Source organism: Streptomyces sp. NPDC005483 (assembly GCF_040606035.1).
Taxonomy (GTDB): Bacteria; Actinomycetota; Actinomycetes; order Streptomycetales; family Streptomycetaceae; genus Streptomyces.
The window spans coordinates 57,672-115,342 of the sequence record NZ_JBEXEA010000008.1 but is presented as its reverse complement, the minus strand read 5'-3'; the positions used below and the strand labels follow the sequence as shown (position 1 = coordinate 115,342).

40 protein-coding genes and 1 pseudogene (1 of these 41 only partly in view) are annotated in these 57,671 nt (G+C 70.8%); 31 read left to right on the top strand and 10 right to left on the bottom strand.

Translation table 11 applies throughout. From position 1 onward, the window contains the following. From ABZT06_RS17260 to ABZT06_RS17235, 6 genes and pseudogenes are all read left to right on the top strand, one after another. Nucleotides 1-1,087 carry the 3' portion of an ABC transporter ATP-binding protein gene (locus ABZT06_RS17260; protein ID WP_355741032.1) on the top strand. It extends 80 nt beyond the left edge of the window, so 1,087 of the gene's 1,167 nt are visible here — the last part of the coding sequence; the start codon falls outside the window, past its left edge; the stop codon is at nucleotides 1,085-1,087. Beyond that, entirely contained in the window at nucleotides 1,087-2,016 is a 930-nt protein-coding gene (locus ABZT06_RS17255; RefSeq protein ID WP_355741030.1) for an ABC transporter permease, read from the top strand. Before ABZT06_RS17260 ends, ABZT06_RS17255 begins: the two co-directional genes overlap by 1 nt. After that, nucleotides 2,017-2,817 (top strand): ABC transporter permease, encoded by an 801-nt coding sequence (locus ABZT06_RS17250; RefSeq protein WP_007385015.1) that lies wholly within the window; start codon nucleotides 2,017-2,019, stop codon nucleotides 2,815-2,817. A gap of 37 nt (nucleotides 2,818-2,854) precedes the next feature. Beyond that, nucleotides 2,855-4,273: an FAD-dependent oxidoreductase gene (locus ABZT06_RS17245; protein WP_355741027.1), complete on the top strand. Its 1,419-nt coding sequence runs from the start codon at nucleotides 2,855-2,857 to the stop codon at nucleotides 4,271-4,273. A gap of 120 nt (nucleotides 4,274-4,393) precedes the next feature. After that, nucleotides 4,394-4,852: a hypothetical protein gene (locus ABZT06_RS17240; protein WP_355741025.1), complete on the top strand. Its 459-nt coding sequence runs from the start codon at nucleotides 4,394-4,396 to the stop codon at nucleotides 4,850-4,852. A gap of 104 nt (nucleotides 4,853-4,956) precedes the next feature. Further along, nucleotides 4,957-6,752: pseudogene (locus ABZT06_RS17235) on the top strand (glycoside hydrolase family 18 protein). A gap of 3 nt (nucleotides 6,753-6,755) precedes the next feature. On the opposite strand, the gene ABZT06_RS17230 reads toward ABZT06_RS17235, so the two are convergent. The 4 genes from ABZT06_RS17230 to gabT form a co-directional block, all read right to left on the bottom strand. Beyond that, entirely contained in the window at nucleotides 6,756-8,060 is a 1,305-nt protein-coding gene (locus ABZT06_RS17230; RefSeq protein WP_355741023.1) for a hypothetical protein, read from the bottom strand. 4 nt (nucleotides 8,061-8,064) lie between these two features. Continuing rightward, entirely contained in the window at nucleotides 8,065-10,548 is a 2,484-nt protein-coding gene (locus ABZT06_RS17225; RefSeq protein ID WP_355741021.1) for an AAA family ATPase, read from the bottom strand. 38 nt (nucleotides 10,549-10,586) lie between these two features. Then, entirely contained in the window at nucleotides 10,587-11,402 is an 816-nt protein-coding gene (locus tag ABZT06_RS17220; RefSeq protein WP_355741472.1) for a phosphatase PAP2 family protein, read from the bottom strand. Between the two features lie 168 nt (nucleotides 11,403-11,570). Beyond that, complete coding sequence (gene gabT, locus ABZT06_RS17215) at nucleotides 11,571-12,902, bottom strand: 4-aminobutyrate--2-oxoglutarate transaminase (RefSeq protein WP_355741019.1); 1,332 nt, start codon at nucleotides 12,900-12,902, stop codon at nucleotides 11,571-11,573. A 247-nt stretch (nucleotides 12,903-13,149) separates the two neighbouring features. Between gabT and ABZT06_RS17210 the strand changes: the two genes are divergently transcribed. The 3 genes from ABZT06_RS17210 (at nucleotide 13,150) to ABZT06_RS17200 (ending at nucleotide 18,595) form a co-directional block, all read left to right on the top strand. Then, on the top strand, nucleotides 13,150-15,273 hold the full coding sequence (locus tag ABZT06_RS17210; RefSeq protein WP_355741017.1) for an ATP-binding protein: 2,124 nt from the start codon (nucleotides 13,150-13,152) through the stop codon (nucleotides 15,271-15,273). A gap of 104 nt (nucleotides 15,274-15,377) precedes the next feature. Further along, complete coding sequence (locus ABZT06_RS17205) at nucleotides 15,378-17,036, top strand: PucR family transcriptional regulator (RefSeq protein WP_355741015.1); 1,659 nt, start codon at nucleotides 15,378-15,380, stop codon at nucleotides 17,034-17,036. A gap of 113 nt (nucleotides 17,037-17,149) precedes the next feature. Further along, complete coding sequence (locus tag ABZT06_RS17200) at nucleotides 17,150-18,595, top strand: aldehyde dehydrogenase family protein (RefSeq protein ID WP_355741013.1); 1,446 nt, start codon at nucleotides 17,150-17,152, stop codon at nucleotides 18,593-18,595. 141 nt (nucleotides 18,596-18,736) lie between these two features. Here the strand turns inward: ABZT06_RS17200 and ABZT06_RS17195 are convergent, their stop codons facing one another. Beyond that, a complete protein-coding gene (locus tag ABZT06_RS17195; RefSeq protein WP_355741011.1) occupies nucleotides 18,737-21,592 on the bottom strand; it encodes a glycoside hydrolase family 3 C-terminal domain-containing protein in 2,856 nt (951 codons plus the stop codon). A 326-nt stretch (nucleotides 21,593-21,918) separates the two neighbouring features. Here ABZT06_RS17195 and ABZT06_RS17190 point away from each other — a divergent pair, with 326 nt between their 5' ends. From ABZT06_RS17190 to ABZT06_RS17155, 8 genes are all read left to right on the top strand, one after another. Continuing rightward, a complete protein-coding gene (locus tag ABZT06_RS17190; protein WP_355741009.1) occupies nucleotides 21,919-23,598 on the top strand; it encodes an extracellular solute-binding protein in 1,680 nt (559 codons plus the stop codon). Then, entirely contained in the window at nucleotides 23,598-24,650 is a 1,053-nt protein-coding gene (locus tag ABZT06_RS17185) for an ABC transporter permease subunit (protein WP_355741007.1), read from the top strand. Before ABZT06_RS17190 ends, ABZT06_RS17185 begins: the two co-directional genes overlap by 1 nt. Beyond that, on the top strand, nucleotides 24,647-25,573 hold the full coding sequence (locus ABZT06_RS17180) for a carbohydrate ABC transporter permease (protein ID WP_355741005.1): 927 nt from the start codon (nucleotides 24,647-24,649) through the stop codon (nucleotides 25,571-25,573). The genes ABZT06_RS17185 and ABZT06_RS17180 overlap by 4 nt, the downstream gene beginning before the upstream one ends. 146 nt (nucleotides 25,574-25,719) lie before the next feature. Continuing rightward, complete coding sequence (locus ABZT06_RS17175) at nucleotides 25,720-27,960, top strand: 1,4-beta-glucanase (RefSeq protein ID WP_355741003.1); 2,241 nt, start codon at nucleotides 25,720-25,722, stop codon at nucleotides 27,958-27,960. Next, nucleotides 27,960-29,954, top strand: coding sequence for a beta-galactosidase (locus ABZT06_RS17170; RefSeq protein ID WP_355741001.1), 1,995 nt, complete (start codon nucleotides 27,960-27,962; stop codon nucleotides 29,952-29,954). Before ABZT06_RS17175 ends, ABZT06_RS17170 begins: the two co-directional genes overlap by 1 nt. Beyond that, on the top strand, nucleotides 29,951-32,164 hold the full coding sequence (locus ABZT06_RS17165; RefSeq protein WP_355740999.1) for a glycoside hydrolase N-terminal domain-containing protein: 2,214 nt from the start codon (nucleotides 29,951-29,953) through the stop codon (nucleotides 32,162-32,164). The genes ABZT06_RS17170 and ABZT06_RS17165 overlap by 4 nt, the downstream gene beginning before the upstream one ends. A gap of 39 nt (nucleotides 32,165-32,203) precedes the next feature. Continuing rightward, nucleotides 32,204-32,917 carry a hypothetical protein gene (locus ABZT06_RS17160; RefSeq protein ID WP_355740997.1) on the top strand — a complete coding sequence of 238 codons (714 nt, stop codon included), beginning with the start codon at nucleotides 32,204-32,206 and terminating at the stop codon, nucleotides 32,915-32,917. A gap of 35 nt (nucleotides 32,918-32,952) precedes the next feature. Continuing rightward, nucleotides 32,953-33,576, top strand: coding sequence for a chorismate mutase (locus ABZT06_RS17155; RefSeq protein ID WP_355740995.1), 624 nt, complete (start codon nucleotides 32,953-32,955; stop codon nucleotides 33,574-33,576). Between the two features lie 56 nt (nucleotides 33,577-33,632). On the opposite strand, the gene ABZT06_RS17150 is transcribed toward ABZT06_RS17155, so the two are convergent. Both ABZT06_RS17150 and ABZT06_RS17145 read right to left on the bottom strand, forming a co-directional pair. Beyond that, nucleotides 33,633-35,672, bottom strand: coding sequence for a TIM-barrel domain-containing protein (locus ABZT06_RS17150; protein WP_355740993.1), 2,040 nt, complete (start codon nucleotides 35,670-35,672; stop codon nucleotides 33,633-33,635). 84 nt (nucleotides 35,673-35,756) lie between these two features. Then, the gene (locus ABZT06_RS17145) at nucleotides 35,757-36,764 is read right to left on the bottom strand and encodes a LacI family DNA-binding transcriptional regulator (protein ID WP_355740991.1); all 1,008 of its coding nucleotides are present in this window, start codon (nucleotides 36,762-36,764) and stop codon (nucleotides 35,757-35,759) included. A gap of 1,853 nt (nucleotides 36,765-38,617) precedes the next feature. Between ABZT06_RS17145 and ABZT06_RS17140 the strand changes: the two genes are divergently transcribed. The 7 genes from ABZT06_RS17140 to ABZT06_RS17110 all read left to right on the top strand — a co-directional run bounded on the left by ABZT06_RS17140 (nucleotide 38,618) and on the right by ABZT06_RS17110 (nucleotide 48,126). Beyond that, the gene (locus ABZT06_RS17140) at nucleotides 38,618-40,549 is read left to right on the top strand and encodes an acyl-CoA dehydrogenase family protein (protein WP_355740989.1); all 1,932 of its coding nucleotides are present in this window, start codon (nucleotides 38,618-38,620) and stop codon (nucleotides 40,547-40,549) included. Between the two features lie 75 nt (nucleotides 40,550-40,624). Next, the gene (gene dxr / locus ABZT06_RS17135; RefSeq protein WP_355740987.1) at nucleotides 40,625-41,881 is read left to right on the top strand and encodes a 1-deoxy-D-xylulose-5-phosphate reductoisomerase; all 1,257 of its coding nucleotides are present in this window, start codon (nucleotides 40,625-40,627) and stop codon (nucleotides 41,879-41,881) included. Between the two features lie 8 nt (nucleotides 41,882-41,889). Next, nucleotides 41,890-43,182, top strand: coding sequence for a site-2 protease family protein (locus ABZT06_RS17130; RefSeq protein ID WP_355741470.1), 1,293 nt, complete (start codon nucleotides 41,890-41,892; stop codon nucleotides 43,180-43,182). A 169-nt stretch (nucleotides 43,183-43,351) separates the two neighbouring features. Then, nucleotides 43,352-44,509, top strand: a complete 1,158-nt coding sequence (gene ispG, locus ABZT06_RS17125) for a flavodoxin-dependent (E)-4-hydroxy-3-methylbut-2-enyl-diphosphate synthase (RefSeq protein WP_355740985.1) — start codon at nucleotides 43,352-43,354, stop codon at nucleotides 44,507-44,509. A gap of 173 nt (nucleotides 44,510-44,682) precedes the next feature. Then, on the top strand, nucleotides 44,683-45,531 hold the full coding sequence (locus ABZT06_RS17120; protein ID WP_355740983.1) for a GNAT family N-acetyltransferase: 849 nt from the start codon (nucleotides 44,683-44,685) through the stop codon (nucleotides 45,529-45,531). Between the two features lie 109 nt (nucleotides 45,532-45,640). Continuing rightward, nucleotides 45,641-46,171 (top strand): GNAT family N-acetyltransferase, encoded by a 531-nt coding sequence (locus ABZT06_RS17115; protein WP_355740980.1) that lies wholly within the window; start codon nucleotides 45,641-45,643, stop codon nucleotides 46,169-46,171. 251 nt (nucleotides 46,172-46,422) lie between these two features. Further along, nucleotides 46,423-48,126, top strand: a complete 1,704-nt coding sequence (locus ABZT06_RS17110) for a proline--tRNA ligase (protein ID WP_355740978.1) — start codon at nucleotides 46,423-46,425, stop codon at nucleotides 48,124-48,126. Between the two features lie 75 nt (nucleotides 48,127-48,201). Here ABZT06_RS17110 and ABZT06_RS17105 read toward each other — a convergent pair whose 3' ends face one another. From ABZT06_RS17105 to ABZT06_RS17095, 3 genes are read right to left on the bottom strand one after another with little or no spacing between them, the layout of a single operon-like run. Beyond that, nucleotides 48,202-49,101 (bottom strand): aminoglycoside phosphotransferase family protein, encoded by a 900-nt coding sequence (locus tag ABZT06_RS17105; RefSeq protein ID WP_355740976.1) that lies wholly within the window; start codon nucleotides 49,099-49,101, stop codon nucleotides 48,202-48,204. Nucleotides 49,102-49,129: 28 nt separating this feature from the next. Then, the gene (locus ABZT06_RS17100) at nucleotides 49,130-49,609 is read right to left on the bottom strand and encodes a ferritin-like domain-containing protein (RefSeq protein ID WP_355740974.1); all 480 of its coding nucleotides are present in this window, start codon (nucleotides 49,607-49,609) and stop codon (nucleotides 49,130-49,132) included. After that, complete coding sequence (locus ABZT06_RS17095) at nucleotides 49,606-50,160, bottom strand: hypothetical protein (protein WP_355740972.1); 555 nt, start codon at nucleotides 50,158-50,160, stop codon at nucleotides 49,606-49,608. The genes ABZT06_RS17100 and ABZT06_RS17095 overlap by 4 nt, the downstream gene beginning before the upstream one ends. Before the next feature lie 175 nt (nucleotides 50,161-50,335). On the opposite strand from ABZT06_RS17095, the gene rimP reads away from it, so the two are divergent. The 7 genes from rimP to truB all read left to right on the top strand — a co-directional run bounded on the left by rimP (nucleotide 50,336) and on the right by truB (nucleotide 57,359). Continuing rightward, nucleotides 50,336-50,836, top strand: coding sequence for a ribosome maturation factor RimP (gene rimP, locus ABZT06_RS17090; RefSeq protein ID WP_355740970.1), 501 nt, complete (start codon nucleotides 50,336-50,338; stop codon nucleotides 50,834-50,836). Nucleotides 50,837-50,838: 2 nt separating this feature from the next. After that, nucleotides 50,839-51,825 (top strand): transcription termination factor NusA, encoded by a 987-nt coding sequence (gene nusA, locus ABZT06_RS17085; RefSeq protein ID WP_355740968.1) that lies wholly within the window; start codon nucleotides 50,839-50,841, stop codon nucleotides 51,823-51,825. A gap of 116 nt (nucleotides 51,826-51,941) precedes the next feature. Beyond that, nucleotides 51,942-52,223, top strand: a complete 282-nt coding sequence (locus ABZT06_RS17080; RefSeq protein WP_355740966.1) for a YlxR family protein — start codon at nucleotides 51,942-51,944, stop codon at nucleotides 52,221-52,223. 163 nt (nucleotides 52,224-52,386) lie between these two features. Next, nucleotides 52,387-55,542, top strand: coding sequence for a translation initiation factor IF-2 (gene infB, locus ABZT06_RS17075; RefSeq protein WP_355740964.1), 3,156 nt, complete (start codon nucleotides 52,387-52,389; stop codon nucleotides 55,540-55,542). 136 nt (nucleotides 55,543-55,678) lie between these two features. Next, nucleotides 55,679-55,972, top strand: a complete 294-nt coding sequence (locus tag ABZT06_RS17070) for a DUF503 domain-containing protein (RefSeq protein ID WP_355740962.1) — start codon at nucleotides 55,679-55,681, stop codon at nucleotides 55,970-55,972. A 32-nt stretch (nucleotides 55,973-56,004) separates the two neighbouring features. Continuing rightward, on the top strand, nucleotides 56,005-56,457 hold the full coding sequence (gene rbfA / locus ABZT06_RS17065; protein ID WP_007385054.1) for a 30S ribosome-binding factor RbfA: 453 nt from the start codon (nucleotides 56,005-56,007) through the stop codon (nucleotides 56,455-56,457). Then, on the top strand, nucleotides 56,454-57,359 hold the full coding sequence (truB, locus tag ABZT06_RS17060; RefSeq protein WP_355740959.1) for a tRNA pseudouridine(55) synthase TruB: 906 nt from the start codon (nucleotides 56,454-56,456) through the stop codon (nucleotides 57,357-57,359). The genes rbfA and truB overlap by 4 nt, the downstream gene beginning before the upstream one ends. The last annotated feature ends 312 nt before the right edge of the window (nucleotides 57,360-57,671 follow it).

Here is a 57,671-nt window from a genome sequence, read left to right as displayed (position 1 = left end):
CTTCACGGCCGTACAGCCGCTGGACCTGACCGTCCCCCAGGGTTCCTTCTTCGCCCTGCTCGGCGCCTCCGGCTGCGGCAAGACCACCACCCTGCGCATGATCGCCGGTCTCGAGGAGCCCACCACGGGCACCGTGCACCTCGGCGACCAGGAGGTCACCCGGCTGCCGCCCTACAAGCGGCCGGTGAACACCGTCTTCCAGTCCTACGCCCTCTTCCCGCACCTCGACATCTTCGAGAACGTCGCCTTCGGTCTGCGCCGCCGTGGCATCAAGTCGGTGAAGAAGCAGGTCGAGGACATGCTGGAGCTCGTGCAGCTGGGGGAGCAGGCGCGGAAGAAGCCGCACCAGCTGTCGGGCGGCCAGCAGCAGCGGGTCGCCGTGGCCCGGGCACTGATCAACACCCCCAAGGTGCTCCTCCTCGACGAGCCGCTCGGCGCCCTCGACCTCAAGCTGCGCCGCCAGATGCAGCTGGAGCTCAAGCGCATCCAGACCGAGGTCGGCATCACCTTCGTGCACGTCACGCACGACCAGGAGGAGGCCATGACCATGGCCGACACGGTCGCCGTGATGAACGCGGGCCGCGTCGAGCAGCTCGGCTCGCCGACCGACCTGTACGAGAACCCGAACACCACCTTCGTCGCCAACTTCCTCGGCACCTCCAACCTCATCGAGGCCGAGGTCGACTCCAAGAGCGGCGGCGAGATCGTGCTGAAGGCGGGCGGCGGCAAGCTGGTGCTGCCCGAGGCGCGGTACGCCGGGCCGACCGCGACCGGCGGCAAGGTGCTGGTCGGCGTCCGGCCGGAGAAGATCTCCCTCACCCACGCCGACCAGGCCGGGGAGATCGCGGAAGGCCGCAACCGGATCACCGGGAAGATCGCCGACTCCTCCTTCATCGGTGTCTCCACGCAGTACGTCATCGACAGCCCCGTCTGCCCCGAGTTCGAGGTCTACGCCCAGAACATCGACCGCGACGACCGGCTCGTGCCCGGCGCCGAGGTCGTCCTGCACTGGAACCCGGCCCACACCTTCGGACTGGACGCTGCTCAGGACATCGACGCCGGCATCCAGGAAGAGGCGACGGTCTGATGGCGACGCTCACCGAGGCGCCCCCGCCTCTGACACCGACCGCACCCGGGAAGAAGCCCCCGCGCAAGAGGGGCCGCTTCACGCCGTACTGGCTGCTGCTGCCCGGCATCTTGTGGCTGCTGGTCTTCTTCGCGCTGCCGATGATCTACCAGGCCTCCACGTCCGTGCAGACGGGTTCCCTGGAGCAGGGCTACAAGGTCACCTGGCACTTCGCGACCTACTGGGACGCGCTGTCGCAGTACTGGCCGCAGTTCCTGCGCTCGATCCTCTACGCCGGTGCCGCGACGATCCTGTGCCTGGTGCTCGGGTATCCGCTCGCGTACCTCATCGCGTTCCGCGCGGGACGCTGGCGGAACCTGATCATGGTCCTGGTGATCGCGCCCTTCTTCACCAGCTTCCTGATCCGCACCCTCGCCTGGAAGACGATCCTCTCGGACAGCGGCCCGGTCGTCGGCGCCCTCAACACGCTGCACGTCCTGGACGTCACCAGCTGGCTCGGCTGGACCACCGGCGACCGCGTCCTGGCCACGCCGCTCGCGGTGGTGTGCGGTCTGACGTACAACTTCCTGCCCTTCATGATCCTGCCGCTGTACACCTCCCTGGAGCGCATCGACGGGCGGCTGCACGAGGCGGCGGGCGATCTCTACGCCAAGCCGGTCACCACCTTCCGCAAGGTCACCTTCCCGCTGTCGATGCCGGGCGTGGTCTCCGGGACGTTGCTGACCTTCATCCCGGCGGCCGGCGACTACGTCAACGCCGAACTCCTCGGCTCGACCGACACGCGCATGATCGGAAACGTCATCCAGACCCAGTTCCTGCGGATTCTGGACTATCCGACGGCAGCAGCCCTCTCCTTCATCCTCATGGCCGCGATTCTCCTCATGGTCACCTTCTACATCCGCAAGTCCGGGACGGAGGATCTGGTTTAAATGGCCCTCGTCAACTGGCTCAAGCGTCATTTCGTCGTCATCGCGGGACTGCTGACTCTCGGATATCTCCTGCTGCCGAACATCGTCGTCACGGTGTTCTCCTTCAACAAACCGAAGGGGCGCTTCAACTACCAGTGGCAGCAGTTCTCCACGGACGCCTGGAAGGACCCCTGCGGCGTCGCCGACATGTGCGGCTCGCTGTCGATCAGCCTCCAGATCGCATTCTGGGCGACGGTCGGCGCGACCGTCCTCGGCAGCATGATCGCCTTCGCGCTGGTCCGTTACCGGTTCCGCGCGCGGGGCACCGTGAACTCGCTGATCTTCCTGCCGATGGCGATGCCCGAGGTCGTCATGGCGGCCTCGCTGCTCACCCTGTTCCTCAACCTGGGTGCTCAGCTGGGTTTCTGGACGATCCTGATCGCCCACATCATGTTCTGCCTCAGCTTTGTCGTCGTCGCCGTCAAGGCGCGCGTGATGTCGATGGACCCGCGTCTGGAGGAGGCAGCCCGGGATCTGTACGCGAGTCCCGTCCAGACCTTCCTCCGGGTGACCCTGCCCATCGCGGCGCCCGGAATCGCCGCGGGCGCGTTGCTGTCCTTCGCGCTCTCCTTCGACGATTTCATCATCACCAACTTCAACGCGGGCTCGACCGTCACCTTCCCCATGTTCGTCTGGGGTTCGGCACAGCGTGGAACGCCCGTCCAGATCAACGTCATCGGCACGACGATGTTCCTCGTCGCCGTCCTTCTGGTCCTGACCTCCATGGTCATCAGCAACCGCCGCAACAAGCAAAAGGCATAGGCCCTTTTCACAGAATCCTCCGTAGGGAGTTGAAATCATGGCCCCGAGCGCCATGAGCCGTTGGACCAAGGCACTTTCCGAGGCCCGGCCGGTCCCGTACTGGCTGGACGACCCCGGCCGGCCCCACCCCGAGCCCGCCCTCACCGGCGCCGCGACCTGCGACCTGCTGGTCGTCGGCGGTGGCTACAGCGGGCTGTGGACCGCGCTCAACGCGAAAGAGCGCGACCCCGAGCGGGATGTCGTCCTGCTGGAGGGCCGTGAGGTGGGCTGGGCCGCCTCCGGTCGCAACGGCGGCTTCTGTGCCGCCTCCCTCACCCACGGCCTGCCCAACGGTCTGGCCCGCTGGCCGGACGAGATCCACAAGCTCGAGGAGCTGGGCGCCCGCAACCTCGACGAGATCGAGAAGGCGGTCGCCCGGCACGACCTCGACTGCGAGTTCGAGCGCACCGGCGAGATCGACGTGGCGACCGAGACGTACCAGGCCCGGGAGCTGCGTGACTGGTACGAGGAGTTGCAGGACAAGGGCCTCGCCGACGGGGTCGAGTTCCTGGACGCCGACGCGGTGCGGGACCAGGTCGCCTCGCCCACCTTCGAGGCGGGGCTGTGGGACCGCCGGGGCGTGGCCATGCTCAACCCGGCCAAGCTCGTCTGGGGCCTGAAGCGGGCGTGCCTGAGGCTCGGCGTGCGGATCCACGAGCACACACCCGCCCTCACCCTGAAGCCCTACGGCGCCGGCATGGCCGTACGCACGCCGTACGGTTCCGTCCGGGCCAGGAAGGTCGCGCTCGGCACGAACATCTTCCCGAACCTGGTCAAGCGGGTCCGGGCGTACACCGTGCCGGTCTACGACTACGCGCTGATGACCGAGCCGCTGGCCGCGGACCAGCTCGCGTCGATCGGCTGGAGGAACCGCCAGGGGCTCGGCGACTCGGCGAACCAGTTCCACTACTTCCGGCTCTCCGCCGACAACCGGATCCTGTGGGGCGGTTACGACGCGGTCTACCAGTACGGCGGCCGGGTGCGCGCCGAGTACGACGACCGGCCGGAGACGTACGCCAAGCTCGCCGGGCACTTCTTCACCTGCTTCCCGCAGCTGGAGGGCGTCCGCTTCACCCACGCGTGGGGCGGGGCGATCGACACCTGCTCGCGGTTCTCCGCGTTCTACGGCACCGCCCACCAGGGCAGGGTGGCGTACGCGGCCGGCTACACGGGTCTCGGCGTCGGCGCGACCCGGTTCGGGGCGGACGTGATGCTGGACCTGCTGTCCGGGGAGAGCACCGAGCGGACCTCGCTGGAGATGGTCCGCAAGAAGCCGCTGCCCTTCCCGCCGGAACCCTTCGCCTGGACCGGTATCGCCCTGACCAAGTGGTCGCTGGCCCGTGCCGACGCGCACGGCGGACGGCGCAACCTGTGGCTGCGGACCATGGACAAGTTCGGTCTGGGATTCGACAGCTGAACGATCGTAGGTGATCTGATTCACTCCAACGAGTGGTCAGAACCCGCGTAATGCTCCCCGGGAGACCTCCCTCTCCCTCGTGACGCGACCAGCGTCGACGAGAGAGAGGGAGGTCTTCTCATGACTGGGGCGAGGACGGCGGTGGAGTGGCTGGCATCCGTCGCACCGGATCCCGAGGCCTGCCGCCGGGAGTGGGAGCGCAACCCCCTCGGGGTGGCGCTGCTTCCGGCGGGCAGGGCCTGGGACGTACTGATCCTGCCGGGCGAGCTCGGCTACCCGACGCTCGACGTCCTCACCCGCATCCTCGACCGACTCGGCCCGGTGCTCGTCGACTTCGGCGACGCGCGGATGGGCTTCTTCGTGCCACCGGGCACCGCGGCCCGCTGGCTCGGCACCGGCATCCGCACGGCCGGCGCCGGCACCTGGATCGTCGTGCCGTACCCGGGCCGGGTGGCCGGGGGAGGGGTCCGCTGGCTGGTCCCACCGGACGGCTCCGGCATTCTCGTCGACCCGGCGCTGCTGGAACTGGCGATGCACGAGGCGGCCGCCGGTCTGGTCATGGGGGAGGGCGACGACTGAGAGCGGAGGCGTGAGCCACCGCCGGAGGTCTTGACAACCCGGATTGGTCTGGACCAAGTTGGGCGCGCTCCACCCTCCCGATTCCCCCATGCCCGGAGGCTCTTGTGGACCGCACCGGACCCGCCAGACCCGTCCTCGCCGCGCTGACGGCCGCTCTGCTGGCCCTGTCAGGCGTCACCGCGCTCTCGTCGGCCGCCCGTGCGGCCGACGCGGACTGGCGCGGAACGGAGGCTTCGAAGCGGGACTCGACGGCTGGACCTGCTCCTCAGGTACGACGGTCAACAACCCTGTGCACAGTGGGAGTTCGGCGCTCCTGGCAACCTCGGCCGGCAGTGACGACGCCCAGTGCGCCCAGACGGTGACCGTCCGCCCCGACGCCCAGTACACGCTCTCCGGATACGTCCGCGGCTCCTACGTCTACCTCGGCGCCACCGGCACCGGCACCACCGACGTCTCCACCTGGACCCCGGCGGCCCCCGACTGGCAGCGGCTCACCACGACCTTCCGCACCGGCCCGTCCACCACCAAGGTCACGCTCTACACGCATGGTTGGTACGGGACCGGGGCGTACAACGCGGACGACGTGTCCCTCACCGGCCCGGGCGTCGATGCCGGGCAGCCGCCCGCGAAGCCGACGGGCCTGCGGACGGGCACGGTCACCTCCTCCAGCGTGGCCCTGTCCTGGACGGCGGTCGCGGGCGCCACCGGCTACGCCGTCTACCGCGACGGAGCCAAGGTGCAGAACGCGAGCGGGACTTCGGCGACCGTGAGCGGCCTCGCGCCCTCCACGGCGTACGGCTTCCAGGTCGCCGCCGTGAACGACGCGGGGGAGTCGCCGAGATCGGACACCGTGAACGCCGCCACGGCCGCCGCCACTTCCACGGACCTCCCCACCCGCGCCCTGGTCGGCTACCTCCCCGCGAGCTTCGCCAACGGCGCCGGCTACACCCGCCTGGCCGATGTCCCCGACAGCTGGGACGTCATCGACCTGGCCTTCGGCGAGCCCACCTCGGTCACCTCCGGAGACATCCGCTTCACCCGCTGCCCGGTCACCGAATGCCCGAACGCCGAGTCCGACGCCGACTTCAAGGCGGCGATCAGGGCCAAGCAGGCGGCCGGCAAGAAGGTGCTGATCTCGATCGGCGGCCAGAACGGCCAGGTCCAGCTCACCACGACCGCGGCCCGGGAGGCTTTCGTCGCCTCGGTCTCGGCCATCATCGACACCTACGGACTCGACGGCCTGGACATCGACTTCGAGGGCCACTCGCTCTCGCTGAACGCCGACGACACGGACTTCACCCACCCGAAGACCCCGGTGATCGTGAACCTGATCTCCGCTCTGAAGACGCTGAAGGCCCGGTACGGCGCGAAGTTCGTCCTCTCCATGGCCCCGGAGACCTTCTTCGTGCAGATGGGCCACCAGTACTACGGCACCGGCAAGTGGGGCGGCCAGGACCCGCGATGCGGGGCGTACCTGCCGGTGATCCACGCCCTGCGCGACGACCTGACCCTGCTGCACGTCCAGGACTACAACTCGGGCCCGATCATGGGGCTGGACAACCAGTACCACTCCATGGGCGGCGCCGACTTCCACATCGCCATGACCGACATGCTCCTCACCGGCTTCCCGGTCGCCGGCGACCCCGCGAAGGTCTTCCCGCCCCTGCGCCCCGACCAGGTGGCCATCGGCATGCCGGCCTCCACGAACGCGGGCAACGGCTACGTGGCCCCGACGGAGGTCACCAGGACCCTCGACTGCCTGACCAGGAGAACGAACTGCGGCTCGTACACCACCCACGGCACCTGGCCGTCCCTGCGCGGCCTGATGACCTGGTCCGTCAACTGGGACCGCTACGCGAACTGGGAGTTCCAGAGGACCTTCGACGGCTACTTCGGCTGACGCTCACTCCAGTACAGCCGCCCACACCTTCGCGAGCACGACGTCCCGCCCGGCGTCCCCCAGGGCGCCGAGCACCGATGGCAGGTGAAGGGACACCGAGCGCACCCGAGCCGACGTCGTGCCGTCCCAGCGTCGTACGGCGATGCTCTCCCGTGTCCGCGAGGCGCCCCCGGGGTGCAGCAGGACGCACGTCGGCAGACCGGCCGAGGGCTGCCGGGCCAGTGCGTGGGCGTAGAGGAACGCCTGGTAGAGGTCGGCGGGGCTCAGCTTCCCGTTGTCGTAGAGCTTGTACTTCAGGTCGACCGGGCGGCACAGCCGCTCACCGTCGACGCTGCCCGAGACCAGGACGTCCGGGCGGATCTCGCCGTAGGGGCGCTCCGTCCGCTCGTCGTACAGGACTCCGCGGTGCCGGGTCTGGTCGTGCACGGTGAATCCGGTGCCGGCGGCCGCCTCTCGCAGCAGACGGGTGAGGAACGCCTCGAACAGGACGTTCATGTCCACGAGGAAGGCCCGTGAGGCGAGTGGGCCCGGCGCCAGGAGGTCGGCGACACCGCCGCCGGACAGCAGCAGGGCGGCCCAGCGGTGGGCGCTTCTGTAGTGGCTGTTGTGCCGGTGGTGGTCGAGCGCGGCCAGCGCCGAGCGGAGGTCGCCCAGTGGCGTCGGAGCGATCCGCGCGAAGCCGGTCGCCGCACGACGGGCCCGTGCGCGTACGGACGCGGAACGCGCGGTGCGCGCGGCGAGGTCGATCGCGGCGCCGCAGAGCCGGTTGTCCAGGATGTCGGTGTCGTGCTCGTCGAAACGGCAGGCGAGCCGGTCCAGCCGGCCATAGTGCCGCAGGAGTTGACGGTCGGCGAGGAGCCGGCCGCGTACGGCCGGAAGGTCCTCCTCGACCGTGACGTAGTCCTGGCGCACTCCGCGGGACAGCAGGCGTTCGCACTCCTCGGTGAGCAGCAGGGCGACCAGGTCCCGCAGGTGCGGGGCGCCTTCGCGCACGGTGCGTGGGGCGTCGAGCGGCGGAAGCCCACGGCCCGCCGCGTACTCCAGCATGCGCAGCACATCGAGTTCACCGCCGAGATACTTGGGCAGGATTCGTATCTCGCAGGCGTCGAACCGGACGACCCCGACACACGGGCCCGCGGTCACTTCCAGCCTCCCGCCCGCGAGCTCCCGGACCTTCAGGCGCCGGGCCAGCTCCTCGCTCGCGCACAGGGCGCGGTCGGCCGGGCCGAGCCGGATCCCCTCGACGACCCTGGTCTCGTACTCGCGGAGTTCCACCTCCCGCAGCTCGCTCTCCCGCGGTGCCGGCACGGGACTACTCCACCGCCCCGGCCTTGACCTGGAGTTCGGTGTAGAGGGCGGTGACCAGCCCCTCGTCGCTGAGATCCCGCACGGTGTGCGCCCCGAGATCGACCAGCGCCTCGCCGAGGAAGGCGGCGAGCAGGGAGTAGTCGTCGTAGGCGTACTCCTGGAGCAGGGGGAGGATCTCGTCGCGGACGATCGCGGCCAGACCCGACACGGTGTCGACCGGGGCGCCGTTCGGGAGGAAGAAGGCCTGCCCGATCTGCTTCTCACGGTCGAGATGGGTCCGCACGCGTTGGTTGAGTGCGTCGAGAAGGTCCGCGAGGTGCAGCTGCTCCACATGGCACCCCTGGAGGGGCGCCGAGTCGGGGAGCTGCTCCAGGAAGGCGAAGCGACGGCGGATGGCCGCGTCCAGCACCCGGATGGAGCGGTCGGCCGTGTTCATGGTGCCGACCAGGTACACGTTGTCCGGCACGGTGAACTGCTCCTGGCTGAGCGGCAGCAGCACCTGGCAGCCCCGCTTGTCCTTCTCGAGGAGGGTGATCAACTCGCCGAAGATCTTGGGCAGGTTGCCGCGGTTGAGCTCGTCGACGACGACCAGGTACGGGCGGCCGGGGTCGGCTGCGGCCGCCTGGCACACCCGCTTGAACACCCCGTCGACCCGGTCCAGCATGAGACCGCCGGATCCGCCCTTCACCGGTCGGAAGCCCTCCACGAAGTCCTCGTAGCCGTATCCGGGGTGGAAGGTGACCGTCGTCAGCAGGCCGACCGCGGTCAACGCGTCGAGCGTGCGCCGGAACGCCGGGGTTCCGGGCTCCGCGTACGGGTCCACGTCCGGCAGGTCGCCGGCCAGTTCACCCAGCCAGCGGACCGCGAAACGCAGTGCGGTGTACGTCTTGCCCGTGCCCGGCGGCCCGTACAGCACCGCCTGACCCCGCCGGTCCAGCGCCTGGGCGAGCGGGATCAGCCCGGCGTCCAGGGGGCGGGTGGCCAGGGCGGCGTCGGTGGGGTCGGAGACGGGGTCGTCCTCGACGGACGGCGGGACCGCCTTGGCCCGCCGGATCCTGGTCCACATCTGGGCGGACACGTCCTTGACGGTGACGGTCGCCCAGGACCTCTCGGGTTCTTCCAGCCGGCCCGCGAAGCTCTCGTCCCACTCGACCTCGACCGTGTGCCGGTAGTGCGGGCGGTCCTCCCGCCAGGCGTAGCCGTCCCCGGCCACCCGGCCCACACCGAGGATCTCGCTCGTGCCCTTGTTGGCGACGACGAGGTCACCGGGCCTGAGACTCTGGAGCTTCCAGAGCTCGTTGGCCTTCGCGGTGATCTTCGACTGGTAGCCGCCGTACTCGTCCGTGTAGGCGGTGGTGAAGGCCGCCTGGAACTCGTCCTTGTCGGCGAACGAGCGCAGGTCCGTCACCTCGTCCCAGCCGGCCGCGATGAAACCCCCGGCCCGGCATTCTTCCCAGAGCGAGCCGTTCGCGCCGGGTGCGATCTTCACGATCTGCTGGGTCCGGACAGGATTGGTCCACCAGTACAGGAAAAGCACCACCAGGTCGTACGACCAGCCCGCGAACCGTTGCTCGCCGTCGATGACCTCCTTCAGCCGGGCGTGCAGGGCGAACCGGTCCAGCTTGGGGACGGGCTCGCCGGTGAGCTGCTGGACGAAGTGCCGCACGACATCGTGGCCGTAGACCGCCAGGGAGACCTCCGGCGCGTAGATCCTCAGTGTCTTGGCGACCAGGGCGGGGCCCGACCGAACGGCGTCGATGGTGTCGATGTCGGCGATCCGGCCCTCACGGGCCGCGGTCACGGCCGCGACGATCCCGGACCGTACCGCCTGCCATGCCTCCTCCTCGTCGGCGTAGCGCGAGTCATGCCACCAGGAACCGTCCTGGCTGCGCTGGTAGATGAGGTGCTTGGTGGAGGAGCCGCCGGCGATGCTGCCGAGCGCCCTGCTGCCGAACTCCAGCAGATAGCAGTACGGCCGGGTGCGGGCGCTGTCGCCCTGTCCGAGGGCGTACCGCTCCAGGGGCAGGGTCGGCCAGTCCTCCCAGGGAAAGTCACGGCGTACCTCCTCGGCCGCCGCCTCCATCGCGCGCAGCTCTCCCGTGAAACGGTCGCTGTCGAAGGCACGGACCGCTTCGTCCAGCGGCCACGGTCGCAGCGTGGCGGCCTGATGCGGGGAAACGGGGCGCAGGACGCAACTGCACGCGCTGGTGAGGGGCTGTCCCGCACCGCCGAGGAGCCCGAGGGACCGGGCGAATGCGGTGCGGGCCGCTGTGTCGTGGGACGGCGCGGAGTCGATGAGCCGCCGCCACAGCAGCCGGTCCGGGTCCGGGAAGCGGGGCAGCCTGTCGCCGTCGGTGAGATGACCGCACCGTGGGTCGTGGTGGATCTTGCGGCCGTAGGCGGGGAGGATGACCTCGCCCGGGGACGGAGTCAGTGCGAAGTCGTGGTTCTCGAAGGTGACGGTCACCTGATCCTGCACGTCGGACATGGCGCATCCCCCTGGTCCCGGCCGCCGCCCGCGACCGGCTAACTGTTCTCTTCCTCGGCCGGCTTCCGACCGTATCGCGTGACGACCGTCACCAGGAGCCGGAGGAGAAGCACGGACAGGCACCAGCCGGCCACGACGTCCAGCGGCCAGTGGTAGCCGCGGCGGACCAGGCCGTAGGAGACGCCGAGGACGAGAAGGCCGTAGAGGAGGACGAGGGTGCTACGGCTGCGGTGGGTGGGGAGGAGGGGAAGCAGGAGCAGGGTCGCGGAACCGTAGGCGACGGCCGCGGTGGCGGTGTGGCCGGAGGGGAAGTAGCCGGTGCCCGGGGGGACCACGGGGGTGCCGGAGCGGTCGGTCCAGATCTTGAGGGGGACGACGACGGCCGGGACGAGCGCCATGAGAAGGGCCGCCGCGGTGGCCGGAAGCCACCAGCGGTCTGTACCTCTGCGGCGGTGGTGCCAGGTCACGTAGGCCAGCGCCACGACCAGGACCGGTACGGCGACCTGGACATTGCCCAGGTCGGAGAGGCCCGCGCCGAGGCGGTCGGGGTGGCGCAGAGCGGCGCTGACCCGCTCGTCCACACGCAGAAGCGGCCCGTCCTCGACGACCTGCCAGGTGATCAGGGCGAAGAGGAGGGCCGGGATTCCGAGAAGGAGGGTGAGGAAGGCCGGCCGCCCCGGAACAGGGGGGGTGGTTCCGGGGCGGCCGATCAGATCGGTTCGTCGGCCGCCCCGGGGGGTTTGGGGCGGGCGACTGTCCGATCGGTGAGGAGATCCGGAGCCAGAGGCTCCAGTTGTGTGCGCGAGGGCACGACCAGGTCGAAGCTGGGGAGGCCCCGGCCTGATGTCGCCCACAGTCCCCTGTGGGCGGGGTGTATCTCTCATCTGGGTAGAACCTACGGCAGGGCGGCGGCGTACGACAGGCGGAATCCCATCCTCACAACCACCTCGCACACCTTCTTCACACCCTCTGCCGTTCGTCACCCCAGCCCCGGAATCCCAAGGGAGACCGGGCCTGTGACGTCAGATGCGGGTGAAGGCCTGCTCGATGATGTCGAGGCCCTCGTTCAGGAGATCCTCGCCGATGACGAGCGGGGGCAGGAAGCGCAGGACGTTGCCGTAGGTGCCACAGGTCAGGACCAGCAGGCCCTCCTGGTGGCAGGCCTTGGCGAGCGCGGCGGTCGCCTCCGGGTTCGGCTCCTTGGTCGTACGGTCCTTGACGAGTTCGATGGCGATCATGGCGCCGCGGCCGCGGATGTCGCCGATGTCGAACTTCTCGGCCATGGCGGAGAGGCGGGCCTTCATCGTGGCCTCGATCGCCTTCGCCCTCGCGTTGAGGTCGAGCTCCTTCATGGTTTCGATGGCGCCGAGCGCACCGGCGCAGGCGACCGGATTGCCGCCGTACGTGCCGCCGAGGCCGCCGGCGTGGGCGGCGTCCATGATCTCGGCGCGGCCGGTGACGGCGGCGAGCGGGAGGCCGCCGGCGATGCCCTTGGCGGTGGTGATCAGGTCCGGGACGATGCCCTCGTCCTCGCAGGCGAACCACTGGCCGGTGCGGCAGAAGCCGGACTGGATCTCGTCGGCGACGAAGACGATGCCGTTGTCCTCGGCGAACTGGCTGATCGCGGGCAGGAAGCCCTTCGCCGGCTCGATGAAGCCGCCCTCGCCGAGGACGGGCTCGATGATGATCGCGGCGACGTTCTCCGGGCCGACCTGCTTGGTGATCTGGTCGATGGCCTGGGCGGCGGCCTCGGGGCCGGCGTTCTCGGGGCCGGTGGGCCAGCGGTAGCCGTAGGCGACGGGGACGCGGTAGACCTCGGGGGCGAAGGGGCCGAAGCCGTGCTTGTACGGCATGTTCTTCGCGGTCAGCGCCATGGTGAGGTTGGTGCGGCCGTGGTAGCCGTGGTCGAAGACGACGACGGCCTGGCGCTTGGTGTAGGCCCGCGCGATCTTGACCGCGTTCTCGACGGCCTCGGCGCCGCTGTTGAACAGGGCTGACTTCTTGGCGTGGTCACCCGGGGTGAGCTCGGCGAGGGCCTCGGCGACCTGCACGTAGCCCTCGTACGGGGTGACCATGAAACAGGTGTGGGTGAAGTCGGCGAGCTGTGCCGTCGCCCGGCGTACGACGGCCTCGGCGGAGGCGCCGACGGACGTCACGGCGATGCCCGAACCGAAGTCGATCAGCCGGTTCCCGTCGACGTCCTCGATGATCCCGCCGCCCGCGCGCGCTGTGAACACGGGCAGCACGGACCCCACACCCTGCGCGACCGCGGCGACCCGGCGGGCCTGCAGCTCCTGCGACTTGGGGCCGGGGATGGCGGTGACGACGCGGCGCTCCTGCGGAAGTGCGGTCATGAGGGGCTCCTGGGGTGTTGCGGGCACGTACTTCTTTTCTCGCAGGCTAGGGCGGGGCTTGGAGGGTGGGCATGCTCCATGTGGGCGCTCTCGCCGACGCGGGTTGTCCGTCTTGGACATAGAGGAGTGCTGCTGCAGTAGTGGCCGGTGACCGTCGGCCCGGCCGCGTAAGCGGTGAACTCCCCTGGCGGGCGCGTTAGATTGGCCGCTGACGGTGGACGGAACGGCTGGTCGGGGAGCAGGGGCGATGGACAGCGACGGGACGCGGGACGCGCGGGGTACGCATGCGAATCCTGTGCCACGAGCACGGTCTGTGATGCCGCCGATGCCGTCCCGGGCGCCCGGGGTGCCCCCGCAGCCGGACGGTTCGGCGTTTCTGAGCTGGCTGCGGGCCCCTCGCCCCGAGGCCCCGCCCGGTGTGTGGCGGTTCGGCCATCGGGTCCGGCCGGAGCAGGAACCGGAGCAGATCCCCACGCGGCAGCTGCTGAGCGGCGCCGTGATCGGGTTCCTCTGCGGGTGGCTGCTCTGCTCCCTGCTGTACAACGGCTACCTGGGTGGTTTCTGGTTGTGGCCATGGTTCGTGATGGCTCCGGACTCGTGGACGCTGGGGCGCGCGGGATGGCTCAGCTCCCTTTCCTATGTCTATGAAGGCGTCTTCTTCTTCGGGATCTTCCTGGTCTTCGGGAAGATCAGCCGCTGGGGTGAGGTCTGGCGCCGCTTCGGCCCCCCTGCCTGGCGTTCCGCCGCGCCCGCCCACGAGCCTTCCCCCGCCCCCGAAGAGGACCCCGCCGAATGGCCCCAGCTTCGCGCCGCCGGTGCCCCCGATGCTGCTGAGCGGCTGGCCGCCGAGGCCCGGGCCGGGTTGATGCGGGACGTGGATCATGCCCGGATCGCGCGGGCCTGGCAGGGTGTGCGCAGTGGCCGGTTCAGCCTCGCCACGTTCACCGGTGCCGTGCTCCAGGAGGGCGCCGCCGCCTGTCTGCACCCCTCCGGGGCAAGGGATCTGCCCGCGCGGCTCGCTCGGCATGATCTCCTCACGGGCCAGGTGCGGCTCGGGACCACCGCCGACGACGCCCGTAACCCGTACGCCTACCGGGGGGCCGGGCTCGGGCTCGGGCCCGAGCTGCTGGGGACCTCGCTGCTGGCCGTCGGGCCGGCCGGGTCCGGGAAGACCGGGACCGTCATCCGGCCGATCGCCGAGTCGCTGTGTCTGCACGCCCTCGCCGGGCGGGCCGCCGTCGTGGTGGTCGGCGCCGCGGGCGCCGGGCTCGGACCGGCCGACGCCTACGACGTGGTCGTACAGATCGGGAATCCGGAGTCGGTGTACGACCTCGACCTGTACGGGGGGACGACCGATCCGGACGAAGCCGCGGCCGTGCTCGCCGAGGCGCTCGTCGGGGACCTCGCCGAGCCTCATCAGGGGGGCGACACGCGGCGGTCCACCACCGTGCTCGCCCAGCTCCTCGGGCCGTTCCAGGCGGTCCACGGCCGCTTCCCCTCCGTACCGGAGCTGCGGCAGCTGCTCGACGGCGCGCCCGGGCCGATGGCCGCGCTGCGGAAGGGCCTCGAGGACCGTGGACAGGCCTCGCTGCTGCGTGAACTCGACGCGCGGGAGCGGCAGATGGGGAATCCGGGAGATGTGGGGGGCATCCTCGCGGACCGGGTCGCGCTGCTCGACCGGCCCGCCTTCGCCTCGTTCTTCCAGAGCGCGGGCTCCGATGCGTCCGGGCAGTCGCGGCCGTTCTCGCTGAAGGCCCTCGACCACCCCGTCCGGGTCCGGATCGACCTGCCCCAGCGCGGGCACGCCGACGCCTCCCGGATCCTGGCGCGGCTGGTGCTCGCGCAGTTCACGGCGAGCGTCGCGGTGCGGGAGGACCGGTCGCTGTTCGCCTGCCTGGTCGTCGACGACGCCACGGGGGTCGTCACACCCGAAGCCGTACGGGGCGTGCAGCGGCTGCGGTCCGGCAACGCGGGAGTGGTGCTGACCTTGCGGACGCTGGACGACGTACCGCGGCCGTTGCGCGGTCCGCTGCTCGGGGCCACCGGGTGCCGGATGGCGCTGTCCGGGCTCACGCCGTGGGACGGTCAGGACTTCGCCGAGGTGTGGGGCAAGGAGTGGATCGAGGCGCGGGACGTCACCGACCGGCAGATCATCGCCGAGACCCCGGCCGGCAAGGTGCTGCACGCGGTGCGCCAGGTCATCACCGGCAAGGCGCCGACCGCGCGGGCGGTGACCGTACGGCAGGTCGAGCGGGAGCGGTGGTCCGCGTCCGAGCTGGCGCACGGGGTGCCGCCCGGGCACGCGGTGCTGTCGCTGACCACGGTGTCGGGTGAGCACGCGCCGCCGCTGCTGGTGGATCTGCGCGGATGACGTGACCCGAGGACCGTACGGTGAGGCAGAATCGTCACAGGCCGTTCATACACGGCGGCCAAAAGATCGCAACGATCACTGCTCCCTGACGCTCTGAAGGCCCCATGCCACCCACCCTCGCCTCGCTCGTCCACCACTCCGCGCTCAAGCTGACCGTGCGCGCGGGCGAGGACCGGCTGGACGTCCCGGTCCGCTGGGCACACGTCAGCGAGCTCGCCGACCCCGTCCCCTACATGGAGGGCGGGGAACTGCTGCTGATCACCGCGCTCAAGCTGGACGCGGAGGATCCGGAGGCCATGCGGCGGTATGTGAAGCGGCTGGCAGGGGCGGGAGTGGTGGGGCTCGGGTTCGCCGTCGGGGTCAACTACGACGAGATCCCCGAGGCCCTCGTCGACGCCGCCCGCGACGAGGAGCTCCCGTTGCTCGAAGTGCCGCGCCGCACCCCCTTCCTCGCCATCAGCAAGGCCGTGTCCGCGGCGATCGCGGCCGATCAGTACCGTTCCGTCACCGCGGGCTTCGCCGCCCAGCGCGAACTGACCAGGCAGGCCCTGTCCGACGGCCCGGAGGGGCTGCTCGGCGCGCTCGCCTCCCAGGTGGACGGCTGGGCGGCGCTCTACGACGCCTCGGGCGCCGTCGTCGCCGCCGCGCCGGAGTGGGCCGGCCGCCGGGCCGCGCGCCTCACCGCCGACGTGGAACGGCTGCGGGAGCGGCCCGCGCCCGCCTCCTCCGTGGTCGGCGGGTCCGGCACCGGCGAGAACGACGACCGGGTGGAGCTGCACTCGCTGGGCACCGGGCGGCGGCCGCGGGCCGCGCTGGCGGTGGGGACGGCCGCGGCACTCGGTACGGCGGAGCGGTACGCGGTGCACTCGGCGATCGCGCTGCTGACGCTCACGACCGAGCGGTCCCGCTCCCTGCAGGCCGCCGAACAGCGGATCGGGGTCGCGGTGCTGCGGATGCTGCTCGCGGGGGAGCCGGAGCACGCGCGCACGGTCGCGGGCGACCTGTACGGCGGACTCCTGGACGCGCCCTTCCGGCTGATCGTGGCGGAGACGGTCGCCGTGTCGTCCGTGCGGATCGCCGCCGACACCCCCGCCCGGGTCCCGTCCGCCGCCGCGCTCGCCGCGGCCGCCGTGGTGAACGGCGATCCGCTGGGGGCGCTCACCGAGATCGTGGAGTCCGCGGCGGCCCGCTCAGGGGAGACCGTGCTGGTGGTGCCCGAGGGGGAGCGGCTGGTGGTGCTGGCCGCGGACGGCGGGGCCGCGGTCACCGCGTGCGGGCAGTACGCGGTGGCGCTGGAGTCGGCGCGGACGGGTGAGCAGGCAGGCGCCGGGGACGAGGACGAACTGGTCGTCGGTGTCTCGGCCCCCACCGGACCGATCGCCGCCGCGGCCGCCTACAAGCAGGCCGAACAGGCACTCTCGGTCGCCCGGCGGCGGGGCCGGGTGTACGTCGAGCACGAACAGCTGGCCGCCGGATCGGTGCTGCCGCTGCTCGCCGACGACGCCGTACGGGCCTTCGCGGACGGGCTGCTGCGACCGCTGTACGAGCACGACGCGACCGGCCGGGGCGACCTGGTCGCCTCGCTGCGGGCCTGGCTCTCCCGGCACGGCCAGTGGGACGCGGCCGCCGCCGACCTGGGCGTCCACCGGCACACGCTGCGGTACCGGATGCGCCGGGTCGAGGAGATCCTGGGCCGCTCCCTGGACGACCCGGACGTACGCATGGAGCTGTGGCTGGCGCTGAAGACGGCGGCGGCCGAATAGCTGAAGACGACGGCGGCCGAATGGCGGCGGTTGGCCGGGCTGGAGTGCTGATCCGTCCCACTGCTACACCCCGGACAAATTCCCTCGTGACCTCGCGGCCCTACCGTGGGGGCATGACTTCCACCACCGCCTTCTGGCTCGCCGGCCGCCAGGTCACCGGCGAGGACACCTTCGATGTCACCTCTCCGTGGGACGGCCGGCTGGTCGGCACGGTGAGTGTGCCGAGCGACGCGCAGATCGAGGAGGCCGTGGCCGCCGCGTACGCCGTCCGCGAGGACTTCGCGGCCACTCCCGCCCACGTCCGCGCCGCCGCCCTCGACCACGTCAGCCGCAGGCTCGTCGAGCGCACCGAGGAGATCGCGCGGCTGATCTCCGCCGAGAACGGCAAGCCGCTCAAGTGGGCCCGGGGCGAGGTCGGCCGTGCCGTCTCGGTGTTCCGGTTCGCCGCGGAGGAGGCCCGGCGGTTCAACGGCGGTGAGGCCCAGCGCCTCGACACCGACCTGGGCGGCCAGGGGCGTCTCGCGCTGACCCGGCGTTTCCCGAAGGGGGTCGTGCTCGGGATCGCGCCCTTCAACTTCCCGCTCAACCTCTGTGCCCACAAGATCGCCCCGGCGATCGCGGCCGGCGCGCCGATCATCCTGAAGCCGGCCCCGGCGACCCCGCTCTCCGGGCTGATCATCGGCGACCTCCTCGCCGAGACCGAGCTGCCCGCCGGCGCGTGGAGCATCCTGCCCGTCCCCAACGACCGGATGCCCGCCCTCGTGCAGGACGAGCGTCTGCCCGTGATCTCCTTCACCGGTTCCGAGAAGGTCGGCTACGCGATCATGGACTCGGTACCGCGCAAGCACTGCACCCTGGAGCTCGGCGGCAACGGCGCGGCGGTCGTCCTCGGCGACTACGCGAGCGACGAGGACCTCGACTGGGCCGCGACCCGCATCGCGACCTTCTCCAACTATCAGGGCGGCCAGTCCTGCATCTCCGTGCAGCGGGTGATCGCCGACGCGTCGGTGTACGACCGGCTGCTCCCGAGGATCGTCGCCGCCGTCGAGGCCCAGGTCACCGGCGATCCGAGCGACGACAAGACCGACGTCGGTCCCCTGGTCAGCGAGGACGCGGCGGTGCGCGTCGAGGCGTGGGTGAAGGAGGCCGTCGAGGCCGGCGCCACCCTGCTCACCGGCGGCGACCGCGACGGCGCCTCCTATGCGCCGACCGTCCTCGCCGACGTCCCGGCCGACACGACGATCTCCTGCGAGGAGGTCTTCGGCCCGGTCCTCACCGTGCAGAAGGTGAACGGCGAGGCGGAGGCCTTCGCCGCCGTCAACGCCTCCAAGTACGGCCTCCAGGCAGGCGTGTTCACCCACGACCTGCAGGCCGCCTTCCGCGCCCACCGCGCCCTGGAGGTCGGCGGCGTGGTCGTCGGCGACGTCCCCTCCTACCGCGCCGACCAGATGCCGTACGGCGGTGTCAAGCAGTCCGGTGTCGGTCGTGAGGGCGTGAAGTTCGCGATGGACGACTACACCTACGAGCGGGTGCTGGTGCTGACCGGCCTCGCGCTCTGAGGGCCACGGCAGGAACCCATGGCTAATGGGAACCATTTTCATGTAGGGTGGGCGCAGCGACGCTGACCCGCCGCCCGAAGGGGCCCGGCATCGATGCCTTCCGGTGCCGGGCCCCTTCATGTCGTCAGCTGCTCCGGTCCCTCAACCGGAGAAGCCGACATGCGCGAGCCGCAACGGGCCGCGCAGCCTGAGATGCACGTCGTGCACGCCCTCGGCGACGATCCCGGCGCCGAGGCTGGTGTAGTCGTACGGTCCGGACTCGGACTCCGCCACCTCCCAGGTGGCGAGCACCGCGCCACCGTCCAGGGACAGTTCGACCGAGCCCTCGCCGGAGACCAGGGCCGTCACCTCGGTGACGCCGTCGCCGAAGTCGCAGTCCCGGTAGACCAGTTCGCCGGTACGGCCCTCGGCGGCCGTCACCGCGTCGCCCGCCGTCTTCGTCCGGTCGACGATCTCGACACCGCTCTGCTCGTCGAAGTCCGCGCCCTCCAGGCCCCGTCGGAGCACGGGACGCGGTGCGCCGGGCTCGCCGTCGAGCAGCACCGTCGTCCGCAGCCGGATGTCCTCGCTGGAAGCACCGGCCAGGAGCTCGTACGGGCCCGGATCCACACGCCACCGGCTCTGCGCCACGTCCCAGAACTCGAAGGCGCGCAAGGGGACTTCGAAGGACAGCTCTTCCCGGGCGCCCGGGGCGAGCGTCACGCGCCGGTGGGCCACCAGCTCGCGGCGCGGGCGGGGCAGCGCCGGGTCGATCGCGCGGGAGTAGAGCTGCGCGACCTCGTCAGCGGTGACGTCACCGGTGTTCGTGATCGTGAACGAGACGTGTGCCGCCCCGTCGTCGATCCGCACGTCGAGGTCACCGTACGAGAAGGACGCGTACGACAGTCCGTGGCCGAACGGGAACAGGGGCGTGCCCTCGAAGTACAGGTAGGTCTGACGGCTGCCGATGACGTCGTAGTCGAGCAGGCCGGGCAGGTCCGCGTCGCTCTCGTACCAGGTCTGCGGGAGGCGGCCGGCGGGGGAGACGTCACCGGCCAGGACGCGGGCCAGGGCGGTGCCGGCCGCCTGGCCGCCGTGGGCCGTCCACAGCGCCGCGGCCAGGCCGGACGTGTCGACCGCGTACGGGTAGGCCGAGACCAGGGTCAGCACGGTCCGCGGGTTCGCGGCGCGTGCCGCCCGCAGCAGGCGCTCCTGGTGGGCGGGGAGTCGCAGGGAGGCGCGGTCCTCGGTCTCGCGGCCGTTGATGTGCGGGTCGTTGCCCGCGACGACCAGGACGACGTCGGCCTCGGAGGTGACCCGGGTCACTGCGTCCTCGCCGCGTTCGACGATGATCAGCGTGAAGGTTTCCGGCTCCGCCCCGGGTGCCGGATTCTCGTCGGCAACCTTCACTCCGTCCGCGGCGACAGTGACGTGGCGGCCCGTACCGATGTGCCTGAGGAGGTGACCGCTGCCGTGCTGCTCCAGGCGGAAGGTCTCCTGGACGACCCAGCCCCCCGGCTGGTCGGCGGAGGCGCGCAGGTAGCCGTCCTCGGCGACGGAGAGATAGCGGCCGTCGGGGGCACGGAGCGTGAGGACGCCCTCGTCCCAGTCGATCAGCGCGAACTCGGTGCCGGTCGCGTCGGTCGTCAGCGGGGGCAGGTCCGTGCGGCCCGCGAGCAGCGCCGGGTCCAGGGCGCCCTCGGCTCCGCGCACCTCGTCCTCGCCGTCCTCGGCGGCCAGGACGTGCAGGAACGTCCCGGCGGAGGTCTTGAGCCGGACCCGGTCCACGCCCTCCGCGAACTCCACCCGCTCGGCGCCGAACCGCTCGTACAGCCCCTCCAGCGGGGTGGAGCGGTGGATGAGCGTGCCGCTGTACCAGTCCCGCTTGCACTCGTCGGCGAGCAGGCCGACCACGGCGAGCCGGGTGTCGGGGGCGAGCGGCAGCACACCGTCGTTCCTGAGCAGCACGATCGCCTGCTCGGCGGCCTCCTGGGCGAGCGCGCGATGCTCCGGGGTGTCGAAGTCCCGGACCTCGGCGTGCGGGTCGTGATGCGGGTCGAACTCGCCGAGCCGGAAGCGGACCGAGAGCTGTCGGCGCACCGCGGTGTCGATCTCGGCCTCGGTCAACAGACCCTGGTCCAGGGCCCCTTGGATACGCGCGATCATCTGCGAGCTGTCCGTGCCATGGTCGGTGAAGCTGTCGACACCGGCCCGGAGGGAGGCCGCGGTGGCTTCCTCGTGGGTGTCGAAGTAGTGCTCGTGATCGACCAGGTTGGAGGGCGCGCCCGCGTCCGAGCAGACCAGCAGCTCCTCCTCCGTCCAGGCGCGCAGGTGCTCGCGAAGATACGGCGAGACGTGGTTGGGGCGGCCGTTGACCAGGTTGTACGCGGGCATCACGCCGGCCACCGCGCCCGCCTCGACCGCCTCGCGGAAGGCCCGCAGGTCGTACTCGTGCAGCACGCGCGGACGCACCGAGCTCGACGAAGTGGCCCGGTCCGTCTCGTTGTTGTGGGCCAGCCAGTGCTTGAGCACCGGGGCCGTGCGCCAGTACGTCGGGTGGTCGCCGCGCAGCCCGTGGGTGTAGGCGGTGGCGATGGCCGAGGTGAGCTTCGGGTCCTCCGAGTAGCCCTCCTCGTTACGGCCCCACAGCGGATGGCGGAGCAGATTGACCGTCGGTGCCCAGATGTTGAGGCCGACCCTGTCGTCGCGGGCGCGCATCGCCCGGACCTCCTTGGACACCGCCTCGCCGATCCGCCGTACGAGCTCGGTGTTCCAGGTCGCGCCCAGGCCCACCGCCTGCGGGAAGACCGTCGCCGGCCCCATCCAGGCGACGCCGTGCAGCGCCTCCTGCCCGGTGCGGAACGCCGCGATGCCGAGTCGCTCGACGGCCGGGGCGAACTGGTGCAGGAAGCCGATCTTCTCGTCGAGGGTCAGCCGCGACAGCAGATCGTCGATGCGCTTCGCGAACGGCAGGTGCGGATCGCGAAAAGGCGGTGTGTGCGGCGGGTGTGCGGTCACGTGGGGATCCCCTTGCGATGGATCGGTTCGATGCTTTCGAAGCGCTTCGATGCTCATTCGACACCGGGGTGGGTGTCAAGAGATCAACACCGTCACTTCAGGCGGTGCATAAGAAAAGGTCACCTCTCTTACCTCCGAGGAATCTTGGGAACGACCCTTGTGCACCCCTGGGTGTTCACTTAACCTCACAGCAACATCGAAGCGCTTCGACTACGGATTCCGTCACACCGTCGAAGCATCGCTTCAGCTCAGCCAGTTCCACTCAAGACACCGCAGCCGACGGCTCCACCGCCGGGTGTCCTGGTGCGCCATGAAGGGTTGACGCAATGACGCCGAACGCCGCTTCCGCCTCCTCCGGGCCCAGCCGGAGAAGCTTCCTCGCCTCCACCGCGGTCGCCACCGCAGCGGTGGCGGGCGGGATGCCGCTGCTTGCCGCCTGTGGCGGCTCGGACAGCGGGGAGCGTGAAGGGACCACGTCGGGCAAGGCCGCGGACAAGCTGCTCCCGACCTTCGTCGCCAGCACGGTCGCGAACCCGGACCTGCCGTCCAAGAACGGCTCGGCCGCCGGCTACACCGGCAAGGTCGACCTCGCGGCGCTGAAGACCTCGGTCCCGAAGAAGCTCGGCACCGGCGCCCCCCTCAAGATCATGTCCCCGTTCTGGGGCTCCCCGCCGAAGGCCGGCTGCGCCTACTACACGGCACTCGACGCCGCCGCGGGCACCAAGATCACCTGGCAGAACCAGGACGGCAACACCTACGGCGAGAAGCTCGGCGCCGTCCTCGCCTCCAGCTCCATACCCGACATGGTGGTGGTGCCGAGTTGGGAACTGGTCGGCAAGATCTCGAACGCCGTCACCGCGAAGTTCATGGACCTCAGCCCCTACATCGCGGGCGACAAGATCAAGAAGTACCCGAACCTGGCCGCGATTCCTTCCGACGCCTGGCGCATGGGCATCTTCGGCGGCGCGCTGCGCGGGATCCCGATGCCGGCCGCCACCGCGAACTGGATCGCGCCCCTGTACCGCAAGGACCTCTTCGACAAGAAGGGCTACTCGGTACCCACGTCGCCCGAAGAGTTCCTGAGCTGGGCCAAGGAGGCAACCAGCGCCAAGGCCAAGGTGTGGGCCTGCAACGACATGACCTGGTCCGCGTGGAGCAACTTCGGCGTCCGCCCCTCCGGCACGCTCGGCTGGAACATCGGGGACGACGGCAAGCTGACCTACCGCCACGAGGTGCCCGAGTACCTCGAGGCCCTGGAGTGGGTCCGCAAGCTGTTCGACGCCGGTGTGGTGCACCCCGACGACAAGGCGCGCACGGGCGACCAGGGCCAGCGGTTCACCGCCGGGCAGGTCCTGGTCTGGAACACCAACATCGCCGACTGGTACGGGAAGACCGCCGAACAGGCCCAGTCCAACCCGGACTTCCAGATCGACGTCATCGACATCTACGGCGCGGACGGCGGCGACCCCACGCTGTGGGCCTCCCAGCCCGCCACCATCTGGTCGTTGATCCGCAAGGGCGCCTCCAGGACGACGATCGAGAACGCGCTGGCCGCCGCCGACTTCTCGGCCGCGCCCTACGGCACCAAGGAGCGGATGCTCGTCGACTACGGCGTCGAGGGCACCCACTACACCGTCAAGGACGGCGTCCCGGTCAAGAACGACCTCGGCAACTCCGAGGTCATCAATGCCTGGGTGATGCTGGCCGCGCCGGCCGCCTACTTCGCCCACCCCGACTTCCCCGAGGTCGCCCGCAAGCAGGTCGAGTGGCAGCAGCGGATGGGCGCCTTCATGAAGAAGACGTCCACGTTCGGCATGAACATCGTCGAGCCGACCCGGTGGGCCAACCTCTCCAGCCAGTTCGAGCAGCTGGAGATCGACTACGTGCGCGGCAACCGCAAGCTCTCCGACGTCCAGGCCGCCATCTCCACCTGGAAGTCCTCCGGCGGCGACAAGCTGCGCGACTGGTACAAGGAGCTCATCGACAAGAACGGCAGCGGCAACTGATGTCCCTCACGGCCGGGAGCAGGCCCGACGGGACTCGTCCTCCCGCGGCCGTCGAGGAACCGACGGCCGCGGTGACCGCGGCGGTGGTGAAGGACCGGGTTCCGGCCAAGGCGAGCAAGGCCGGCAAGGTTCCCTTCAAGATCCGGCTGCGCCGCGACCGCACGCTCATCCTGATGACGCTGCCGGTCATGGTCCTGCTCCTGCTCTTCAACTACGTCCCGCTGCTCGGCAACGTCGTCGCCTTCCAGGAGTACGACCCGTACGTCTCCAGCAACGGCGTCACCGCGATCTTCCACAGCCCCTGGGTCGGCGTGGAGCAGTTCTCGCGGATGATCGACGACCCGCTGTTCTGGAGCGCCGCGAAGAACACCATCGTACTGTTCGTGCTCCAGCTGGTGCTGTTCTTCCCGATCCCCATCGCCCTGGCGCTGCTCATCAACAGCGTGATCCGGCCCCGGGTCCGGGCCGTGGCGCAGGCGATCATGTATCTGCCGCACTTTTTCTCGTGGGTCCTCGTCGTCACCGTGTTCCAGCAGATCTTCGGCGGCGCGGGCATCATCGCCCAGACCCTGGAGGACCACGGCTGGACCGGCTTCGACCTGATGACCAACGCGGGCCTCTTCAAGTACCTGGTGACCGCGCAGGCCGTCTGGAAGGACTCCGGCTGGGGGATCATCGTCTTCCTCGCCGCGCTGGCCGCCGTCAGTACCGACCTGTACGAGGCCGCCGCCATGGACGGCGCCGGACGCTGGCGCCGTATGTGGCACGTGACGCTGCCCGCACTGCGTCCGGTGATCGCGCTCCTGCTGGTCCTCAGGGTCGGCGACGCGCTCAGCGTCGGCTTCGAGCAGTTCCTGCTCCAGCGGTACGCGGTCGGGGTCGGGGCCAGCGAGGTCCTGGACACCTACGTGTGGAACATGGGTATCCAGAACGGCGACTTCAGCTACGCGGCCGCGGTCGGCCTCGTCAAGGGAGCCATCGGACTTTGTCTCGTCCTGGCCGCGAACAAGTTCGCGCACCTGCTGGGCGAGCAGGGGGTGTATCAGAAGTGAGCCTCAACACGCAGCTCATCCGCAGTCTCAAGGCCCCGGCCAGGCCCGTCTGGGAGGAGCCGCCCAGCAAGGCCGGACTCACCGCGAAGAGCGGTTTCCTTCTCCTGTGCTGCCTGGGCGTGCTCGGTCCGCTGTGGATCGTCATCGTCACCAGCCTCTCCCCGAAACCGGTGATCGACCGGGTCGGCGGGCTCGTCGTGATCCCCCAGGGCATCACCTTCGTCAACTACACGGAACTGCTCAGCGGGGGCCAGGTCAGCCGGGCCATCATGGTGTCGGTCGGGGTCACCCTCGTCGGCACGCTGTTCTCGATGGCGGTGTCGGTGCTGGCGGCGTACGGGCTGTCGCGGCCGGGGAGCCTCGGGCACCGGTTCTTCCTGGTGACCATGATGGCGACGATGTTCTTCGGCGCCGGCCTCATCCCGACGTATCTGCTGGTGCAGTCGCTGGGGCTCACGGACACCTATCTGTCCCTGATCCTGCCGAGCGCGGTCAGCGTCTTCAACATCCTGGTGCTGCGGGCCTTCTTCATGGGGATCTCGCCCGAGCTCACCGAGTCCGCGCGGATCGATGGCGCCGGGGACATGAGGATCCTGCTGACCATCATCATGCCGCTGTCCCGGGCGGTGCTGGCCGTGATCTCGCTCTTCTACGCGGTCGGGTACTGGAGTGCCTGGTTCAACGCGTCGATCTATCTCAGCGATCAGTCGATGATGCCGCTGCAGAACGTGCTCATTCAGCTGGTGCAGAAGAACACGGCGAACCCTACGGGGTTGCAGCAGGCGGTGCGTACGGGGCAGTTGTCGGCGCTGGGTTTGCAGATGGCTGTGATGGTGCTGGCGTTGATTCCGGTGGCGGTGGCTTCTCCGTTCGTGCAGCGGCATTTCAAGAAGGGCATGCTCACGGGCGCGGTGAAGGGGTGACCTGCGCCTGATCGACCGGGGGCTTCGATCGGTCGGCGCCTGCTGGTTCGTTCTGGCTTGTCGCGCCCACGCGGCGGAGCCGCAAATCGATTAAGCCCCGCGCCCCTGGTGGGCTCACTCTCCCTTAGTTCAGAGCGAGGTTTGTCATGCTTGCGTCCAGGCTTAGTCGGCGTGCTGTTCTTGCCGGGACCGCGGCCGCCGCCGCGATCACTGTGGTTCCGGCCTTGCCGGCAGTCGCCGCGGCCTCCGCCACCCCCTCCTACCGCTGGCGCCAAGTCGCCATCGGCGGAACCGGTTTCGTCACCGGCGTCCTCTTCCACCCGTCCGTCCGCGGCCTCGCCTACGCCCGTACCGACATCGGCGGGGCCTACCGCTGGGACGACCGGGGCGCGTGCTGGATCCCGCTCAACGACGACCTCGGCTGGGACGACTGGAACCTCCTTGGTGTCGAGGCCATGGCCGTCGACCCCGTCCACCCCGACCGGGTCTACCTCGCGCTCGGCACCTACGCCCAGTCCTGGGCCGGCAACGGAGCCGTGCTGCGGTCGGAGAACCGCGGTGCCACCTGGGCCCGGACCGACCTCTCCGTGAAGCTCGGCGGGAACGAGGACGGGCGGGGAGCGGGGGAGCGTCTGCTGGTCGATCCTCGGGACAGCGACACGCTGTGGCTGGGCACCAGACATGACGGGCTGCTCAAGTCCACCGACCGGGGCGCCACTTGGGCCGTCGCCGACGGATTCCCCGGCACGCCCAGCGCGGGCGGCCAGGGCGTCACCCTGCTCGTCGCCGCCGGGCGGGTCCTCTACGCCGGCTGGGGCGACTCCGACGGCACCACCCCCAACCTGTACCGCACCTCCGACGGCACCACCTGGGAAACCGTCCCCGGGCAGCCTTCCGGCAAGAACGCCAAGGTGCCGATCCGGGCCGCCTACGACTGCCACCCCCGCGAGCTGTACCTCACCTACGCCGACGCGCCCGGCCCCAACGGCCAGTCCGACGGCAGCGTGCACAAGCTGGCCACGACGAGCGGCAAGTGGACCGACGTCACGCCCGTGAAGCCCGGCGGGACCACGGCTGGGGGCACCGCCCGCTCGAGCGAAGCCGAGAGTGGGGGAGGTTCCGCCGACACCTTCGGATACGGCGGGGTTTCCGTGGACGCACGCCGGCCCGGCACCGTCGTCGTCTCGACCAACAACCGCTGGGCGGCCGTGGACACCCTGTACCGGACCACGAACGGCGGCCGCACCTGGACGTCCCTGAAGGACGCCGCGGTCCTCGACGTCTCCGAGACCCCGTTCCTCACCTTCGGCGCCGACGAGCCCAAGTTCGGCTGGTGGATCCAGGCCCTCGCCGTCGACCCGTACGACTCGAAGCACATCGTCTACGGCACCGGCGCCACCCTCTACGGCACCCGCGACCTCAAGCACTGGGCCCCGCAGATCCGCGGCCTGGAGGAGACCTCCGTACGCCAGCTGATCTCGCCCCCGACCGGGGAGGCGCACCTGCTCAGCGGTCTCGGGGACGTCGGGGTGATGTACCACGAGCGGCTCACGGCGTCGCCGTCACGGGGCATGGCGAGCAACCCCGTGTTCGGGTCGGCGACGGGACTCGCCCAGGCCGCGGCCAGACCGTCGTACGTCGTCCGCACGGGCTTCGGCGACCACGGCAACGGTGCCTTCTCGAACGACGGCGGCAAGACCTGGACGCCCTTCGCGGCCCAGCCCGCCCCCGCCAAGGACGCGCCGGGCCCGATCGCCACCAACACCGACGGCAGCGTGCTGCTGTGGACCTTCGTGCACTGGGACGGCACCAAGTACCCCGCCCAGCGCTCCACCGACAACGGAGCGACCTGGGCCGAGGTCTCCACCTGCCCCAAGGGCGCCACCCCGCTCGCCGACCCGGCCGACCCGACGCGCTTCTACGCGTACGACACCGACACCGGAACCCTGTTCGCCAGCACCGACAGCGGCCTCACCTTCACCGCGCGCGCGAGCGGACTGCCCGCCGGCGACAGCCAGTTCCAGCTGACGGCGGCTCCGGGGCTCTCCGGCGACCTGTGGCTGAGCACCAAGACGAACGGCCTGTACCGGTCCACCGACGGCGGAGCGAGCTTCACCAAGCTCACCAGCTGTTGGGCCTCGCACACGCTCGCCTTCGGCAAGGCCGCCCGCGGCGCGGAGTACCCGGCGATCTACATGGTCGGCTCCACGGAGTCGATCACCGCCGTGTACCGCTCCGACGACGGTGCCAAGACCTGGGTGCGGGTCAACGACGACCAGCACCAGTGGGGCTGGATCGGCGCGACCATCGCCGCCGACCCGCGGGTGTACGGCCGGGTCTACATCGCCACCAACGGCCGGGGCATCCAGTACGGGGAGCCCGTCTGATGGCCGTCGGGAAGGGACCTTCGCTGGGCGACGCCACGCGCGGCCGCATCCTCTTCGGCGGTGACTACAACCCGGAGCAGTGGCCCGAGGAGACCTGGCTCGAAGACGTCCGGCTGATGAGGGCCGCCGGCGTCAACTCCGTCACCCTCGGCGTCTTCTCCTGGGCGAAGCTCGAGCCGAGGCCGGGAGAACGGGACTTCGGCTGGCTGGACCGGTTGATGGACCTCATGCACGACAACGGCATCGGAGTCGTCCTCGCCACCCCCACCTCCTCGCCGCCGCCGTGGATGGGCCACCTGCACCCCGACACCCTGCCCGTCACCGAGGACGGCCGCACCGAGTACTGGGGCGGACGCCAGCACTTCTCCCACTCCAGCGCCACCTACCGGCGTTACGCAGCCGCCATCACCGAGGACCTCGCCGCCCGCTACGGCGGCCACCCGGCCCTCACCCTGTGGCACATCAACAACGAGTACTGCACCTACGACTGGAGCGACGAGGCCGCCGCCCGGTTCAGGGGCTGGCTCCAGCAGAGATACGGCACCCTCGACGCCCTCAACTCCGCCTGGGGCACCGCCTTCTGGAGCCAGGGCTACGGCGACTGGGCCGAGATCCACACACCCCGCCACGCCCACTACATGAAGAACCCCACCCAGGTGCTGGACTTCAAGCGGTTCACCTCCGACATGCTCCTGGAGTGCTATACCGCCGAGCGGGACATCGTGCGCGCGGCCACCCCGCACATACCGGTGACCAGCAACTTCATGCCGCTGTGGGTCGGGCAGGACGCCTGGCGCTGGGCCGAGGAGGAGGACGTCGTCTCCGTCGACCTCTATCCCGACCCGCGTGATCCGCTGGGAGCCCAACAAGGCGCCCTCGTCCAGGACATGACCCGCTCGCAGGCACGCGGCCCCTGGATGCTCATGGAGCAGGCCGCGGGGCCGGTCAACTGGCGGGGCGTGAACCACCCCAAACCCCGTGGCCTGAACCGCCTCTGGTCCCTCCAGGCCGTCGCCCGGGGCGCTGACGCCGTCTGCTACTTCCAATGGCGCCAGTCCCGGCAGGGCGCGGAGAAGTTCCACTCCGGGATGGTCAGCCACGCGGGGGAGGAGGGGCGCACCTACCAGGAGGTCAAGCAGCTCGGCGCCGAACTGGCCGCGATGGCCGATCAGGTGACGGGCAGTCACACCCGCAACGACATCGCCGTCCTGCACGACTGGCATGCCTGGTGGGCCGGCGCCCAGGACGGCCGGCTCTCCAGCGAGGTCGACCACCCGGACGTGCTCCGGGCCTGGCACCGCGCGCTGTGGGAGGCCCACCTCACCACCGACTTCGCCCACCCCGAACACGACCTCACCGCCTACAAGGTGGTCGTCGCCCCCCAGCTCTACGCCCTCACCGACACGGCGATCGACAACCTCCTCGCCTACGTCCACCAGGGCGGCACCCTCGTCTCCGGCTTCCTCACCGGCGTCGCCGACCAGGACGACCGGGTTCGCCCCGGCGGCATGGACCCCCGGCTGCGCGAGCTGTTCGGCATCCGCACCCTGCACGAATGGTGGCCGCTGGACGCGGGGGAGCAGGCGGAATGCGACGGGTCGCCGGGCGGATTCCGCGGCACCCTGTGGTCCGAGGAGATCGAGAAGACCGAGGACGGCACGGCGGAGGCCGCCTACAAGGGCGGTGAGCTCGACGGACTGCCCGCCGTGCTGCGCAGGGGCCGAGCCTGGTACTTCTCGACGCTTCCCGAGCCCGACGCCCTGCGCGAGCTTCTCACCGGGATCGCTGCGGGTGCGGGCGTGCGACCGGTCCTCGACGACCTGCCCGACCAGGTCGAGGCCGTCCGCCGCGGCGACCTGCTCTTCCTGCTCCACCACGGGCGCGAGTCGGTGACCGTCACCGTGCCGGGCACCCACCACGACCTGCTGACGGGGAGGACCGTCACGGACGAGGTCGTGCTGGGACGTTACGGAGTGGCGGTGCTCAAGCCATGACCGACGGTCCCGTCCACGGCACCTGGGAACCCGAACCGGCCGCGCGCTGGGAGGCCGGCTTCCTCAGCGGCAACGGCCACCACGGCGCCCTCCTCTTCGGCGGCCCGGACGACGAGCGGGTCGTCGTCACCCACCACACCCTGGTCCGCCCCAACGGCGCCGAACACGCCCGCCCGCCCCGCCTCGCCGCAGAACTCCCGGCGCTCCAGGACCGGTTGCTCGCGGGTGAGCTCGATGCCGCCGAGCGCTTCACGGACGGCCGCCCGCTGCAGTGGGTGCAGCCCTTCCATCCCGCCTTCCAGATCCGGCTGCGCCGTCCCCGCGCCGCAGCCGCCGACTACCGCCGGTCCGTCGACTTCACCACCGGCGTCCTGCACACGCGGTGCCAGGGGCGGCACAGCCAGGTGTTCGTCTCCCGCGCGGACGACGTCATCGTCCAGCACGTCGAGGCGGCGGACCTGGTCGTCTCGCTGGACCACCGGCTTCCGGGCGCCCCCGGCACCATGATGGTCGGCCAGAGCATCGTCCGCGTCGCCGACGGGGCCCTCCTCACCCTCCGCGTCCGCTACCCCGACAGCGACCGCCGCTACACCGGCATCACCCTGGTCGTCCCCACGGGCGGCGGCACCGCGCTCATCCCGCCCGGCGCGCAGGTCACCGGCGCCGAGTCCGTCCTGCTGCTGACCCGCGTCGTCCGCCACAGCGGCGAACTGGACACGACCTCCCACATCGAGGCCCTGCGCGACCTGGTCCCCGAGCCCGAATCCGGGTCCGAGCCGGCGTCCGTCGCATACGGCCGACTCCTCGACCGGCACACCCCCCGCCACCGCACCGCGTACGAGCGTGTGACCCTCGACCTCGCGGCCGAGCCCGCCGAACGTGCGCTGCCCGGCTCCGAGTTGCTGGCGAAGCCCGACAGCCCGGCCCTCCTGGAACGCCTCTTCGCCGCCGGCCGCTACCACCTGCTCTCCTCCAGCGGCCTCTTCCCGCCCCGCCTCACCGGCCTGTGGACCGGCGACTGGGACACGGCATGGTCGGGAGCGTTCACCAACGACGCCAACGTCAACCTCCAGACCGCGTCCGCCGCGTACGCGGCACTTCCCGAGGTCACGGAAGCCCTGGCCGCCCTGATCCACCGTCAGCTGCCCGACTGGCGGGACAACGCCCGCGAGATCTTCGGCGCCCGGGGTGTCGTGGCGCCGCCGCACTCCGACGGCGAGTCCGGGCTGACCTACCACTTCAGCCGCGAGTACCCGCTGCACCTGTGGACCGCGGGCGCCGACTGGCTGCTCAAACCCCTGGTCGACCACGACGAGACACGCGGCGAACAGGACCCGCGCACCGCCCGCGCCCTCGCCGAAGTCGCCCTGTTCTACGAGGACTTCCTCACCCGCACGGACGCCGAAGGGCAGCTCGTCGTCGTCCCCTCCTACTCGCCCGAGAATCGCCCCGCGAACGCCGGTTGGGGCGCGATCAACGCGGCCATGGACCTCTCGGCCGCCCGGCACGCCCTGCTCACCGCCGCCGCCTACCACCCCGAGAAGGCGGAAGCCTGGCGGGCCCTCGCCGACCGGCTCCCGCCGCACCGGACCAACGCCGACGGAGCCCTCGCCGAATGGGCCTGGCCCGGCCTCGACGACACCTACGACCACCGCCACCTCAGCCACCTCTACGGCGTCTGGCCGCTCGACGAGATCACCCCCTACGACACGCCCGACCTCGCCGAGGCGGCCCACCGCGCCCTCGAACTGCGCGGCTCCGAGAACGACTCGGCCCACGGCCATCTGCACCACGCCCTCGTCGCGGCCCGGTTGCGGGACGGCGAACGGGTCGCGCACGCCCTCGGCCAGGTCCTGGGGGGCGACTTCTTCCACACCTCGCTGATGAGCGCGCACTACCCGAACCGGAACGTCTACAACGCGGACGCCGCCCACACCCTGCCCGCCGTCCTCGTCGAGATGCTCGTCCAGTCGACACCGGACCGGCTGGTGCTGCTCCCGGCGGTCCCCGCCACCTGCCCCCGAGGTGAACTACGGGGCATCCGCACCAGGTTCGGGGCCGAACTCGACCTCACCTGGAGCCCCACCGAAGCGACCGCGGTGCTGCGCCCCACCCGCACCCACCGCGTCGAACTGAGGACTTCCTCCGGCGCCGAGCCCCTCGAACTCGTCGCCGGAGAAGACCACGTCCTCCGTCTGGAGGCGTGGTAACCACCCCCGCATTTCCCCCCACCCATGGAAAGGGACACCATGGCAAAGAGCACTCTGCGCAAGATCACCACGGCGGTGCTGGCCCCTGCGATGGCCGTCGGCGCCGTCGTCGGACTCGCCTCAGCCCCCGCGTCCGCCGCCGTCTGGAGCTCCTGCGATCAGTGGGCCAACACCAGCCTGAACGGCTACACCCTCTACAACAACATCTGGGGCTCCGGCGCCGGCAGCCAGTGCATCTGGGCCAACTCCGGCACCAACTGGGGCGTCAACGCCAACCACCCCAACACCGGCGGCATCAAGTCCTACCCGAACTCCAAGAAGGTGATCAACAAGTCGATCACCTCGCTCGGTTCGCTCTCCAGCAACTACAACGTCACGGTCCCGTCGTCCGGCGCGTACAACACCTCGTACGACATCTGGGACACGAACCACGCCTACGAGATCATGCTCTGGGTCAACAAGACCGGAGCCGTCGGCCCGCTCGGCACCTCGCAGGGCAACGTGACGCTCGGCGGCCACACCTGGACCGTCTACAAGGGCAGCAACGGGTCCAACGCGGTGTTCTCGTTTGTCCGCACCTCCAACTCCACCTCCGGCTCGGTCAACATCCTCCCGATCCTGAAGTGGATCAAGGACACCAAGGGCTGGTTCGGCAACGAGACCATCGGTGACGTGCAGTTCGGCTTCGAGATCACCAGCTCGTCCGGCGGACTGAACTTCACCACCAACAACCTGACCGTAAGCAGCAGTTGACCTGACCGTGGGGCAGCGTCGGGTTGGATGGGGGCATGCGTACCACCACCCCCCTCCGACGTGCCCTGATCACCGTGATCGCGACCGCGGCCGTCGTTCTCACCGCGACGGGTACCGCGGTCGCGATTCCGGTCCCCGCCACGCCCGTGGTGGCCCCCCACCTGGCCGCCCGGTCTCTCTCCGCCCTGCATCCCGTCGTCGAACTCACCGCCGCACGCCTGGCCACCGCCGACCTGGTCGCCGCCGCCAAGTGGGGCACCGACAGCCCCATCGACGACCCCGCTCGCGAACAGCAGGTCCTCGACAACGTGGCCGCCCAGGCCCAGCAACTCGGCGCCGACCCGGACGAGATCCGGGTGATCTTCCGCGACCAGATCGAGGCCAACAAGATCGTCCAGCGCGGGCTCTTCCAGCGCTGGACCGACCACCCCGACGAGGCACCGACGACCAAGCCGGACCTGAACGTCGTACGGCAGGAGATCAACCGGGTGACCAGCGCCCTGGTCGAGACCCTCGCCACCACCGCCGACGACCGGGGCGCGGTCACCTGCCGTCCCGAACTCCTTCTCGCTGCCCTCCGGGTCCATCACGCGAACCACCTCGACGCCCTGCACACCAGGGCCCTGGCTCGCGCTCTTCGCTCGATCTGCGGAAGCTGACCCCCACACGACGAAGCGGCCGGCCCACCCCCGTGGGACCGGCCGCTCCGCTACGGCTACTCCGCCACCGGAAGCCGCGCCCCGTCCCGCAGGAACAACGGAATCCGGTCCAGCGGGGCGTCGACGGTCACCGTCGTGCCGCCCTCGTACGTCTCACCCGTCCACGCGTCCGTCCAGCTCGCGCCCGCCGGGAGATAGGCCGTACGGGCCGTCGCCCCCGCCGTGAGGACCGGCGCCACCAGAAGATCCGCCCCGAAGAGATACGCGTCGTCGACCGTCCACGTCGCCTGGTCCTCCGGGAACTCCACGAACAGCGGCCGCATGGGAGTCAGCCCCTCCTCATGCGCCTCCCGCATCACCCGCAGGACATACGGCTTCAGCCGCTCACGCAGCCGCAGGTACTTCTCCAGGATCGCGCCGGCCTCCTCGCCGTACGACCACACCTCGTTCGGGCCGCCCGTCATGTCCGGACCCAGCGGCATGCCCGGGTCGCGGAAGCCGTGCAGGCGCATCAGCGGGGACAGCGCGCCGAACTGGAACCAGCGGACCATGACCTCGCGGTACGCCGGGTCGTCCGGGTCGCCGCCGTGGAAGCCGCCGATGTCGGTGTTCCACCAGGGGATGCCGGACATCGCGGTGTTGAGACCGGCCGCGATCTGCTCGCGCAGGGTCGGGAAGTCGGTGCCGATGTCACCGGACCACAGGGCGGCGCCGTAGCGCTGACTGCCCGCCCAAGCAGAGCGGTTGAGGGTGATGACCTCCTCACCGGCGGCCGTCAGGCCCTCGTGGAAGGTGCGGGAGTTCTCGGCCGGGTACATGTTGCCGACCTCCAGACCGGGGCCCGCCCAGTAGCGCAGGTTCTCCTGGAAGCCGGGCTTGAGCTCCGGCTCGCAGGCGTCCAGCCAGAACGCCGTGATGCCGTACGGGGCGAGGTAGTTGTCGCGCACCTTCGACCACATGAACTCGCGGGCCTCGGGGTTCGTCGCGTCGTAGAAGGCCACCTGGACGGTGGAGGCGACCCCCTTGTCGGGCCAGTCGGCGTGCGCCATCGGGCCGTACTGGGTGCCGATGAACCAGCCGCGCTGCTCCATCAGGGCGTGGTTCTCACTGAGCGGCGACACCGACGGCCAGACGCTCACCACCAACTTGATGCCCAGCTCGTCCAGTTCGCGGACCATCGCCGCCGGGTCGGGCCACTCGGCAGGGTCGAACTTCCACTCACCGAGGTGCGTCCAGTGGAAGAAGTCGCAGACGATCGCGGAGAGGGGCAGCCCGCGTCGCTTGTACTCCCTTGCCACGGAGAGGAGTTCGTCCTGGGTGCGGTAGCGCAGCTTGCACTGCCAGAAGCCCGCGGCCCACTCCGGCAGCATCGGGGTGCGGCCGGTCACCGCGCTGTAGCGGCGCTGGCCGTCGGCCGGGGTGCCCGCGGTGATCCAGTAGTCGATCTGGCGGGCCGAGTCGGCCACCCAGCGGGTGCCGTTGTGGGCGAGCTCCACGCGGCCGATCGCCGGGTTGTTCCACAGCAGGGTGTAGCCGCGGCTGGAGGCGAGGACCGGGATGGCGACCTCGGCGTTGCGCTGGATCAGGTCGAGGACCAGGCCCTTCTGGTCCAGCTTGCCGTGCTGGTGCTGGCCCAGGCCGTACAGCTTCTCGTCGTCGTAGGCGGCGAAGCGCTGCTCCAGACGGTGGTGGCCGTTGCCGACCGCCGTGTACAGACGCGAGCCGGGCCACCAGAAGTGGGCGCGGGCCTCCGCGAGCAGCTCGGCGGAGTCCTCGGTGCGCAGGAAGCGGATCTGTCCCTCGGCGTCGACGTGGACGGTCAGCGCGCCCACCGTCAACTGGCCTTCCCCGTCACCGATCTTGACCGTGCTCTCGGTGGCCGGCGGCTCGTCGAGCAGGGCGCCCGGCAGCCCCTCCAGGATCGGCCCGCCGAGCCGGGCACGCACCCGCACCGCGTCCGGGCCCCAGGGCTCGACGCGTACGGTCTCCTGGCGGCCGCTCCACTCCAGCGCGCCGTCCCGCTCCCGGAACGTGCCGACAGTGGGGGACGACTGCGCGAGACTGACCTTGGGCTGGATTTCGGCAGGCTGAGTCACGGAGGGTGCTCCTGAAGGGGAGGACAGACAAGGGGGTGCCCCGGCAGGGGCCATGCAGGAGTTTCGGTCAGGAGAGGGTTTCGGTCAGGAGGCGGCCGGGCCGGTGCTGGACCGGACCGTCAACTCGGGCTCGATCAGGACGACTTCGTCCTCACCGCGGCCCTCCAGCTTGGCGACCAGCCGCTCCAGGGCGTGCCGGCCCATCTCCTGGGCGGGGATGGCAACCGAGGTGAGCCGCACCGAGGCCTGGACGGCGACCTGTTCGGGGCAGATCGCGACCACCGAGACGTCCTCGGGGATGGCCCGGCCCTGCTGGCGCAGCAGCGCGAGCAGCGGCTCGACGGCCTGCTCGTTCTGCACGACGAAGCCCGTGGTGGACGGACGCTCGTCCAGGATGCGGGCGAGGGTCACGGCCATCGCGTCGTACCCGCCGTCGCACGGCCGGTGCAGCAGCCGTACGCCCAACTCCTGGGCCCGCGACCGGAGTCCGTCCAGGGTGCGCTCGGCGAAACCGGTGTGCCGTTCGTAGACCGCCGGGGCCTCGCCGATGACAGCGATGTCGCGGTGACCGAGCTTCGCGAGGTGCTCGACGCACAGCGCGCCGGTGGCCCGGAAGTCGAGGTCGACGCAGGTGAGTCCGGAGGTGTCTGCGGGCAGGCCGATGAGCACGGACGGCTGGTCGGTGCCGCGCAGCAACGGCAGCCGCTCGTCGTCGAGTTCGACGTCCATCAGGATCATCGCGTCGGCGAGCCCGCTGCCGGTGACACGGCGTACCGCGTCCGGACCCTCCTCGCCGGTGAGCAGCAGGACGTCGTACCCGTGCGTCCGTGCCGTGGTGGCCACCGCGATGGCGATCTCCATCATCACCGGCACGTACATGTCGGTGCGGAGCGGGATCATCAGCGCGATGATGTTCGACCTGCTGCTGGCGAGTGCGCGGGCGCCCGCGTTCGGGTGGTAGCCGAGTTCGCGGATGCTCTCCTCGACCCGCTGCCGGGTGCTCGTCGAGATGGACCGCTTGCCACTGAGGACATAGCTCACCGTGCTCGCCGAGACTCCGGCGTGCTGGGCGACCTCGGCGAGGGTGACCATCCAGCTCTCCAAGCTTTGTGAAGCGCTTCGACAGTGCGCAGTACGAACAGTGGCGGGTGGGGGTGGTTCGACAGTAGCTCCCCCGGGAGTGGGTGTCCATAGGTTGTCGAAGCGCTTCGACAAGGACTCTTCGGCGGGCGGCGCGCGAGAGCGGAGCCGACACCGGCGGACCCCCTCCGGCCTGGCCCTTCCGGCCTCGACGGGGTACGGCTTCCTGCCTACCACGACCGTCCGCGGAGGGCCATGGACCGGGGGCAAGCGAGCCCCGCACCGGAGCGCCCCGGCGACGGGCACCGGCGGGATGGCACCGTACACCCGGGGCGGGGTGCACGCGGGCCGTCGGCGCGGCTTACGGGGTGCCGTGGCAGTCGAGCCCGCCGCGGCTTACGGGGTGCCGTGGCAGCCGAGCCTGGTGCCCCATACCCACGGGGCCGTACGGGGCGCCGTGGCAGCCGAGCCCGCCGCGGCTTACGGGGCGGCAGCCGAGCCCGCCGTGCCCCATACCCACGGGTACGGGGCGCCGAAGCAGCCGAGCCCGCCGTGCTTCGCACCGACCTCGGGCCGGGCCGGAGCGGGCCGACGGCACCCTGGCTCTCCTGCTGGAGCCGGCCGCGACGCCCGCGACCGCCGCACAGGCCGTCGCGGGCGGCCTGCTCGCCGCCGACGAGACGCTGAGGGGCCCTGAGGGCCCGCCTGGTGCGTGGCCTCGACCTCGCAGTCCCGCTCGCCGGCACCACGAGCCCGGCCCCCGGCCTGCCCCGGATGGCCCGGGTCGGTGAGCCCGGCCGCCGGCCTGCCGATCACGGTCGGGTTCCGAGCCCGGCCACCTGCTTGTCCGTGCGGGTTGTCGAGCCCGGCCTCCGGGCCTCCCGATCGGAGGCGGTTCCGAGAGCATGGTCCTCGGCATGTCCGGCTGAGGCGACGGGCCTGGTCTCGGGGCCTGCCGGTCGGCGTCGGTTCCAAGAGTCCGGTCTCCGGCGTGTTCGTGCCGGTCGGTGAGCCCGGTCCTCGGCCTGTCCGTGCCGGTCGGTGACCCCGGCCCCCGGTCTGTTCGTGCCGGTCGGCGAGCCCGGCCCCCGGCCTGCCCCGGATGGCCCGGGTCGGTGAGCCCGGCCGCCGGCCTGCCGATCACGGTCGGGTTGGCCCGGCCACCTGCTTGTCCGTGCGGGTTGTCGAGCCCGGCCTCCGGGCCTCCCGATCGGAGGCGGTTCCGAGAGCATGGTCCTCGGCGTGCCCGCCCGGGTCGACGGGCCTGGTCTCCGGGCCTGCCGGTCGGGGCTGGTTCCGAGAGCCCGGCCCCCGGCCTGTTCGCGCCGGTCGGTGAGCCCGGCCCCCGGCCGGTCCGTACCGGTCGGCGAGCCCGCTCACAGGCCGGTCCGTACCGGTCGGCGAGCCCGCTCACAGGCCGGTCCGTACCGGTCGGCGAGCCCGCTCATAGGCCCGTCCGTGCCGGTCGGTGAGCCCGGTCCCGGGCTGCCCAGCGGTCGGCGAGCCCGGCCCCCGGACCCGTCCGCCCGGGTCCGGGGGCCGCAGGTTCCCGAGGGCCGGCCGGAGTCACTCGTTCGGCTCCGACTCCTCCCGCCATGAAACGTCGCCCCGCCCCGCAGCTGTACCCCGGGAAGACCGCCGACGGTAGGAGCGGCCCACCGGAGTGACGCGGGACATCCACCGGGCACGGGAACGTCGGTCACGGCCCACTGGACACCGAGTCGTATTCCGTCGACATCGGCCGAACGGCCGCGCGAAGGGTGGTGAGCTCGCCCCGGATCAGGTACATACGATCGGGTAGCACCCGTCGGTAACCATACGACCCCAAGATCCCCAAGATCCCCCTTCACGACGAGGTGAGCCTGATGTCCGCACCGTCCACCAAGCCCGTCGTCACCGAGCGCGAGGCCCGCGAGGTGGCGGAGGCCGCCCGGGAGCAGGACTGGCGCAAGCCCAGCTTCGCCAAGGAACTGTTCCTCGGGCGGTTCCGGCTCGACCTCATCCACCCCCACCCGATGCCCCCGCAGGAGGACGCACAGCGCGGCGAGGAGTTCCTCACCAAACTCCGCGACTTCTGCGAGACCAAGGTCGACGGCGCCCTCATCGAACGAGAGGCCCGCATCCCCGACGACGTCGTGAGCGGGCTCAAGCAACTCGGCGCCTTCGGCATGAAGATCGACACCAAGTACGGCGGCCTCGGCCTCACCCAGGTGTACTACAACAAGGCGCTGGCCCTCGCGGGTTCCGCGAGCCCGGCGATCGGCGTGCTGCTCTCGGCCCATCAGTCGATCGGCGTACCCCAGCCGCTGAAGCTGTTCGGCACCCAGGAGCAGAAGGAGACCTTCCTGCCCCGGTGCGCCCGCACCGACATCAGCGCCTTCCTCCTCACCGAACCGGACGTCGGCTCCGACCCGGCCCGCCTCGCCACCACCGCCGTACCCGACGGAGAGGACTACCTCCTCGACGGAGTGAAACTGTGGACCACCAACGGCGTGGTCGCCGACCTCCTCGTCGTCATGGCCCGCGTCCCGAAGTCCGACGGTCACAAGGGCGGCATCACCGCCTTCGTCGTCGAGACCGACTCACCCGGCATCACCGTCGAGAACCGCAACGCCTTCATGGGCCTGCGCGGCATCGAGAACGGCGTCACCCGCTTCCACCAGGTCCGGGTCCCGGCGGCCAACCGCATCGGCCCCGAGGGCGCCGGCCTGAAGATCGCCCTGACCACCCTCAACACCGGCCGCCTCTCGCTGCCCGCCTCCTGCGTGGCCGCCGGCAAATGGTGCCTGAAGATCGCCCGCGAGTGGTCCGCCGCCCGCGAACAGTGGGGCAAGCCGATCGCCCACCACGAGGCCGTCGGCGCCAAGATCTCCTTCATCGCGGCGACGACGTTCGCCCTGGAGGCCGTACTCGACCTGTCCTCCCAGATGGCGGACGAGAACCGCAACGACATCCGCATCGAAGGCGCCCTCGCCAAGCTCTACGCCTCCGAGATGGGCTGGCTCATCGCCGACGAACTCGTCCAGATCCGCGGCGGCCGCGGCTTCGAGACCGCCGACTCCCTCCGGGCCCGCGGCGAGAAGGCGGTCCCCGCCGAACAGGTCCTGCGCGACCTGCGCATCAACCGCATCTTCGAGGGCTCCACGGAGATCATGCACCTGCTGATCGCCCGCGAGGCCGTCGACGCCCACCTGTCCGTCGCCGGTGACCTCATCGACCCGGAGAAGTCCCTCGGCGACAAGGCCAAGGCCGGCGCGAACGCAGGCGTCTTCTACGCCAAGTGGCTCCCGAAACTGGTCGCGGGACCCGGCCAACTGCCCAACTCCTACAGCGAGTTCAAGCGCGAGGTCGACCTCTCGACACATCTGCGCTACGTCGAACGCACGGCCCGCAAACTCGCCCGCTCCACCTTCTACGCCATGTCCCGCTGGCAGGGCCGCATGGAGACCAAACAGGGCTTCCTCGGCCGGATCGTCGACATCGGCGCCGAACTCTTCGCGATGAGCGCGGCCTGCGTACGCGCCGAACTCCTGTACAGCACCGAGTCCCACGGCCGCGAGGCCTACCAGCTCGCCGACGCCTTCTGCCGGCAGTCCCGCCTGCGCGTCGAGGAACTCTTCGGCCGCCTCTGGAACAACACCGACGACCAGGACCGCAAGGTCGTCAAGGGCGTCATGTCCGGCACCTACTCCTGGCTCGAGGACGGCATCGTCGACCCCTCCGGCGAAGGCGTCTGGATCGCGGACGCCACCCCCGGCCCCTCCGAGAAGGAGAACGTCCACCGCCCCATCCGCTGACCACTCACCACAGCGCGCCCCCCGGGAGGGGGACGCGCTGTCCTCCTACGGCGTCCTTACGGCCACAATGGAGGGATGAGCGACAGTCCAGCCCCCCTCGCCGACCCACACCTGGTCTACGACCCCCTCGCGGGCGACGGCCCCAAGGACGTGGTGATCCTCGGTTCCACGGGCTCCATCGGGACCCAGGCCATCGACCTCGTGCTGCGCAACCCCGACCGCTTCCGGGTGACCGGGCTCTCCGCCAACGGCGGCCGGATCGCGCTCCTCGCCGAGCAGGCGTACCGGCTCAGGGCGCGGACCGTCGCGGTCGCCCGCGAGGACGTCGTACCGCAGCTCCGCGAGGCGCTCAGCGGCCTCTACGGCGCCAGCGAGCCGCTCCCCGAGATCCTCGCGGGACCGGACGCGGCCACCCAGCTCGCCGCCTCCGACGCGCACACCGTCCTCAACGGCATCACCGGCTCCATCGGACTCGCCCCGACTCTCGCCGCCCTGGAGGCGGGCCGCACCCTCGCGCTCGCCAACAAGGAGTCGCTCATCGTGGGCGGCCCGCTGGTGAAGGCCCTCGCCAAGCCCGGCCAGATCATCCCCGTCGACTCCGAGCACGCGGCCCTCTTCCAGGCCCTGGCCTCCGGGACGAGGGCCGACGTACGCAAGCTGGTCGTGACAGCCTCCGGCGGCCCCTTCCGCGGCCGTACGAAGGCCGACCTCGCGCAGGTGACCGTCGAGGACGCCCTCGCCCACCCCACCTGGGCCATGGGCCCGGTCATCACCATCAACTCCGCGACCCTCGTCAACAAGGGACTGGAAGTCATCGAGGCGCACCTCCTCTACGACATTCCCTTCGACCGCATTGAGGTGGTCGTGCATCCCCAGTCGTATGTCCACTCGATGGTTGAGTTCACGGACGGATCCACGATCGCCCAGGCGACGCCCCCCGACATGCGCGGGCCGATCGCCATCGGCCTGGGCTGGCCCGAACGCGTCCCCGACGCGGCGCCCGCCTTCGACTGGAGCAAGGCGTCGACCTGGGAGTTCTTCCCGCTCGACAACGACGCGTTTCCCTCGGTCAACCTTGCGAGACACGTGGGACAGCTCGCGGGCACGGCCCCGGCGGTGTTCAATGCCGCCAACGAGGAGTGCGTCGAGGCCTTCCGGGCCGGCGCACTGCCGTTCAACGGGATCATGGAGACCGTGACCCGGGTGGTGGACGAGCACGGCACCCCGCGCGGGGGAACCTCGCTCACCGTCGCGGACGTCCTCGAAGCGGAGACCTGGGCGCGGACCCGGGCCCGGGAACTGACGGCACAGACGGCGGAGGCCCGTGCATGACGACCCTGATGTTCATCCTCGGCATAGTGCTCTTCGCCTTCGGCCTGCTGGTGTCGATCGCGTGGCACGAGCTGGGGCACCTGTCCTTCGCCAAGCTCTTCGGCATCCGCGTGCCGCAGTACATGGTCGGCTTCGGCCCGACCGTGTTCTCACGCAAGAAGGGCGAGACGGAGTACGGCATCAAGGCCGTCCCCTTCGGCGGCTACATCCGCATGATCGGCATGTTCCCGCCCGGCGACGACGGCCGTATCAGCGCCCGCTCCACGTCCCCCTGGCGCGGCATGATCGAGGACGCCCGCTCGGCGGCCTTCGAGGAGCTCCAGACCGGCGACGAGAAACGCCTCTTCTACACCCGTAAGCCCTGGAAACGGGTCATCGTGATGTTCGCGGGCCCCTTCGCGAACCTGATCCTCGCCGTGGCCCTGTTCCTCACGGTCCTCATGGGCTTCGGCATCTCCCAGCAGACCAACACGGTCAGCTCGGTCTCCAAGTGCGTCATCGCCCAGAGTCAGAACCGCGAGAACTGCAAGGCTTCCGACCCGGCCTCCCCGGCCGCGGCCGCCGGCCTCAAGGCGGGCGACAAGATCCTCTCGTTCAACGGCGTGAAGACGGACGACTGGAACAAGCTCTCCGACCTCATCCGCGCCAACCCCGACAAGACGGTCCCGATAGTCGTCGAGCGCGACGGCAAGGACGTCACCCTCACCGCGAAGATCGCCTCCAACCAGGTCGCCAAGAAGGACTCCAGCGGCCAGTACGTCCAGGGCGAGTACGTCACCGCCGGCTTCCTCGGCTTCAGCGCCGCCACCGGCATCGTCAAGCAGGACTTCGGCGACTCCCTGGTCTGGATGGGCGACCGCGTCGGCGAGGCCGTCGACTCCCTCGCCGCTCTCCCCGGCAAGATCCCGGCCCTGTGGAACGCGGCCTTCGGCGACGCCCCGCGCGAGCCGGACTCCCCGATGGGCGTGGTCGGCGCGGCGAGGGTCGGCGGCGAGATCTTCACCCTCGACATCCCGCCCACCCAGCAACTCGCCATGGCCCTGATGCTGGTAGCGGGCTTCAACCTCTCCCTGTTCCTCTTCAACATGCTCCCACTGCTCCCCCTGGACGGCGGCCACATCGCGGGCGCCCTGTGGGAGTCCCTGCGCCGCAACCTGGCAAAGGTCCTGAAGCGCCCGGACCCGGGCCCGTTCGACGTGGCGAAGCTGATGCCGGTGGCTTATGTGGTGGCGGGGATCTTCATCTGCTTTACGGTCCTCGTCCTGATCGCGGACGTCGTTAACCCAATCCGCATCTCCTAGCCATACGGCGTTCGAGGCGGCCCGGTGTGCTCCATGCCGGGCCGTCTCCCATTGAGTGGGTTTGGCGGCGCTGATGTGCTCGTGCCTGCGCCGGTGCCGTAATCTCGAAGTCCGGAGCCCGCTGCTGACGGGACCGGACCTTGATCCACGACTTGGGGTTGCACAGCAGATGACTGCGATTTCTCTCGGCATGCCGTCCGTTCCGACCAAGCTCGCCGAGCGCCGGAAGAGCCGGCAGATCCAGGTCGGCACGGTGGCCGTGGGCGGCGACGCCCCGGTCTCGGTCCAGTCGATGACGACGACCCGTACGTCCGACATCGGCGCGACCCTCCAGCAGATCGCCGAGCTCACGGCCTCCGGCTGCCAGATCGTGCGCGTGGCCTGCCCGACCCAGGACGATGCCGACGCCCTCGCGACGATCGCCCGCAAGTCGCAGCTCCCGGTGATCGCGGACATCCACTTCCAGCCCAAGTACGTCTTCGCGGCCATCGAGGCGGGCTGCGCGGCGGTCCGTGTGAACCCCGGCAACATCAAGCAGTTCGACGACAAGGTCAAGGAGATCGCGCGGGCCGCGAAGGACCACGGCACCCCGATCCGCATTGGCGTGAACGCGGGCTCCCTGGACCGCCGGCTGCTCCAGAAGTACGGCAAGGCGACGCCCGAGGCGCTCGTCGAGTCGGCCCTGTGGGAGGCGTCCCTCTTCGAGGAGCACGACTTCCGGGACATCAAGATCTCGGTCAAGCACAACGACCCGGTCATCATGATCGAGGCGTACAAGCAGCTGGCCGCGCAGTGCGACTACCCCCTCCACCTCGGCGTCACGGAGGCGGGCCCGGCGTTCCAGGGCACCATCAAGTCGGCCGTCGCCTTCGGTGCCCTCCTCTCCCAGGGCATCGGCGACACCATCCGCGTCTCCCTCTCCGCGCCCCCCGTGGAGGAGGTCAAGGTCGGCAACCAGATCCTGGAGTCGCTGAACCTCAAGCAGCGCGGCCTGGAGATCGTCTCCTGCCCGTCCTGCGGCCGCGCCCAGGTGGACGTCTACAAGCTGGCCGAGGAGGTCACCGCGGGCTTGACCGGCATGGACGTCCCCCTCCGCGTGGCCGTCATGGGCTGTGTCGTCAACGGCCCGGGCGAGGCCCGCGAGGCCGACCTCGGCGTCGCCTCCGGCAACGGCAAGGGCCAGATCTTCGTCAAGGGCGAGGTCATCAAGACCGTCCCCGAGTCCAAGATCGTGGAGACCCTCATCGAGGAGGCCATGAAGCTGGCCGAGCAGATGGAGGCGGACGGCGTCTCCTCCGGCGAGCCGTCGGTGTCGGTCGCGGGCTGACGCCTGCGGAGTCGGGACAGGGCCGAAGCGAGGTCTGGGGGCGCAGCCCCCAGAGACGGCCACCGGGACACCGGGCGCCTCAGAGGCAACCGGCACTTGAACACAGGTCGGCACGGCTCAGCTTCCGCAGGTACAGTGCGGAGATCAGCAGACCCCAGTGTGAGGCCCCGCCCGTGTTGACCCAGACGACCTCCCGGGTCCTCGAACCGAGCGACCTGGACGCCGCGCTCGCCGTCCTCGACCGTGAGCCGGTCGCGAACGCCTTCGTGACGTCGAGGGTGCAGGTCGCCGGCCTCGACCCGTGGCGGCTCGGCGGCGAGATGTGGGGCTGGTACGAGGACGGCATGCTCACGTCCCTCTGCTACGCCGGCGCCAACCTGGTCCCGATCTGCGCGACTCCCCGAGCCGTCCGTGCCTTCGCCGACCGTGCCCGGCGCGGGGGCCGCCGCTGCTCCTCCATCGTCGGCCCCGCCGAACCCACCTCCCAGCTGTGGCGCCTGCTGGAGCCCAGCTGGGGCCCGGCCCGGGACGTCCGCGCCCACCAGCCCCTCATGGTCACCGACCGCATGCCCACCGACATCGCTCCGGATCCGTACGTCCGTCGCATCCGCAAGGACGAGATGGAGACGATCATGCCGGCGTGCGTGGCGATGTTCACGGAGGAGGTCGGCGTCTCCCCGCTGGCAGGCGACGGCGGCCTCCTCTACCAGGCACGTGTCGCCGAACTGGTCGGTTCCGGCCGCTCGTTCGCCCGCCTCGACGAACACGGCAAGGTCGTCTTCAAGGCGGAGATCGGCGCCGCGACGGACCGGGCCTGCCAGATCCAGGGCGTCTGGGTGGCCCCCGAGTACCGGGGCAGGGGAGTGGCGGCGCCCGGGATGGCGGCGGTGCTGCGGTACGCCCTCGCGGATGTGGCCCCGGTGGTCAGCCTGTACGTCAACGACTTCAACACGGCGGCGAGGCGGACGTACACGAGGGTGGGCTTCCAGGAAGTCGGCGCCTTCATGAGCGTCCTGTTCTGAACCCGGCTGTTCGCGGGCGCGGGGAACCGCACGACCGGCCTCCGCCGGCCCCACCCGCCCCCACCGTCCCGCCCCGGCACACAGCCGAACTCCCCTGTACGCTCCCGGCATGGACCTCGTCATCGGCCCCCTCGACCTGTCGGCCCACGTGGACGAGGCCCTGGCGGTTCAAGCCGTCGCGTTCGGTCTCGGCGCGGACGAGGTAGCGGTCCGCCGCCAGATCGTCCTGCGCCACATGACCTACCCGGGCGCGAGAGCACTCGGCGCGACCGCCGGTGGGCACCTCGTGGGTTTCGTGTACGGCATGCCCAACGACCGCACCCACTGGTGGTCCACCGTCGTGGAGCCCTACCTCCGCGCCCAGCACAATGAGATCTGGCTCGACGACTCCTTCGTGATCACCGAGCTCCACGTCCACCCGCACCACCAGAACCGAGGCATCGGACGCACCCTGATCACCAGCATCACCGACAGTGCGACCGAGCCCCGTTCGATCCTCTCCGCGATCGACATCGACAGCCCGGCCCGCGGCCTGTACCACTCGCTCGGCTACCGGGACCTCGCCCGCCAGGTCCTGTTCCCGAGCGCCCCGAAGCCGTACGCCGTGATGGGCGCCCCCCTGCCGCTGCGCCGCCGCTGACCGATTTCCACCGGCACCCGGCCCCCGGCTAACCTCCAGGGGGGCGCCTGACACATTCCCGCCTGCCCGGCGACGTCTGGCACGCACTCCCCCACTGCCCAAAAGGCGTGGGGGGACCCCCAGCCGCGTTGCCGAACCGCCCGCGTGGCTCCGCCACGCACCAGACGCCGCCGGGCCCGCCCTCCGGGCGGACGACGGGAATGTGGCAGGCACCCCCAGCCATCACCCTTTCCGGCAGGAGTACGAGAATCATGGCCAACGCACCGGTCCAGCGCATGTCCCAGTTGATGGCGAAGACGCTGCGCGACGACCCGGCGGACGCCGAGGTCCTCAGTCACAAGCTGCTCGTGCGCGCCGGGTACGTCCGCCGCACCGCCGCCGGCATCTGGTCCTGGCTGCCGCTCGGCAAGAAGGTGCTGGCCAACGTCGAGCGGATCGTCCGCGAGGAGATGGACGCGATCGGCGCCCAGGAGGTGCTGCTCCCCGCCCTGCTGCCGCGCGAGCCGTACGAGGCCACCGGCCGCTGGGACGAGTACGGCGCCGAGCTGTTCCGGCTCCAGGACCGCAAGGGCGGCGACTACCTCCTCGGTCCGACCCACGAGGAGATCTTCACCCTGCTGGTGAAGGACCAGGCGTCCTCCTACAAGGACCTGCCGGTCATCCTCTACCAGATCCAGCACAAGTACCGTGACGAGGCCCGTCCCCGGGCCGGCATCCTGCGCGGCCGCGAGTTCCTGATGAAGGACTCCTACTCCTTCGACACCGAGGACGAGGGCCTGGCCCGGTCCTACGCCCTGCACCGCCAGGCGTACCAGAAGGTCTTCGAGCGCCTGGGCCTCGACTACCGCATCTGCGCCGCCACCGCCGGTGCGATGGGCGGCTCCAAGTCGGAGGAGTTCCTCGCGCCCGCCGAGGCCGGCGAGGACACCTTCGCGGACTGCCCGAACTGCGACTTCGCGGCCAACACCGAGGCGATCACGTACGAGTTGAAGCCGGTGGACGGCTCCTCCCTGCCCGCCCTCGAAGAGATCCCCACCCCGGACACCCCCACCATCGAGACCCTCGCCGCCCATCTCGGCGTCGCGGCCTCCGACACCCTCAAGAACCTCCTCGTGAAGGTCGACGGCGAGATCGTGGCCGTCGGTGTCCCCGGTGACCGCGAGGTCGACCTGGGCAAGGTGGAGGCGCACTTCGCGCCCGCCGCCGTGGAGTTGGTGACGGCGGAGGACTTCGTCGGGCGTCCCGACCTCGTCCGCGGCTACGTCGGTCCGCAGGGCCTGGGCGAGAAGGTGAAGTACCTCGCCGACCCGCGGGTGGCCCCCGGCACCTCCTGGATCACCGGCGCGAACAAGGAGCACACGCACGCGAAGAACGTCGTCGCGGGCCGTGACTTCGAGGTCGACGAGTACGTCGACGTCGTGGTCGTCCAGGAGGGCGACCCGTGCCCGAAGTGCGGCACCGGCCTCAAGCTGGACCGCGCCATCGAGATCGGCCACATCTTCCAGCTGGGCCGCAAGTACGCCGACGCCCTCAAGCTCGACGTCCTCGGCCAGAACGGCAAGCCGGTCCGCGTGACCATGGGCTCCTACGGCATCGGCGTCTCCCGCGCGGTGGCCGCCCTCGCCGAGCAGTCCGCCGACGACAAGGGCCTGTGCTGGCCGGCCGAGGTCGCCCCGGCCGACGTGCACGTGGTCGCCGCCGGCAAGGCCCTTCAGATCGAACTCGCCCTCGACGTCTCCGAGAAGCTGCGCGAGGCGGGCCTCAGGGTCCTCGTCGACGACCGCGCCGGTGTCTCCCCGGGCGTGAAGTTCACGGACTCCGAGCTCATCGGCGTACCTCAGATCCTGGTCGCGGGCCGCCGTTCGGCGGAGGGTGTCCTGGAGCTCAAGGACCGCCGCACCGGTGAGCGCGAGGAGCTGACGGTGGACGAGGCGATCGCCCGCCTGAGCGCCTGAGCAACGCTCCCGGAGGGTTCTGCCGGAGGCGCCGCGGGCGCCTCCGGCACTCCGCCCGGCAGCCGTGACGAGCCGTCACAGCCACCCGGCGAACTCCAGCAGCAACTCGGCGTCCTTCGGCCGCCCCACCCGCAGCGCCCGCACCCCCGACTCCACGGCCCGGAACAGCGTCCACGCCCGCAGCCGCTCCTGATCCACCTCCAGCGACTCCGCGAGCCGCTTGATCCGGCGCCGGGTCGTCGCCGCCCCCGAGGGCGTGGCGATCAGGTCCTCCACCCGGTCCCGCACCAGCCGGGCAAGATCGAACGCGCACTCCCCGACGACGGGGTCGGGTCCGACGGCGAGCCACGGAGACCGCGCACCGGACAGGACCTTGCTCTGCCGGAACGTGCCGTGCAGCAACCGCTCCTCCGGCGGCGCGGCCAGCAGCGACTCCCGTGCGTCGAGTGCCGCGCCCACCAGCCCCGCGACCTCCGCGGGAGCAGCTTGCATGACCGCGGCCTGCCGCCCGGTCCGCTCGGCCACCGTCTCGAAGACATGGGCGTGGTCGTCGTCGGGAGGCTCCACCCACAGCCGCCGCAAGGTGCCGGCCGCCTCCAGCAACGCCTTCGCCTCCGGCAGCGACCGCACGGAGACGTCGGGATGCAGCCGTTCGAGAAGCAGCACACCCTCGGTGACGAAGGGCTCCAGCAGCCGTACGGCTCCTCGCCCGTCCCAGTGCGCGAGAGCCGCCCGCTCGCTCTCCGGCCGGGCCCGGGGCGGAGCCAGCTTGAGCACGGCCGGTGTCCCGTCGGGCTGCCGTACGAGCACGACGAGGCTGCTGCGCCCTCCGGGCACCTGGACCCGCTCCACCATCAACTCGCGCAGCGCGACGGCCTGTCCGGCGGTCCCGGGCAGCTTGTCCACCCAGTCGTCGGCGTCCGGCACGCTCTCGCCGAGCGCCCGCACCAGCCGCTGCGGTGGTTCGAAAGCCATGCGCGAGTCGTTCCCTTCCAGTACCGCGTTACGCCCTGGGGGCCGCCGAAGAATCCGAGGCCGGGGACGCGGGCGACACCGTGGTCGCCCGCTCGGCGAGCCCAGGGAAGGCTACGCTCTCCCCGCGCCAGCGCACCGCGCGCACCGCGGCCTCCCGCAGCGCCTCGGCTGCCGTGCTCCGCCGTTCGCCCCGGCTCGCCCGCACCACGTCGGAGTACACCCCGGCCACCCGGTCCTCCAGGTCGGCGGCGAGCCGTACCGCCGCGGCCGGGTCCGGCACCGGGAAGGGCAGCGCGTACGCCGCCGCCGCGGCCACCGGCGTCCCGCCCAGGCCCCGCACCGCACGCACCAGGGCGTCCCGGCGGGCCCGGTGGGCGTCATAGGCGGCCTTGGCCTCCGCGCGCCGGCCCTCGCCGATCCGGCCGCCGACGACGCCGTAGCCGTAGACGGCGGCGTGCTCGGCGGCCAGCGCCTTCTGGAGGGCCTCCAGCTCCTGCTTCTGGCTCATCGGGGGGTCTCCGTCAGCAGATAGGCGTGGGCCGCGCCGGCCGCCGCCACCGAGGCCAGCAGCCGGGCCAGCTCGCCCGGCACGTCAAGGAGCTCCTTGGCCCGCCGGTCTGCCAGCGCCCGCTCGGCGGCGGCCAGCTGGGCGAGGGCGTCCTTCCCGGTCACGGGCACGGGCACGGTGGCCGACGGCGACGGCGACGGCGACGGCGACGGCGACGGTGAGGCGCTGCCCGACGGACCGGGGGAGGCCGCCGTGACCGTGCCCTCGAACGCCTCCACATGCCGCACGGCCTCCGCCCGCAGCGGCCCCACCCGCTCCGCGAGCGTCGGATGGACGGCCAGGACGGCGTCGTACCGCTCGACGATCCCCCGGCTGTCCCGAGCCGCCCGCACGCGTGCCCGCTCGACCACGGACGGACTGCCGGCGGTGCCCTCCTCGCTGCTTCCGGTCCCGTCGGAGCACCCCGCGAGAAGGGCGCCCCCGGCGACCGAGGCGAGCAGGGATCTTCTCCGCGGCCCCGAAGAGACGCGCGGCAAAGGCGGGTACGGCACGGCAGACGTCCTCAGGAAGCTCGTACGAACACACGGGCGGGGGGTCAGCCCGCTGGCGATCACCGTACCCGCGCATCCGATGTCACCTGGACGGCAACACCCTCCGCGACCGGATACCCTTTGACCTGACACGCGACCTACCCACAACAGCACACGCGGCCGAGGAGTCACCCGGATGAGCACCACCCAGAGCGAGAGGCTGCGAGAGCTCCTGGAACCGCTCGTCACCTCCCAGGGCCTGGATCTCGAAGAGATCGCAGTGGACTCCGTAGGACGAAAGCGGGTGCTGCGCGTCGTCGTCGACTCGGACACCGGAGCCGACCTGGACCAGATCGCCGATGTGAGCCGCGCGCTCTCGGCGAAGCTCGACGAGACCGACGCGATGGGCACGGGGGAGTACACCCTCGAGGTCGGCACCCCGGGCGCCGAGCGCCTCCTCAAGGAGCACCGGCACTACGTGCGGGCCGTGGACCGGCTGGTGAAATTCCAGCTGACCGAGGACGGCGGCGAACTGGTCGCCAGGATCCTGAAGGTCGACGACGAGGGCCTCGACCTCGAGGTGCCCGGTGTGAAGGGCCGCAAGGCCACCGCCCGCAGGCTCGCCTTCTCCGACATCGACAGGGCGCGCGTGCAGGTCGAGTTCAGCCGCAAGGACAAGAACGAAGAGGAGGCGTAGCCGTGGACATCGACATGAGTGCCCTGCGGGGTTTGGTACGGGAGAAGGAGATCTCCTTCGACCTGTTGGTCGAGGCGATCGAGTCGGCCCTCCTCATCGCCTACCACCGCACCGAGGGAAGCCACCGCCACGCGCGCGTGAAGCTCGACCGGGACTCCGGACACGTGGTCGTGTGGGCGAAGGAGGACCCCGAGGAGCTCGAAGAGGGCCAGGAACCCCGGGAGTTCGACGACACCCCGTCCGACTTCGGCCGTATCGCCGCCACCACCGCCAAGCAGGTCATCCTGCAGCGGCTGCGCGACGCCGAGGACGACGCGACGCTCGGTGAGTACGCGGGGCGCGAGGGCGACATCGTCATGGGCATGGTCCAGCAGGGCCGCGACCCGAAAAACGTGCTCGTGGACATCGGCAAGCTGGAGGCCATCCTGCCGGTGCAGGAGCAGGTCCCCGGCGAGACGTACCCGCACGGGATGCGGCTTCGGTCGTACGTCGTACGGGTGGCCAGGGGTGTCCGCGGTCCGTCCGTCACCCTGTCCCGCACGCACCCCAATCTGGTGAAGAAGCTCTTCGCCCTGGAGGTGCCCGAGATCGCCGACGGGTCCGTCGAGATCGCCGCGATCGCCCGCGAGGCCGGTCACCGCACCAAGATCGCCGTACGGTCCACCCGTTCGGGCCTGAACGCCAAGGGTGCCTGCATCGGCCCCATGGGCGGCCGTGTGCGCAATGTCATGGGTGAACTGAACGGTGAGAAGATCGACATCGTCGACTGGTCGGACGACCCGGCCGAGATGGTGGCGAACGCCCTCTCACCGGCCCGTGTCTCCAAGGTCGAGGTCGTGGACATGGCTGCCCGCTCCGCGCGTGTGACCGTCCCGGACTACCAACTCTCCCTCGCCATCGGCAAGGAGGGGCAGAACGCCCGGCTCGCGGCCCGGCTCACCGGCTGGCGGATCGACATCCGTCCGGACACCGAGCAGACCGGCGAGTAGCGCTGCGTGACAGCGCTGGGGAATAGATCCAAGCCGTTGGTGGCTCAGATCACGACAACAACCGTTCGATCCCTGCCCCCAAGGGGTGAGGTCGGTACGGGGAGGTAGACTTAAGAGTGTCTGGCCGGACGCACGCCCGCGCATGCCCTGAACGCACCTGTGTGGGATGCAGGCAGCGAGCGGCCAAGACCGATCTGCTGCGCATCGTGGCGATCGAGGACGCATGCGTCCCTGATCTTCGCGGTACGCTGCCCGGCCGGGGTGCGTACATCCACCCCGCCCTGGTCTGTCTCGACCAGGCGGTACGCCGCCGGGCGTTCACGCGGGCGTTGCGCGCCCCGGGAGCGCTCGACATAAAGGCGTTGCGCCGATACGTCGAGCAGACAGACAGTTGCTGAGCAGGCAACACCGTAAGAAGCGTCGCGCGGAACCCCCGTGCGGCCCAGGTACCCCGCGAGTTGGAAGTAGGTCGAGATTGCGATGAGCACTCGATGAGCACGCGATGAGTACGCCCATGAAGTAGCGACGGTCCGGACGCAACCCGGACCTAAAAGGAGCGAAGTGGCTAAGGTCCGGGTATACGAACTCGCCAAGGAGTTCGGGGTTGAGAGCAAGGTCGTCATGGCCAAGCTCCAGGAACTCGGTGAATTCGTCCGTTCGGCGTCTTCGACGATCGAAGCGCCCGTCGTCCGTAAGTTGACGGACGCCCTCCAGCAGGGCAACGGAGGCGGCAAGTCCGCCCCCGCCCGCAAGGCTGCCCCGGCACGTCCGGCAGCCCCCTCTCCCGCGCAGGCCGCCCGTCCGGCCGCCCCGCGCCCGCCGGCCCCCAAGCCGGCCGCCGCCGAGACGCCCGCGGCTCCCGCCGCGCCGGTGACTCCCGGCCCCCGTCCCACCCCGGGCCCGAAGCCCGCGCCGCGGCCCGCCCCGGCGTCCCCGGCTCCGACCACGCCCGAGTTCACGGCACCGCCGTCGGCTCCCGCCGCACCGGCCTCCCAGGGCCAGAGCCAGGGCCAGGGTTCCGCCCAGCGTCCGGGTGCTCCTCGTCCGGCCGGCCAGCAGGCTCCTCGTCCGGGCGCCCCGCGTCCGGCCGGCGGTCCCGGCCAGGGCGGTGCTCCCGGCCAGGGTCGCGGTGACCGCGGCGACCGTCCCGGCGCTCCGCGTCCGGGCGGCCAGGGTGCCCGTCCCGGCGCCCGTCCGGCCGGTCCCCGTCCGGGCAACAACCCCTTCACCTCTGGTGGCTCCACCGGCATGGCGCGCCCGCAGGCGCCCCGTCCGGGCGGCGCCCCTCGCCCCGGCGGCCCGGGTGGCCCCGGTGAGCGTCCCGGCGGCGCCCCGCGTCCGCAGGGTCAGGGCCAGGGCGGTCCCCGTCCCCAGGGCGCGGCGGGCGGTCCCCGTCCGCAGGCTCCGGGCGGCGCCCGTCCCAGCCCCGGCGGCATGCCCCGTCCGCAGGGCGGCGGTCCGCGTCCCGGCGGCGGTCCCGGCGGTGCGCGTCCCAACCCCGGCATGATGCCGCAGCGTCCTGCTGCCGGCCCGCGTCCCGGCGGCGGTGGCCCCGGTGGCCGCGGTCCCGGTGGCGGCGGTCGTCCCGGTGGCGGCGGCGGTCGTCCGGGTGGCGGTGGCTTCGCCGGTCGTCCGGCCGGTCCCGGTGGTGGCGGCGGCGGCTTCGCCGGTCGTCCCGGTGGTCCCGGTGGTGGCGGCGGCGGCTTCGCCGGCCGTCCGGGTGGTCCCGGTGGTGGCGGCGGTCGTCCCGGCTTCGGCGGTCGTCCCGGTGGTCCGGGCGGTCGTGGTGGCACGCAGGGCGCCTTCGGTCGTCCCGGTGGTCCCGCGCGTCGTGGTCGCAAGTCGAAGCGTCAGAGGCGCCAGGAGTACGAGGCCATGCAGGCCCCGTCGGTCGGCGGCGTGATGCTGCCTCGCGGCAACGGACAGTCCGTCCGCCTGTCGCGCGGTGCCTCCCTCACCGACTTCGCGGAGAAGATCGGCGCCAACCCGGCGTCGCTCGTCGGCGTGATGATGAACCTCGGCGAGATGGTCACCGCCACGCAGTCCGTCTCCGACGAGACGCTGCGGCTCCTCGCGGACGAGATGAACTTCGTCCTCGAGATCGTCAGCCCCGAGGAGGAGGACCGCGAGCTGCTCGAGTCCTTCGACATCGAGTTCGGCGAGGACGAGGGCGGCGAGGAGTTCCTCGTCGCGCGTCCGCCGGTCGTGACCGTCATGGGTCACGTCGACCACGGCAAGACCCGCCTCCTCGACACCATCCGCAAGACGAACGTCGTCGCGGGCGAGGCCGGCGGTATCACGCAGCACATCGGTGCGTACCAGGTCACGACTCACGTCAACGACGAAGAGCGCAAGATCACCTTCATTGACACCCCGGGTCACGAGGCGTTCACCGCCATGCGTGCCCGTGGTGCCAAGTCGACCGACATCGCGATCCTCGTGGTGGCGGCCAACGACGGTGTGATGCCCCAGACGATCGAGGCGCTGAACCACGCCAAGGCGGCCGACGTGCCGATCGTGGTCGCGGTCAACAAGATCGACGTCGAGGGCGCCGACCCGACCAAGGTGCGCGGTCAGCTCACCGAGTTCGGTCTGGTGGCCGAGGAGTACGGCGGCGACACCATGTTCGTCGACATCTCCGCCAAGCAGGGCCTCAACATCGAGGCTCTCCTGGAGGCCGTGGTCCTCACCGCGGACGCCTCGCTCGACCTGCGGGCCAACCCGGAGCAGGACGCGCAGGGTATTGCGATCGAGTCCCGTCTCGACCGTGGCCGCGGTGCCGTCGCGACCGTCCTGGTCCAGCGAGGCACCCTGCGGGTCGGCGACACCATGGTGGTCGGCGACGCGTACGGCCGTGTCCGCGCGATGCTCGACGACAAGGGCGACAACCTGGAAGAGGCGGGTCCGTCGACTCCGGTCCTCGTCCTCGGTCTCACCAACGTCCCGGGCGCCGGCGACAACTTCCTCGTCGTCGACGAGGACCGTACGGCCCGCCAGATCGCCGAGAAGCGTGCCGCTCGTGAGCGGAACGCCAACTTCGCCCGCCGGGGTGTCCGGTTCTCCCTGGAGAACCTGGACGAGGCCCTCAAGGCCGGTCTGGTGCAGGAACTCAACCTCATCATCAAGGGCGACGCGTCCGGTTCGGTGGAGGCTCTCGAGTCCTCGCTGCTCCAGCTCGACGTCGGCGAAGAGGTCGACATCCGGATCCTGCACCGTGGTGTCGGTGCGGTCACGGAGTCGGACGTCGACCTGGCGATGGGCTCGGACGCCATCGTGATCGGCTTCAACGTGCGCGCCGCAGGGCGTGCCGCGCAGATGGCCGAGCGCGAAGGTGTGGATGTCCGGTACTACTCGGTCATCTACCAGGCGATCGAGGAGATCGAGGCGGCCCTCAAGGGCATGCTCAAGCCGGAGTACGAAGAGGTCGAGCTCGGCACGGCGGAGATCCGCGAGGTCTTCAAGTCGTCCAAGCTGGGCAACATCGCCGGTGTCCTGGTCCGGTCGGGCGAGGTCAAGCGCAACACCAAGGCGCGCCTCATCCGCGACGGCAAGGTGGTCGCGGAGAGCCTCACCATTTCCGGTCTGCGCCGCTTCAAGGACGATGTCACCGAGATCCGCGAAGGGTTCGAGGGCGGTATCAACCTCGGCAACTTCAACGACATCAAGGTCGACGACGTCATCGCGACGTACGAGATGCGCGAGAAGCCGCGCGGCTGATCGTCGTAGCACGCGATCGGGGCCGGTCGGCGGACGTAATATCCGTCGATCGGCCCCGGCCGTTGCGTGTACGGTTCCCGTATCGGCGTCCGAGCGCGGCGCCCGTACCCCGAACCGGCGGGACATCCGGACACACATGTATGTGGGGACTCTGTCCTTCGACCTGCTCCTCGGTGACGTGCACTCGCTGAAGGAGAAACGCTCTCTCGTCCGTCCGATCGTGGCCGAGCTCCAGCGCAAGTACGCGGTGAGCGCGGCGGAGACGGGCAACCACAACCTCCACCGCAGGGCCGAGATCGGGCTGGCGGTGGTGTCCGGGGACACGGGACACCTCACCGACGTACTGGACCGCTGCGAGCGGCTGGTCGCAGCGCGGCCCGAGGTGGAACTGCTCTCGGTTCGACGCAGGCTCCACAGCGACGAAGACTGACGCAACAAGTAAGTACTTAAGGAGACGGACCAGTGGCCGACAACGCGCGCGCCAAGAGGCTGGCGGACCTCATCCGAGAGGTGGTGGCCCAGAAGCTGCTGCGCGGGATCAAGGACCCGCGGCTCGGCTCACACGTCACCATCACGGACACCCGGGTCACGGGTGACCTGCGGGAGGCGACCGTCTTCTACACGGTGTACGGGGGCGACGAGGAGCGGGCGGCCGCGGCCGCCGGACTGGAAAGCGCCAAGGGCGTGCTCCGGTCCGCCGTGGGGGCGGCGGCGGGCGTGAAGTTCACGCCGACGCTGACCTTCGTCGCGGACGCGCTGCCCGACACCGCCAAGACCATCGACGACCTCCTCGACAAGGCCCGTCAGTCCGACGAGAAGGTGCGCGAGGTGTCCGCGGGCGCCGCGTACGCCGGTGACGCCGACCCGTACCGGAAGCCGGGCGACGAGGACGAGACGGACGACGCCGCCGAATGACACAGAAGAACCGGACGCCCGACGGCCTTGTCATCGTCGACAAGCCGTCGGGCTTCACTTCGCACGACGTGGTCGCCAAGATGCGCGGGATCGCGAAGACCCGCCGCGTCGGACACGCCGGCACCCTCGACCCCATGGCGACGGGTGTGCTGGTCCTCGGTGTCGAGAAGGCGACCAAGCTCCTCGGGCACCTCGCGCTGACCGAGAAGGAGTACCTGGGCACGATCCGGCTCGGCCAGACGACCCTGACCGACGACGCCGAGGGCGAGATCACGGGGTCGGTCGACGCCTCGAAGGTCACCCGCGACGCCGTCGACGCCGGGATCGCCAAGCTGACCGGCGCCATCATGCAGGTGCCGTCCAAGGTCAGCGCCATCAAGATCGACGGGGTGCGCTCGTACAAGCGGGCACGGGAGGGCGAGGACTTCGAGATCCCCGCCCGCCCCGTCACCGTCTCGTCCTTCGCGGTGCACGACGTCCGGGACGCGGTCGCCGAAGACGGTACGCCCGTGCTGGACCTGGTGGTGTCGGTGGTCTGCTCGTCCGGCACCTACATCCGGGCGCTGGCCCGGGACCTGGGCGCCGACCTGGGCGTGGGCGGCCATCTGACGGCTCTGCGGCGCACCCGCGTGGGCCCGTACAAGCTGGACTCGGCCAAGACCCTCGACCAGCTCCAGCAGGAGCTGACGGTGATGCCGATCGCCGAGGCCGCGGCAGCCGCCTTCCGCCGCTGGGACGTCGACGGCCGCCGGGCCAAGCTGCTCACCAACGGCGTACGGCTCGACATGCCCGACGAGTACGCGGGTGTCGGCACGGTGGCCGTCTTCGACCCCGAGGGCCAGTTCCTGGCGCTGGTCGAGGAGCACAAGGGCAAGGCGAAGAGCCTGGCCGTCTTCGGCTGACGCCGACGCGGACCGTGGGGGCACCGGGGCTGTCTGCCCGTGGAGCGGCGATCACGGGGTTGTGCCGCCGCTCCACGGTCCCCCCTCGGTTCCCCCACCCCTAGGGTGTATCCGCCGCTCCCCTTCCATTCACCCGCGCGGGCAGGCGCTCGGAGTGAACCGGGGGTGTGGAAGGGGGCGCGTTCACCACGCGATCTGTCCCGCTGATCACCGCACGCCTACCGTCGAAAACAGGAACGTGCGTACGGCGGGGAGGTTCGGCCATGGCGGCAGGGGGTGACTCCGTCGGCGAAACGGTGCCTTGCGCCTCGG

Bases quoted from the DNA above. Each gene is read 5' to 3' on its own strand.
- ABZT06_RS17255 (WP_355741030.1), top strand. From the start codon at position 1,087: ATGGCGACGCTCACCGAGGCGCCCCCGCCTCTGACACCGACCGCACCC.
- ABZT06_RS17250 (WP_007385015.1), top strand. From the start codon at position 2,017: ATGGCCCTCGTCAACTGGCTCAAGCGTCATTTCGTCGTCATCGCGGGA.
- ABZT06_RS17245 (WP_355741027.1), top strand. From the start codon at position 2,855: ATGGCCCCGAGCGCCATGAGCCGTTGGACCAAGGCACTTTCCGAGGCC.
- ABZT06_RS17240 (WP_355741025.1), top strand. From the start codon at position 4,394: ATGACTGGGGCGAGGACGGCGGTGGAGTGGCTGGCATCCGTCGCACCG.
- ABZT06_RS17225 (WP_355741021.1), bottom strand. From the start codon at position 10,548: ATGTCCGACGTGCAGGATCAGGTGACCGTCACCTTCGAGAACCACGAC.
- gabT (WP_355741019.1), bottom strand. From the start codon at position 12,902: ATGACCGCACTTCCGCAGGAGCGCCGCGTCGTCACCGCCATCCCCGGC.
- ABZT06_RS17210 (WP_355741017.1), top strand. From the start codon at position 13,150: ATGGACAGCGACGGGACGCGGGACGCGCGGGGTACGCATGCGAATCCT.
- ABZT06_RS17205 (WP_355741015.1), top strand. From the start codon at position 15,378: ATGCCACCCACCCTCGCCTCGCTCGTCCACCACTCCGCGCTCAAGCTG.
- ABZT06_RS17200 (WP_355741013.1), top strand. From the start codon at position 17,150: ATGACTTCCACCACCGCCTTCTGGCTCGCCGGCCGCCAGGTCACCGGC.
- ABZT06_RS17190 (WP_355741009.1), top strand. From the start codon at position 21,919: ATGACGCCGAACGCCGCTTCCGCCTCCTCCGGGCCCAGCCGGAGAAGC.
- ABZT06_RS17185 (WP_355741007.1), top strand. From the start codon at position 23,598: ATGTCCCTCACGGCCGGGAGCAGGCCCGACGGGACTCGTCCTCCCGCG.
- ABZT06_RS17175 (WP_355741003.1), top strand. From the start codon at position 25,720: ATGCTTGCGTCCAGGCTTAGTCGGCGTGCTGTTCTTGCCGGGACCGCG.
- ABZT06_RS17170 (WP_355741001.1), top strand. From the start codon at position 27,960: ATGGCCGTCGGGAAGGGACCTTCGCTGGGCGACGCCACGCGCGGCCGC.
- ABZT06_RS17165 (WP_355740999.1), top strand. From the start codon at position 29,951: ATGACCGACGGTCCCGTCCACGGCACCTGGGAACCCGAACCGGCCGCG.
- ABZT06_RS17160 (WP_355740997.1), top strand. From the start codon at position 32,204: ATGGCAAAGAGCACTCTGCGCAAGATCACCACGGCGGTGCTGGCCCCT.
- ABZT06_RS17155 (WP_355740995.1), top strand. From the start codon at position 32,953: ATGCGTACCACCACCCCCCTCCGACGTGCCCTGATCACCGTGATCGCG.
- ABZT06_RS17145 (WP_355740991.1), bottom strand. From the start codon at position 36,764: ATGGTCACCCTCGCCGAGGTCGCCCAGCACGCCGGAGTCTCGGCGAGC.
- ABZT06_RS17140 (WP_355740989.1), top strand. From the start codon at position 38,618: ATGTCCGCACCGTCCACCAAGCCCGTCGTCACCGAGCGCGAGGCCCGC.
- dxr (WP_355740987.1), top strand. From the start codon at position 40,625: ATGAGCGACAGTCCAGCCCCCCTCGCCGACCCACACCTGGTCTACGAC.
- ABZT06_RS17130 (WP_355741470.1), top strand. From the start codon at position 41,890: ATGTTCATCCTCGGCATAGTGCTCTTCGCCTTCGGCCTGCTGGTGTCG.
- ispG (WP_355740985.1), top strand. From the start codon at position 43,352: ATGACTGCGATTTCTCTCGGCATGCCGTCCGTTCCGACCAAGCTCGCC.
- ABZT06_RS17115 (WP_355740980.1), top strand. From the start codon at position 45,641: ATGGACCTCGTCATCGGCCCCCTCGACCTGTCGGCCCACGTGGACGAG.
- ABZT06_RS17110 (WP_355740978.1), top strand. From the start codon at position 46,423: ATGGCCAACGCACCGGTCCAGCGCATGTCCCAGTTGATGGCGAAGACG.
- ABZT06_RS17105 (WP_355740976.1), bottom strand. From the start codon at position 49,101: ATGGCTTTCGAACCACCGCAGCGGCTGGTGCGGGCGCTCGGCGAGAGC.
- ABZT06_RS17100 (WP_355740974.1), bottom strand. From the start codon at position 49,609: ATGAGCCAGAAGCAGGAGCTGGAGGCCCTCCAGAAGGCGCTGGCCGCC.
- rimP (WP_355740970.1), top strand. From the start codon at position 50,336: ATGAGCACCACCCAGAGCGAGAGGCTGCGAGAGCTCCTGGAACCGCTC.
- ABZT06_RS17070 (WP_355740962.1), top strand. From the start codon at position 55,679: ATGTATGTGGGGACTCTGTCCTTCGACCTGCTCCTCGGTGACGTGCAC.
- truB (WP_355740959.1), top strand. From the start codon at position 56,454: ATGACACAGAAGAACCGGACGCCCGACGGCCTTGTCATCGTCGACAAG.